This is a genomic window from Escherichia sp. KTE159, assembly GCF_000408805.1.
GTDB lineage: Bacteria > Pseudomonadota > Gammaproteobacteria > Enterobacterales > Enterobacteriaceae > Escherichia > Escherichia marmotae.
Genome location: NZ_KE137292.1, coordinates 2,157,078 through 2,214,748 on the forward strand (window position 1 = coordinate 2,157,078; position 57,671 = coordinate 2,214,748).

General features: G+C 51.7%; 52 protein-coding genes and 1 pseudogene (1 of these 53 only partly in view). 18 read left to right on the plus strand and 35 right to left on the minus strand.

Annotated elements, in window-relative coordinates; translation table 11 throughout:
- Positions 1-208 precede the first annotated feature (208 nt).
- The 3 genes from inaA to glpT all read right to left on the minus strand — a co-directional run bounded on the left by inaA (position 209) and on the right by glpT (position 3,540).
- Positions 209-859, minus strand: coding sequence for a lipopolysaccharide kinase InaA (inaA, locus tag A31E_RS11325; protein ID WP_016248989.1), 651 nt, complete (start codon positions 857-859; stop codon positions 209-211).
- A 241-nt stretch (positions 860-1,100) separates the two neighbouring features.
- The gene (gene glpQ / locus A31E_RS11320; RefSeq protein ID WP_000779068.1) at positions 1,101-2,177 is read right to left on the minus strand and encodes a glycerophosphodiester phosphodiesterase; all 1,077 of its coding nucleotides are present in this window, start codon (positions 2,175-2,177) and stop codon (positions 1,101-1,103) included.
- 4 nt (positions 2,178-2,181) lie between these two features.
- Positions 2,182-3,540, minus strand: a complete 1,359-nt coding sequence (gene glpT, locus A31E_RS11315; protein WP_000948746.1) for a glycerol-3-phosphate transporter — start codon at positions 3,538-3,540, stop codon at positions 2,182-2,184.
- Positions 3,541-3,812: 272 nt separating this feature from the next.
- On the opposite strand from glpT, the gene glpA reads away from it, so the two are divergent.
- The 5 genes and pseudogenes from glpA to A31E_RS11290 form a co-directional block, all read left to right on the plus strand.
- Positions 3,813-5,441 (plus strand): anaerobic glycerol-3-phosphate dehydrogenase subunit A, encoded by a 1,629-nt coding sequence (gene glpA / locus A31E_RS11310; RefSeq protein WP_016248990.1) that lies wholly within the window; start codon positions 3,813-3,815, stop codon positions 5,439-5,441.
- Complete coding sequence (gene glpB, locus A31E_RS11305; RefSeq protein WP_001209914.1) at positions 5,431-6,690, plus strand: glycerol-3-phosphate dehydrogenase subunit GlpB; 1,260 nt, start codon at positions 5,431-5,433, stop codon at positions 6,688-6,690. Before glpA ends, glpB begins: the two co-directional genes overlap by 11 nt.
- Positions 6,687-7,877 carry an anaerobic glycerol-3-phosphate dehydrogenase subunit GlpC gene (gene glpC, locus A31E_RS11300; protein ID WP_016248991.1) on the plus strand — a complete coding sequence of 397 codons (1,191 nt, stop codon included), beginning with the start codon at positions 6,687-6,689 and terminating at the stop codon, positions 7,875-7,877. Before glpB ends, glpC begins: the two co-directional genes overlap by 4 nt.
- A 193-nt stretch (positions 7,878-8,070) precedes the next feature.
- Complete coding sequence (locus tag A31E_RS11295) at positions 8,071-8,997, plus strand: ISNCY family transposase (protein ID WP_000140544.1); 927 nt, start codon at positions 8,071-8,073, stop codon at positions 8,995-8,997.
- Positions 8,998-9,244: pseudogene (locus tag A31E_RS11290) on the plus strand (hypothetical protein); the annotation flags it as partial. It abuts the gene before it with no gap.
- Between the two features lie 40 nt (positions 9,245-9,284).
- Here A31E_RS11290 and yfaU read toward each other — a convergent pair.
- The 6 genes from yfaU to A31E_RS11260 all read right to left on the minus strand — a co-directional run bounded on the left by yfaU (position 9,285) and on the right by A31E_RS11260 (position 15,515).
- Positions 9,285-10,088, minus strand: a complete 804-nt coding sequence (gene yfaU / locus A31E_RS11285; protein ID WP_001094289.1) for a 2-keto-3-deoxy-L-rhamnonate aldolase — start codon at positions 10,086-10,088, stop codon at positions 9,285-9,287.
- 16 nt (positions 10,089-10,104) lie between these two features.
- Positions 10,105-11,394, minus strand: a complete 1,290-nt coding sequence (locus A31E_RS11280) for an MFS transporter (RefSeq protein ID WP_001516759.1) — start codon at positions 11,392-11,394, stop codon at positions 10,105-10,107.
- 56 nt (positions 11,395-11,450) lie between these two features.
- On the minus strand, positions 11,451-12,656 hold the full coding sequence (gene rhmD / locus A31E_RS11275; protein ID WP_016248993.1) for an L-rhamnonate dehydratase: 1,206 nt from the start codon (positions 12,654-12,656) through the stop codon (positions 11,451-11,453).
- A gap of 14 nt (positions 12,657-12,670) precedes the next feature.
- On the minus strand, positions 12,671-13,453 hold the full coding sequence (locus A31E_RS11270) for an IclR family transcriptional regulator (protein WP_000894175.1): 783 nt from the start codon (positions 13,451-13,453) through the stop codon (positions 12,671-12,673).
- Between the two features lie 217 nt (positions 13,454-13,670).
- Positions 13,671-14,873 carry a nicotinamide mononucleotide deamidase-related protein YfaY gene (locus tag A31E_RS11265; protein WP_000921652.1) on the minus strand — a complete coding sequence of 401 codons (1,203 nt, stop codon included), beginning with the start codon at positions 14,871-14,873 and terminating at the stop codon, positions 13,671-13,673.
- Between the two features lie 99 nt (positions 14,874-14,972).
- Positions 14,973-15,515: a YfaZ family outer membrane protein gene (locus tag A31E_RS11260; protein WP_000731860.1), complete on the minus strand. Its 543-nt coding sequence runs from the start codon at positions 15,513-15,515 to the stop codon at positions 14,973-14,975.
- Positions 15,516-15,792: 277 nt separating this feature from the next.
- Here A31E_RS11260 and nudI point away from each other — a divergent pair, with 277 nt between their 5' ends.
- Positions 15,793-16,218 carry a nucleoside triphosphatase NudI gene (nudI, locus tag A31E_RS11255; protein ID WP_001249881.1) on the plus strand — a complete coding sequence of 142 codons (426 nt, stop codon included), beginning with the start codon at positions 15,793-15,795 and terminating at the stop codon, positions 16,216-16,218.
- A 39-nt stretch (positions 16,219-16,257) separates the two neighbouring features.
- On the opposite strand, the gene ais is transcribed toward nudI, so the two are convergent.
- The gene (gene ais / locus A31E_RS11250; protein ID WP_016248994.1) at positions 16,258-16,860 is read right to left on the minus strand and encodes a lipopolysaccharide core heptose(II)-phosphate phosphatase Ais; all 603 of its coding nucleotides are present in this window, start codon (positions 16,858-16,860) and stop codon (positions 16,258-16,260) included.
- A gap of 314 nt (positions 16,861-17,174) precedes the next feature.
- On the opposite strand from ais, the gene arnB reads away from it, so the two are divergent.
- The 7 genes from arnB to arnF are packed head-to-tail and all read left to right on the plus strand — an operon-like array spanning position 17,175 to position 24,525.
- Complete coding sequence (gene arnB, locus A31E_RS11245) at positions 17,175-18,314, plus strand: UDP-4-amino-4-deoxy-L-arabinose aminotransferase (protein WP_016248995.1); 1,140 nt, start codon at positions 17,175-17,177, stop codon at positions 18,312-18,314.
- A gap of 3 nt (positions 18,315-18,317) precedes the next feature.
- Complete coding sequence (arnC, locus tag A31E_RS11240) at positions 18,318-19,286, plus strand: undecaprenyl-phosphate 4-deoxy-4-formamido-L-arabinose transferase (RefSeq protein WP_016248996.1); 969 nt, start codon at positions 18,318-18,320, stop codon at positions 19,284-19,286.
- The gene (arnA, locus tag A31E_RS11235) at positions 19,286-21,262 is read left to right on the plus strand and encodes a bifunctional UDP-4-amino-4-deoxy-L-arabinose formyltransferase/UDP-glucuronic acid oxidase ArnA (RefSeq protein ID WP_016248997.1); all 1,977 of its coding nucleotides are present in this window, start codon (positions 19,286-19,288) and stop codon (positions 21,260-21,262) included. The genes arnC and arnA overlap by 1 nt, the downstream gene beginning before the upstream one ends.
- Before the next feature lie 2 nt (positions 21,263-21,264).
- Entirely contained in the window at positions 21,265-22,158 is an 894-nt protein-coding gene (gene arnD / locus A31E_RS11230; RefSeq protein WP_000598503.1) for a 4-deoxy-4-formamido-L-arabinose-phosphoundecaprenol deformylase, read from the plus strand.
- On the plus strand, positions 22,155-23,807 hold the full coding sequence (arnT, locus tag A31E_RS11225; RefSeq protein WP_016248998.1) for a lipid IV(A) 4-amino-4-deoxy-L-arabinosyltransferase: 1,653 nt from the start codon (positions 22,155-22,157) through the stop codon (positions 23,805-23,807). Before arnD ends, arnT begins: the two co-directional genes overlap by 4 nt.
- Positions 23,804-24,139 (plus strand): 4-amino-4-deoxy-L-arabinose-phosphoundecaprenol flippase subunit ArnE, encoded by a 336-nt coding sequence (gene arnE, locus A31E_RS11220; RefSeq protein ID WP_000638004.1) that lies wholly within the window; start codon positions 23,804-23,806, stop codon positions 24,137-24,139. The genes arnT and arnE overlap by 4 nt, the downstream gene beginning before the upstream one ends.
- Positions 24,139-24,525 carry a 4-amino-4-deoxy-L-arabinose-phosphoundecaprenol flippase subunit ArnF gene (arnF, locus tag A31E_RS11215; protein ID WP_000523874.1) on the plus strand — a complete coding sequence of 129 codons (387 nt, stop codon included), beginning with the start codon at positions 24,139-24,141 and terminating at the stop codon, positions 24,523-24,525. The genes arnE and arnF overlap by 1 nt, the downstream gene beginning before the upstream one ends.
- Here arnF and pmrD read toward each other — a convergent pair.
- The 9 genes from pmrD to A31E_RS11170 all read right to left on the minus strand — a co-directional run bounded on the left by pmrD (position 24,519) and on the right by A31E_RS11170 (position 32,790).
- Entirely contained in the window at positions 24,519-24,785 is a 267-nt protein-coding gene (gene pmrD, locus A31E_RS11210; protein WP_010376827.1) for a signal transduction protein PmrD, read from the minus strand. The two genes, arnF and pmrD, sit on opposite strands and share 7 nt — an antisense overlap.
- Before the next feature lie 109 nt (positions 24,786-24,894).
- Entirely contained in the window at positions 24,895-26,250 is a 1,356-nt protein-coding gene (gene menE, locus A31E_RS11205) for an o-succinylbenzoate--CoA ligase (protein ID WP_016248999.1), read from the minus strand.
- Positions 26,247-27,209 (minus strand): o-succinylbenzoate synthase, encoded by a 963-nt coding sequence (menC, locus tag A31E_RS11200; protein ID WP_001255642.1) that lies wholly within the window; start codon positions 27,207-27,209, stop codon positions 26,247-26,249. The genes menE and menC overlap by 4 nt, the downstream gene beginning before the upstream one ends.
- Positions 27,209-28,066 carry a 1,4-dihydroxy-2-naphthoyl-CoA synthase gene (gene menB / locus A31E_RS11195; protein ID WP_000640000.1) on the minus strand — a complete coding sequence of 286 codons (858 nt, stop codon included), beginning with the start codon at positions 28,064-28,066 and terminating at the stop codon, positions 27,209-27,211. The genes menC and menB overlap by 1 nt, the downstream gene beginning before the upstream one ends.
- Before the next feature lie 14 nt (positions 28,067-28,080).
- Positions 28,081-28,839, minus strand: a complete 759-nt coding sequence (menH, locus tag A31E_RS11190; protein WP_016249000.1) for a 2-succinyl-6-hydroxy-2,4-cyclohexadiene-1-carboxylate synthase — start codon at positions 28,837-28,839, stop codon at positions 28,081-28,083.
- Complete coding sequence (menD, locus tag A31E_RS11185) at positions 28,836-30,506, minus strand: 2-succinyl-5-enolpyruvyl-6-hydroxy-3-cyclohexene-1-carboxylic-acid synthase (protein WP_016249001.1); 1,671 nt, start codon at positions 30,504-30,506, stop codon at positions 28,836-28,838. The genes menH and menD overlap by 4 nt, the downstream gene beginning before the upstream one ends.
- A gap of 88 nt (positions 30,507-30,594) precedes the next feature.
- Positions 30,595-31,890 (minus strand): isochorismate synthase MenF, encoded by a 1,296-nt coding sequence (gene menF, locus A31E_RS11180; protein WP_001191451.1) that lies wholly within the window; start codon positions 31,888-31,890, stop codon positions 30,595-30,597.
- A gap of 78 nt (positions 31,891-31,968) precedes the next feature.
- Complete coding sequence (elaB, locus tag A31E_RS11175) at positions 31,969-32,274, minus strand: stress response protein ElaB (protein ID WP_016249002.1); 306 nt, start codon at positions 32,272-32,274, stop codon at positions 31,969-31,971.
- A gap of 54 nt (positions 32,275-32,328) precedes the next feature.
- Complete coding sequence (locus tag A31E_RS11170; RefSeq protein WP_000568147.1) at positions 32,329-32,790, minus strand: GNAT family N-acetyltransferase; 462 nt, start codon at positions 32,788-32,790, stop codon at positions 32,329-32,331.
- A gap of 64 nt (positions 32,791-32,854) precedes the next feature.
- On the opposite strand from A31E_RS11170, the gene rbn reads away from it, so the two are divergent.
- The gene (rbn, locus tag A31E_RS11165) at positions 32,855-33,772 is read left to right on the plus strand and encodes a ribonuclease BN (RefSeq protein ID WP_000420121.1); all 918 of its coding nucleotides are present in this window, start codon (positions 32,855-32,857) and stop codon (positions 33,770-33,772) included.
- Between the two features lie 121 nt (positions 33,773-33,893).
- Here the strand turns inward: rbn and A31E_RS11160 are convergent, their stop codons facing one another.
- Complete coding sequence (locus A31E_RS11160) at positions 33,894-35,657, minus strand: vWA domain-containing protein (protein ID WP_016249003.1); 1,764 nt, start codon at positions 35,655-35,657, stop codon at positions 33,894-33,896.
- A 137-nt stretch (positions 35,658-35,794) separates the two neighbouring features.
- Here A31E_RS11160 and A31E_RS11155 point away from each other — a divergent pair, with 137 nt between their 5' ends.
- Positions 35,795-36,766, plus strand: a complete 972-nt coding sequence (locus A31E_RS11155; RefSeq protein ID WP_016249004.1) for a M28 family metallopeptidase — start codon at positions 35,795-35,797, stop codon at positions 36,764-36,766.
- A 101-nt stretch (positions 36,767-36,867) separates the two neighbouring features.
- A complete protein-coding gene (locus A31E_RS11150) occupies positions 36,868-37,371 on the plus strand; it encodes a YfbM family protein (RefSeq protein WP_000525379.1) in 504 nt (167 codons plus the stop codon).
- Positions 37,372-37,438: 67 nt separating this feature from the next.
- Here A31E_RS11150 and nuoN read toward each other — a convergent pair whose 3' ends face one another.
- The 14 genes from nuoN to lrhA form a co-directional block, all read right to left on the minus strand.
- On the minus strand, positions 37,439-38,896 hold the full coding sequence (gene nuoN / locus A31E_RS11145) for an NADH-quinone oxidoreductase subunit NuoN (protein WP_000156702.1): 1,458 nt from the start codon (positions 38,894-38,896) through the stop codon (positions 37,439-37,441).
- Positions 38,897-38,902: 6 nt separating this feature from the next.
- Positions 38,903-40,432 carry an NADH-quinone oxidoreductase subunit M gene (gene nuoM, locus A31E_RS11140; RefSeq protein ID WP_001516777.1) on the minus strand — a complete coding sequence of 510 codons (1,530 nt, stop codon included), beginning with the start codon at positions 40,430-40,432 and terminating at the stop codon, positions 38,903-38,905.
- A 164-nt stretch (positions 40,433-40,596) separates the two neighbouring features.
- Positions 40,597-42,438 carry an NADH-quinone oxidoreductase subunit L gene (gene nuoL, locus A31E_RS11135; RefSeq protein ID WP_001056648.1) on the minus strand — a complete coding sequence of 614 codons (1,842 nt, stop codon included), beginning with the start codon at positions 42,436-42,438 and terminating at the stop codon, positions 40,597-40,599.
- Entirely contained in the window at positions 42,435-42,737 is a 303-nt protein-coding gene (gene nuoK / locus A31E_RS11130; protein WP_000612644.1) for an NADH-quinone oxidoreductase subunit NuoK, read from the minus strand. The genes nuoL and nuoK overlap by 4 nt, the downstream gene beginning before the upstream one ends.
- Positions 42,734-43,288: an NADH-quinone oxidoreductase subunit J gene (gene nuoJ, locus A31E_RS11125; RefSeq protein WP_000393511.1), complete on the minus strand. Its 555-nt coding sequence runs from the start codon at positions 43,286-43,288 to the stop codon at positions 42,734-42,736. Before nuoJ ends, nuoK begins: the two co-directional genes overlap by 4 nt.
- Positions 43,289-43,299: 11 nt before the next feature.
- Positions 43,300-43,842 (minus strand): NADH-quinone oxidoreductase subunit NuoI, encoded by a 543-nt coding sequence (nuoI, locus tag A31E_RS11120; RefSeq protein WP_000172749.1) that lies wholly within the window; start codon positions 43,840-43,842, stop codon positions 43,300-43,302.
- Positions 43,843-43,856: 14 nt separating this feature from the next.
- Positions 43,857-44,834: an NADH-quinone oxidoreductase subunit NuoH gene (gene nuoH, locus A31E_RS11115; protein ID WP_000220077.1), complete on the minus strand. Its 978-nt coding sequence runs from the start codon at positions 44,832-44,834 to the stop codon at positions 43,857-43,859.
- Entirely contained in the window at positions 44,831-47,557 is a 2,727-nt protein-coding gene (gene nuoG / locus A31E_RS11110; protein WP_001516779.1) for an NADH-quinone oxidoreductase subunit NuoG, read from the minus strand. Before nuoG ends, nuoH begins: the two co-directional genes overlap by 4 nt.
- A gap of 52 nt (positions 47,558-47,609) precedes the next feature.
- Positions 47,610-48,947, minus strand: coding sequence for an NADH-quinone oxidoreductase subunit NuoF (nuoF, locus tag A31E_RS11105; RefSeq protein ID WP_000789507.1), 1,338 nt, complete (start codon positions 48,945-48,947; stop codon positions 47,610-47,612).
- Positions 48,944-49,444 (minus strand): NADH-quinone oxidoreductase subunit NuoE, encoded by a 501-nt coding sequence (gene nuoE, locus A31E_RS11100; RefSeq protein ID WP_000545042.1) that lies wholly within the window; start codon positions 49,442-49,444, stop codon positions 48,944-48,946. The genes nuoF and nuoE overlap by 4 nt, the downstream gene beginning before the upstream one ends.
- A 2-nt stretch (positions 49,445-49,446) precedes the next feature.
- Positions 49,447-51,249 (minus strand): NADH-quinone oxidoreductase subunit C/D, encoded by a 1,803-nt coding sequence (gene nuoC / locus A31E_RS11095; protein ID WP_016249005.1) that lies wholly within the window; start codon positions 51,247-51,249, stop codon positions 49,447-49,449.
- Between the two features lie 93 nt (positions 51,250-51,342).
- Entirely contained in the window at positions 51,343-52,005 is a 663-nt protein-coding gene (gene nuoB / locus A31E_RS11090; RefSeq protein ID WP_000386733.1) for an NADH-quinone oxidoreductase subunit NuoB, read from the minus strand.
- 15 nt (positions 52,006-52,020) lie between these two features.
- The gene (gene nuoA / locus A31E_RS11085) at positions 52,021-52,464 is read right to left on the minus strand and encodes an NADH-quinone oxidoreductase subunit NuoA (RefSeq protein ID WP_000062991.1); all 444 of its coding nucleotides are present in this window, start codon (positions 52,462-52,464) and stop codon (positions 52,021-52,023) included.
- Positions 52,465-53,078: 614 nt separating this feature from the next.
- Complete coding sequence (gene lrhA / locus A31E_RS11080; protein ID WP_001516780.1) at positions 53,079-54,017, minus strand: transcriptional regulator LrhA; 939 nt, start codon at positions 54,015-54,017, stop codon at positions 53,079-53,081.
- 922 nt (positions 54,018-54,939) lie between these two features.
- Between lrhA and alaA the strand changes: the two genes are divergently transcribed.
- On the plus strand, positions 54,940-56,157 hold the full coding sequence (gene alaA / locus A31E_RS11075; protein WP_000074519.1) for an alanine transaminase AlaA: 1,218 nt from the start codon (positions 54,940-54,942) through the stop codon (positions 56,155-56,157).
- 83 nt (positions 56,158-56,240) lie between these two features.
- Positions 56,241-56,840, plus strand: a complete 600-nt coding sequence (gene yfbR / locus A31E_RS11070; protein WP_000813873.1) for a 5'-deoxynucleotidase — start codon at positions 56,241-56,243, stop codon at positions 56,838-56,840.
- Between the two features lie 70 nt (positions 56,841-56,910).
- Here the strand turns inward: yfbR and A31E_RS11065 are convergent, their stop codons facing one another.
- On the minus strand, positions 56,911-57,671 hold the final stretch of the coding sequence (locus tag A31E_RS11065) for an SLC13 family permease (RefSeq protein WP_001012850.1). It continues 1,072 nt past the right edge of the window; the window shows 761 of its 1,833 coding nt (coding positions 1,073-1,833); the start codon falls outside the window, past its right edge; the stop codon is at positions 56,911-56,913.

The window sequence follows — 57,671 nt, forward strand, 5'->3', positions numbered from 1 at the left end:
TACAACGGCTTTTTGTAGGTTGGATAAGGCGTTTACGCCGCATCCAACATGGCATGCGCGAATAGTTGCCAGATGCGACGCTGATGCGTCTTATCTGGCCTACAACGGCTTTTTGTAGGTTGGATAAGGCGTTTACGCCGCATCCAACATGGCATGCGCGAATAGTTGCCAGATGCGACGCTGACGCGTCTTATCTGGCCTACAACGATTACATGGCGTAGTAATACGCTTTCACCTGTTCCCAGTCCGCTTTAGGGATCGGCTCCAGATATTTCTCCAGTTGCCGGAAGTCATGATTAATCGCTTTATGGCGACGCAGACGACGGCGACTTTTCTCCAGATCAAGAAAACCGGCTTCTGGCTTACCTTCTGTTTTCACATAGATATGGCGAACGTAGCAGCAGCCGTGTTGACGATTAACGCTATGCATCTTTTTAAATGCCAGCGCCACTGCTTCCAACATTGCTTGCCGTACATCGTTGGGATAGGGCATTACTGCATGCTGTGCATACCAGTCAGCAATACTGACAAAACCCGCCATATCTTCAGTCACCAGTAACGCACGCCATTCGCCATCAATTTTCACCGCTTCTCCAAAAACGATTTTCGGCACAATCACGCCAGCGCGTTCCAGATCTTTTATCACCGCAACCTCGCGCACAATCGTCGGGCGACCAAACGGATAGCGGATAGAATGAAACAGGTGCCGAGTCATGCGCTTTACATACAGCTTTTTGCCGTTGTGCTCGACGCATTGCACCCCACTCATGCCGTTGCGGCGGTAATTCGGTTTCTCAACCCAGTCACCTTCTGTAGCCCACCAATGATTGAATTCGTCGATTTTTGCTGAAACTGCCATACCCTGTCGCCTTGTTTTTATTGTTAACGACAATGACTATAGGTGTTCACCTTAAGAAAAACTTAATAAAAAGTGTTTCTTAAGGGATTTCATTTGTCGGGAACTCGTCATCTCACGCTAAAGAACAGCAAGCAAAGATAACTAACTGACTTTATTGAAGAATTAATTTCACTCTGACGTGAATGGGATTTTGAATGAAGGGAAATAGCGGATGGCACGTAAGCGCCATCCGAGACTGAAGTTACTCTTTATTGAGGAATTTTACTGCTTTATCCGGGAAGTCCGTAAACAGTCCATTAACACCCGCTTTGTTATACAGAGCGTCATACAGTTGATTCACATCGGTCGTATATTCTGGCAGCTTATCCGACCGCACGGTATAAGGATGCACAACCAACTTATTCTGCTGCGCGTCTTTCACCATTCCGGTAAGTTTAATATTGCCCGGCTGCGATGTCTCATCAATCACCATATGGTAATCCGGGCCAATGCCGTCAGCATATTCCGCTACCTGCTTCATGGCACCCGGCTTAAACATCCAGTCGTAACTGTAATTAACCCAGGTTCCATCTGGTTGTTTCTGCTGGGTTTCATTCCAGTCAGTATAGGCAATCAGTTGAACCAGATTAAGATCCATGCCCATTTTCGGTTCCAGCTCATTTTTAATGCGTTTCAGCTCATCAGCATCAAAGCATTGCAAATAAACTTTGTCATCTTTACCGGTGTAACCGTATTTTTTCAGCACTTCCAGGGTTTTAGCCGCAATATCTTTCCCTTCCTGATGATGAAACCACGGCGCTTTAATTTCTGGATAGATGCCGATATTTTTCCCCGTCGAGTGGTTTAACCCCTGAACAAATTCAATCTCTTCTTCGAAAGTGTGCACACGAAAGTCAGATTTCCCCATCGGGAAGCGTCCGGGGAAAGTCTGCACTTTTTTGCCATTTTCAATATCGAAGCCTTCAGTGAATTTTAAAGACTTAATTTCATCCAGCGTAAAATCTATCGCGTAGTAACGGCCATCTTTACGCGCCCGCTCCGGAAAACGCTCGGCCACATCAGTAACGCGGTCAAGATAGTGGTCATGCAGGACGACCAGATGGTCGTCTTTGGTCATCACTAAATCCTGCTCCAGATAATCAGCCCCTTGCGCATACGCCATCGCTTTTGCGGGTAGCGTATGCTCCGGCAAATAACCACTTGCGCCGCGATGGGCTATTACAATTTTCTCGCTGTTGTCTGCCGCCATTGCACTGCTTCCCATGATCATTCCACTCATCATGATCGCCATGCTAAGGTTTTTAAGTGTCAGTTTCATGCCATTAGCCTCCGTTGCGTTTTTGCTGTAATTCCTGATGGCGACGTTTTTCGCCAATCATCACGACAATTAACAAGATAACTGCCAGAATGCTGCCGCCAATCATCACCATGAAGCCGCCATCCCAGCCGAAGTAGTCAACGGTGTAACCGACAATTGCGCTTGCCGCCACAGAACCGCCAAGATAACCAAACAGCCCGGTAAAGCCCGCCGCCGTACCTGCTGCTTTTTTCGGTGCCAGTTCCAGCGCGTGCAGACCTATCAGCATGACGGGACCATAGATCAGGAAGCCAATGACAATCATACAAACCATATCAACAGTCGGATTACCTGCCGGGTTCATCCAGTAAACAATAGTAGCGATGGTCACCAGAGTCATAAAGAAGACGCCAGTTGCCCCACGGTTACCGCGGAAGACTTTATCCGACATCCAGCCACACAGCAGAGTGCCCGGAATGCCCGCGTACTCATAAAGGAAGTAGGCCCAGGAAGATTTATCCAGCGCGAAATGCTTCACCTCTTTCAGGTAGGTTGGCGACCAGTCGAGGATGCCGTAGCGCAGCAGATAAACGAATACGTTGGCAATAGCGATGTACCACAGCAGCTTGTTCGGCAGTACGTACTGCATGAAAATCTGCTTCGCAGTCAGTTCCTGTTCCGCTTTTTCGTTATAGTCGTCCGGATAATCATTTTTGTACTCTTCGATCGGCGGCAAACCACAGGATTGTGGGGTATCGCGCATCATGGCAAAAGCGAAAAGCGCCACCAGAATGGCACAGAAAGCAGGCATATAGAGCGCCGCGTGCCAGTCATTAAACCAGGCCATACCCAGCAGGAACAGCAGCGGCGGAATACCACCACCGACGTTATGCGCACAGTTCCATACTGACACAATGCTGCCACGCTCTTTCTGCGACCACCAGTGCACCATAGTACGACCACACGGCGGCCATCCCATTCCCTGGAACCAACCGCAGAGGAACAGAAGAACAAACATCACCGCAATGCTGGAAGTAGCCCACGGCACAAAGCCCATAAACAGCATCACTGCCGCCGCAAGAATCAAACCTGCTGGCAGGAAAACGCGCGGATTCGAGCGATCCGAAACTGACCCCATGATGAATTTCGAAAATCCGTAAGCAATGGAGATACCGGAAAGGGCAAAACCTAAATCCCCACGAGAGAATCCCTGCTCCACCAGATAGGGCATAGCGAGAGCAAAGTTCTTACGAACCAGATAGTAAGCGGCATAACCAAAGAATATCCCCAGGAAAATTTGCCAGCGCAATCGACGATAAGTCGGATCGATCTCCGCAGCAGGTAGGCGCGCTTTGTGTGGCGCTGGTTTAAAAATACTCAACATTTATAGCCTCCGTGGCCCGTGGTCTTATTTATGATTAACAGACTGATTCAATAGAAGAACCTGCCGTTTCTTGAGTGGCCGCGATGTTAATTAATCATTCATTTTATGAATGTGAATTACCGCACACATTATTAAATAAGATTGTCAAAATGTTCTGAAAGACGCATGGAATCACGTTTCACTTTCGAATTATGAGCGAATATGCGCGAAATCAAACAATTCATGTTTTTACTATGGCTAAATGGTAAAAAACGAACTTCAGAGGGATAACAATGAAAACTCGCGACTCGCAAACAAGTGACGTGATTATCATTGGCGGCGGCGCAACGGGAGCCGGGATTGCCCGCGACTGTGCCCTGCGCGGGCTGCGCGTGATTTTGGTTGAGCGACACGATATCGCAACAGGCGCGACCGGGCGTAACCACGGTCTGCTGCACAGCGGCGCACGTTATGCAGTAACAGATGCGGAATCCGCCCGCGAATGCATTAGTGAGAACCAGATTTTAAAACGCATCGCGCGTCACTGTGTCGAACCGACCAACGGCCTGTTTATCACCCTGCCGGAAGATGACCTCTCTTTCCAGGCTACGTTTATTCGCGCTTGTCAGGAGGCGGGGATCAGCGCGGAAGCCATTGATCCGCAGCAAGCACGCATTATCGAACCTTCCGTTAACCCGGCATTGATTGGCGCGGTAAAAGTCCCGGATGGCACCGTGGATCCATTCCGCCTGACCGCTGCGAACATGCTCGATGCAAAAGAACACGGTGCGGTTATCCTCACCGCCCATGAAGTCACTGGCCTGCTTCGTGAAGGCGCGACGGTGTGTGGCGTTCGCGTGCGTAATCATCTTACAGGCGAAACCCAGGCGCTCCATGCACCAGTGGTGGTGAATGCTGCCGGGATCTGGGGGCAACATATTGCCGAGTATGCCGATCTGCGTATTCGCATGTTCCCGGCCAAAGGATCGCTGCTGATCATGGATCACCGCATTAATCAGCACGTGATCAATCGCTGCCGTAAACCTTCTGACGCTGATATTCTGGTGCCCGGCGATACCATTTCACTGATTGGCACCACCTCTTTACGCATTGATTATGACGAAATTGACGATAATCGGGTGACGGCAGAAGAGGTGGATATCCTGCTGCGTGAAGGGGAAAAACTGGCTCCGGTGATGGCGAAAACGCGCATTCTGCGTGCCTACTCTGGTGTGCGCCCACTGGTTGCCAGCGATGACGATCCGAGCGGGCGTAATGTCAGTCGCGGCATCGTGCTGCTCGATCACGCCGAACGCGATGGCCTGGACGGATTTATCACCATTACCGGCGGCAAACTGATGACCTACCGTCTGATGGCGGAATGGGCCACAGATGCCGTCTGCCGCAAACTGGGCAACTCGCGCCCCTGCACAACCGCCGACCTGGCACTACCGGGTTCACAAGAACCGGCTGAAGTGACACTGCAAAAAATCATTTCCCTCCCTGCACCACTTCGCGGTTCTGCGGTTTATCGTCACGGTGATCGCACGCCAGCCTGGTTAAGTGAAGGCCGCTTGCACCGGAGTCTGGTGTGCGAATGCGAAGCTGTCACTGCAGGCGAAGTGCAATACGCGGTAGAAAATTTAAACGTCAACAGCCTGCTGGACTTACGCCGTCGCACCCGTGTGGGGATGGGGACCTGTCAGGGCGAACTCTGCGCCTGCCGCGCCGCCGGACTGCTGCAACGCTTTAACGTCACCACGTCCGCGCAATCTATCGAGCAACTTTCCACCTTCCTTAACGAACGTTGGAAAGGTGTGCAGCCCATTGCCTGGGGCGATGCGCTGCGCGAAAGCGAATTTACCCGCTGGGTTTATCAGGGACTGTGTGGTCTGGAGAAGGAGCAGAAAGATGCGATTTGATACTGTCATTATGGGCGGCGGCCTTGCCGGATTACTCTGCGGCCTGCAACTACAAAAACACGGTCTGCGTTGTGCGATTGTCACTCGCGGTCAGAGCGCGCTGCATTTCTCGTCCGGCTCACTGGATTTACTAAGCCATCTGCCAGATGGGCAGCCGGTGACAGATATTCACGACGGACTGGAAACATTGGGTCGCCTGGCCCCCTCCCATCCCTACAGCCAACTCGGCCCACAGCGCGTGCTCGACCTCGCTTGCCGGGCGCAGGCGTTAATTGCAGAAAGCGGTGCGCAATTGCAGGGCAGCGTAGAACTGGCTCACCAGCGGGTTACTCCTCTCGGCACGCTACGCTCAACCTGGCTAAGCTCACCAGAAATCCCAGTCTGGCCGCTGCCCGCGAAGAAAATATGCGTAGTGGGAATAAGTGGCCTGATGGATTTTCAGGCACACCTGGCGGCAGCCTCGTTACGTGAATTAAATCTTGCTGTCGAAACTGCTGAAATTGAATTGCCGGAACTGGATGTCTTACGCAATAACGCCACCGAATTTCGTGCAGTGAATATTGCCCGTTTCCTTGATAACGAAGAAAACTGGCCACTGTTGATCGATGCGCTTATCCCTGTTGCCAACACCTGTGAAATGATCCTGATGCCCGCCTGTTTCGGCCTGACCGATAACAAACTGTGGCGCTGGCTGAATGAGCAACTGCCCTGTTCATTAATGTTACTGCCAACATTGCCGCCTTCCGTGCTGGGTATTCGTCTGCAAAATCAGCTTCAACATCAGTTCGTGCGCCAGGGCGGTGTGTGGATGCCGGGCGATGAAGTAAAAAAAGTGACCTGCAAAAATGGCGTCGTCAGTGAAATATGGACCCGTAATCACGCCGATATTCCGCTACGTCCACGCTTTGCCGTGCTTGCCAGTGGCAGCTTCTTTAGCGGGGGGCTGGTGGCAGAACGCGACGGTATTCGCGAACCGATTCTCGGCCTTGATGTGCTGCAAACCGCCACGCGGGGTGAGTGGTATCGAAGTGACTTTTTCGCTCCGCAACCGTGGCAACAATTCGGCGTGACCACTGACGAGGCGCTACGCCCGTCGCTGGCAGGTCAAACAATAGAAAACCTGTTTGCCATTGGTTCGGTGCTGGGCGGATTTGATCCCATAGCCCAGGGATGCGGCGGCGGCGTTTGTGCTGTCAGTGCATTACATGCTGCTCAACAGATTGCCCAACGCGCAGGAGGCCAAGAATGAACGATACCAGCTTCGAAAACTGCATTAAGTGCACCGTCTGCACCACCGCCTGTCCGGTGAGCCGGGTGAATCCGGGCTATCCGGGGCCAAAACAGGCGGGACCAGATGGCGAACGTCTGCGTCTGAAAGATGGCGCACTGTATGACGAGGCGCTGAAATATTGCATCAACTGCAAACGTTGCGAAGTCGCCTGTCCATCCGATGTGAAGATTGGCGATATCATCCAGCGCGCACGAGCAAAATACGACACCTCGCGCCCGTCGCTGCGCAATTTCGTTTTAAGTCATACCGACCTGATGGGCAGCTTTTCTACGCCGTTCGCGCCTATCGTTAACACCGCTACCTCACTAAAACCGGTGCGACAACTGCTTGATGTCGCGTTAAAAATCGACCACCGTCGCACACTGCCGAAATACTCCTTCGGCACCTTCCGCCGCTGGTATCGCAGCGTGGCGGCACAGCAGGCGCAGTATAAAGATCAGGTGGCGTTCTTCCACGGCTGCTTCGTCAATTACAACCATCCACAACTGGGTAAAGATTTAATTAAAGTACTCAACGCGATGGGAACGGGCGTGCAACTGCTCAGCAAAGAGAAATGCTGCGGTGTGCCGCTGATTGCCAACGGTTTTACCGATAAGGCGCGTAAACAGGCGATTATCAACGTGGAATCGATCCGCGAAGCTGTCGGAGCGAAAGGCATTCCGGTGATTGCCACCTCCTCCACCTGTACGTTTGCCCTGCGCGATGAATATCCGGAAGTGTTGAATGTCGACAACAAAGGCTTACGCGATCATATCGAACTGGCAACCCGCTGGCTGTGGCGCAAGTTAGATGAAGGCAAAACCTTGCCACTTAAACCGCTGCCGCTGAAAGTGGTTTATCACACCCCATGCCATATGGAAAAAATGGGCTGGACGCTCTACACCCTGGAACTATTACGTAAAATCCCTGGGCTTGAACTGACAGTGTTGGATTCTCAGTGCTGCGGTATTGCTGGTACTTATGGATTCAAAAAAGAGAACTACCCCACCTCACAAGCCATCGGAGCGCCACTGTTCCGTCAGATAGAAGAGAGCGGCGCAGATCTGGTCGTCACCGACTGCGAAACCTGCAAATGGCAGATTGAGATGTCCACGAGCCTTCGCTGCGAACATCCGATTACTCTGTTGGCCCAGGCGCTGGCTTAAACTCCCTTCTGATGCCCGGTAAGCATGTTGCTTATCGGGCATTTTTGCGGGCGCGATTCCGTGCCAAATGTACGCGTTGCATCGCCGTGAAAATTCCTCTGAAAACGTCTCGCAAAGACTGAAACTGTCAGATGTCAAAGGCCCGGGATACCCGTAATGTCGCGTCATCATAAACATCTGGTGACGGACAACCATGACAGAATCAACAACATCCTCCCCGCATGATGCGGTATTTAAAACCTTTATGTTCTCGCCCGAAACCGCACGGGATTTTCTGGAAATACACCTGCCGGAACCGCTACGTAAGCTTTGCAACCTGCAAACCTTACGCCTGGAACCCACCAGTTTTATTGAAAAAAGTTTACGCGCTTACTACTCGGATGTTTTGTGGTCGGTAGAAACCACCGACGGCGAAGGTTATATCTACTGCGTGATTGAGCATCAGAGTACTGCAGAAAAAAACATGGCCTTTCGACTGATGCGTTATGCCACTGCCGTCATGCAGCGCCATCTGGACAAAGGCTATGACAGAGTCCCTCTGGTAGTGCCAATGCTGTTTTATCACGGCGAAACCTCACCCTACCCATATTCACTTAACTGGCTGGATGAATTTGACGACCCGCAGCTTGCCCGGCAGTTGTACACCGAAGCTTTTCCGTTGGTGGATATCACCATCGTACCTGACGATGAGATCATGCAACATCGGCGTATAGCTCTGCTGGAACTGATTCAAAAGCATATTCGCGAGCGCGATTTAATCGGTCTGGTCGACAGGATCACCACGCTTTTGGTTAGGGGCTTCACTAATGACAGCCAGGTGCAAACGCTGTTTAATTATCTGCTGCAATGCGGCGATACCTCCCGTTTCACCCGCTTTATTGAGGAAATTGCCGAACGTTCACCACTACAAAAGGAGAGATTGATGACTATTGCTGAACGGCTACGGCAGGAAGGACACCAAATTGGCTGGCAGGAAGGTAAATTAGAAGGTTTGCAGGAAGGCATGCATGAACAAGCCATTAAAATTGCCTTGCGCATGCTGGAGCAGGGCTTTGAACGTGAGATTGTGCTGGCGACAACCCAACTCACTGATGCTGATATTCCACCGAACTGTCATTAAAAGAAGAGATTGATGGCTATTGCTGAACGGCTACGGCAGGAAGGGCATCAAATTGGCTGGCAGGAGGGTAAGATTGAAGGCTTGCAAGAAGGTAAATTAGAAGGTTTGCAGGAAGGCAAAGTAGAAGGCATGCATGAACAAGCCATTAAAATTACCTTGCGCATGCTGGAACAGGGTATTGATCGTGACCTGGCTGCTCGCAGCCATCCAGCTAAGCGAAGCCGATCTGGCAGCGAATAACCACTAATTAACACAGGCCCACAAGCAATCCCCATGGGCCTTTGATATCAATAACTACCTTTTATGCGTGGCTCATTTTTGCCTGATTTAAATATCGCCAGTCGCTTATCCAGGGCATCACTGTAGAGCATGGTGTCGACGCCAACGGCGACAAAGTTCGCTCCCCACGCAAGGCATTGCTGCGCCATATCAGGAGCCACAGCCAGAAAACCTGCTGCTTTACCCGCAGCGCGGATCCGTCGGATGCTGGTTTCAATAATACGCTGCACTTCCGGGTGCCCGGCATTATCCGGGTAACCCAACGACGCTGAGAGATCCGCTGGCCCAATAAACACACCATCAACCCCCTCAACGTCGAGGATTTCATCCAGATTATCCAGTGCTGTTTTACTTTCCACCTGCACCAACAGACAAAGTGAGTCGTTGACTTGCGCCATGTAATTCTCAATGCGTCCCCAGCGTGCTGCCCGTGCCACGCTGGCCCCGACACCACGCTCACCGTACGGTGGATAGCGAGTTGCAGACACTATCTGACGCGCCTGTTCGCCAGTGTCGACCATCGGGATCAGTAGAGTTTGCGCGCCAATATCCAGGACTTGTTTAATCAGCGACTTACTCCCCTCCACTGGGCGGATCACGGGTTGGCTGCCATAGGGCGCTACCGCCTGAAGTTGGTGATAAAGGTTCTGAATGGTATTTGGCGCATGTTCACCATCAATCAGCAACCAGTCATAACCGGAGGTGGCGGCAATTTCTGCCATATAGGAAGTTGTCGAACTTAACCACAGGCCAATTTGTACTTCACCCTTGCGTAAGCGTTCTTTGAATGGATTGATTAATAATGTGTTCATCATGTTCCTTAACCTGTTAATGATGCGCCACGTTGGTCTGCGCAACAGCGCGACTTACACGCAGAGTGAAAATAATCAGCGAACCGATGACCGCCACCGCTGCCAGCATCAGCAAGCCTGCCGCATCGCTGGCAAACAACGTTTCTGCTTTTACACGCAGGATCGGGGCGATAAATCCGCCCACCGCGCCAAACAGGTTTACAAAACCAATCCCCGCAGCCAGCGCCGTACCGGAAAGCAGTTGTGTCGGCATCGTCCAGAACACCGGCTGAACCGCAATAAACCCTATTGCTGCAACACACAGCGCAACGATTGCCAGTACTGGCGAAAGTAGCCCGGAAAGGCCAATACCAATGCCTGCGGACAGCAATGTCAGCGCCGCGACATTGCGCCGTTCGCCGGTTTTATCGGAATAGCGCGGAATAAGCCAGGTCCCCAACAATGCCGCAATCCACGGAATGGCGGCGACCACGGAGGCCGTAAAGCCCACTTTTGTTCCCAGCAATGCGGCAACCTGCGTCGGCAGGAAGAAAATTAATCCGTAAACCGCCACCTGAATAGTCAGGTAGATAATCGCCAGTTGCCAGACTCGCCCATTACGCAGCGCATCACTCAGTCGCGAAGTGACTTTCTGTTGTTCTTCACTTGTAAGTTGATTAATGAGCAACGTTTTTTCTTCTTTACTCAGAAAACGTGCCTGCTCCGGTGTGTCATCAAGCCAAAAGAATGTGAACACCCCAGCACCGACTGCCAGTAATCCTTCAATCACAAACATCCAGAACCAGCCGGGATGTCCCATAAATCCATGCATCTCCAGAAGCGCGCCGGAGAGCGGTGATCCCAGCGTTAACGCCAACGGTGCTCCCATATAAAACAGCCCCATAATGCTGGCGCGATTACGCTGCGGAAACCATTGCGAAGTGAGATAAATCATGCCTGGAAAGAACCCGGCCTCCGCAGCACCAAGCAGGGTGCGAACTATCAGAAATTTCACTTCAGTATCGGCCCATGCCATTGCCGCCGAAAGAAATCCCCACAGCAGTGTCGTCGTACCAATCCAGGTCCTGGCTCCCAGTTTGCGCATCAACAAATTCGCCGGAACACCGAGAAACGCATACACCACAAAGAAAATTCCCGCTCCCAGCGCATAAGCTTCATTACTTAGCCCGGTATCAATCTGGTAGGTCTGTTTGGCAAAACCAATATTCGAACGATCGAGAAACGCCAGCACGTACAGCGCCAACATAAACGGGATCAAACGCGCGCGGTTTTTCTTCACCACGGCGTCAAGCAAAGCGGTGCTCATAAGAAGCTCCTTAGAACATGTGAGCGTTACTGTTGTCACGGCAACGCCCGGAATGATTAGTGGCTGTAAGGGCGTTTCAGATTGCAGTCACGATTGAGTTCGACGCCGAAACCCGGTTTATCAAGTACTGATTTGTGAATACGACCATTCACCGGCACCGGCTCATTAAGCAAAATCGGATCAAACTGCGGACGCATCGATGAACAATCCGGACTGGTCATCAGGAATTCGCTAAATGGGGTATTGGTGAAGGTGATCACCGCATGGTGGGAGTAAACAGACGAACCGTGCGGCACCACCAGTTGTCCACGTGATTTGGCAATTGCGGCAATCTCCACCAGCGTGGTTAAGCCACCGCACCAGCCAACATCTGGTTGCATAATGTCGATACCGGTTTCTGAAAGTGTACGGAAAGATTGCAGTGTGCCGTGGTGCTCGCCACTGGTGACCATCATTCCTGCTGGTGCGTTGCGTTTTAATTCGCGATAACCTTCATACTGTTGCGGCGGCAGGCACTCTTCGATCCATTTCAGGTTATAAGGGGCACAAGCGTGAGCCAGTTTGGTGGCATAGTTCACGTCCTGGCTCATCCAGCAGTCGAGCATCAACCAGAAATCTTCACCGCATTTTTCACGCATACCCGCGACCATAGCGGCGTCTTTGCGGATCCCCGCATCACCATCATGTGGCCCCCAGTGCGTCGGCATCTTGCCGCCGATAAAGCCCATCTCTTTTGCCAGATCCGGGCGCGCGCCCGTGGCGTAGAACTGAATTTCATCACGGACAGCGCCGCCTAAAAGTTTATAAACCGGAAGCCCGACCACTTTGCCGAACAGATCCCACAGAGCCAAATCAACACAGGAAATCGTGTTCATCACCAGGCCCCCTGAACCGGAGTAATACTGGGTGGCGTTGAGCATTTGATCGTGAATCAGTTTGATATCACTGACACATTTGCCCTCTATGAAACGGTTAAGGTGTTTTTCAACGATAAAGCACCCCATTTCACCGGCTGTTGAAACGGCGAAGCCGGTCTGGCCATTTTCTGCTTCGACTTCAACAATTAACGTGCCAAGAACGTTAATACCAAATGACTGGCGGGACTGCTCGTAATCGCGGTATTTACTCATCGGGGTAGCAATATGATCGTCAATCCAGTGATCCACTCCCTGGTCGTGATAATCACCGCCGCCAGCGCCTTTTTCTGCTGTCGCTCCGCCAGTAAACCAGGCGCGAACCTGTTTGATTTTTGGTAGGGTCATGATGTTCTCCATTTTTATGAGGCCAGTAAGTCAAAGGGACTTTTCCATCCCAACAGACGTGAAATATCCCTGGCGCAGGCGATGGCTTTGCCCGCCAGATAATCACGATATTCTTCATTGATTTGTAAACGAGTACCGACCACTGAGATCGCGGCGGTAAGCTCGTTATTGGCGTTAAACACCGGGGCAGCAACACAACGGACATCGGTGTAATCTTCACCGTTGTCATAGCTCCAGCCCTGACGGCGAATACGTGCCAGTTCTTCGTGGAGCTGTGGTGGACGGGTAATCGTGGTGGGTGTCGCCTGTTCCCAGACCAGCCCTTCGATAATACTCTGCTGTACAGCTTCAGGTTGCCAGGCAAGCAGGCATTTACCTATTCCGGAGCGATAAAGCGAAAGGCTTTTTCCTTCATGGGAACGCACGCTGATAGTGGCTGAAGACTCCACTTTCAATATGTAATATGCGCTACCGTTATCGATGATCCCAAGGTGACACAACAGTCCAGTGGTATCCATCAGTTGCGTCAGGCGTGGGCGTGCCAGTTCCCGGAGATCCATCTTGCTTAACGCATGGCCGGAAAGCTCCACCAGCCTGGTCCACAGACAAAAATTTTCCTGGTGATCAAGACTCAGAAAACGCTGACGCTTGAGTTCGTTAAGCAGCAAATAGGCTGTGCTTTTAGGGATCCCCAATGTGTCGATGATCGTCGCAGCACTACAGGGGCCAATGCGAGCAATCAAATTGAGAATATCAATAGCCCGTGTCAGGGCGGGAACTTTGCTTGATTCCAACATACTGGACTCCAGTCTTAGATACTGGAATCAGTCTCGTTGCTCAGGGGGAGTAAAATTGTGAAGCGCATCAAATCCCACTCCTCGTCCAGAGGACTGGAGGAATTACGCACAAATTTGTGAATTAGCGCACGGATTTTTTCTTATTGAGTACAACAGGTTGGACAACCTTTGCGGGAGAGAAGTGTGCCGGTGTAGTAAACCGGCACGGAGTGGCTGCTCAGGCAGTTAGGGTCATAGATTCAACAACCTCAATCCAGCCATGCTCGCTGGCAATGTCCTGACCGTTCAGCCAGCGACGCAGCATATTGAGTGCCATCATTGCACACACTTCCTGACGAATAGCCAGACTGTAGCGCGTAGTGCTGAAATGTACGCGCAGAGCAAAAGTGCCATCCGGCGTGGCCAACGCAAAGTTGAGATACCCATCTTCCAGGCCAGAAATGGCCAGTGCCAGCCCGGCGAAATGTTTGGCTCGTCGTTCAGTTATCCAGTGTGCGGTTTGCGCCAGTGTTTCTTCCTGTGAAGGCACGACTTCACACGCCAGTAATGGCGCACCAGCACGAGAAAGTTGCAACGCCAATAAACCACCGGTGAATTGCTCGCTCAAAGTCAGACTGAACTGGCGACGTTGCAATTCCCGGCTGATCTGCGCAGGTAGTCCTTCGGTGCCTTCAAAAATCATGCTCTGTCCGGCGACGCGTTTAACGTCCTGCCATAGTTTTTCCATCGCCTGTAGCTCGCTTGCCGGTCCGGTGAGTTTCAATTCGATAATCGGCATGGAAGAGCGATAGCCCATCGTTACGCCCGGCGGCAGTTGCAACGTGTCCAGGCTTTGCGCCAGATCGCTTTCTGAACGACCAAAGGTAGTCAAACGCAGGCAAACCGGTGGCTGCGGTAAGGAAAAACGCTCACGCAGGCGCGGCAGAATTTCATGCTCCACCATCACTTTAAATTCCGAAGGCACGCCTGGGGTAAAGAACATCAGGCAACGGTTAAGTTGCACAGCAAAACCACAGGCCGTGCCAACCGGATTATTGATAAATTCAGCACTGGCTGGCAGCTCCGCCTGTTTGCGGTTACTCGGCGCCATCACGCGCCCACGTTCGCGGAAATAGCGTTCCATCTCTTGCAGCCAGGCTTCATGAAGAACTAATCCCTCACCTTTTGCTGTCGCAGCAGCCAGTGCGCTTAAATCATCGCTGGTCGGCCCCAGACCACCGTTGACGATCAGCACATCGGCGTGCTGGCTACGTTCACGCAGAATGGTGACTAAATCCTCAAGGTTATCGCCCACCGTATTACGGCGAGATAATGGCAACCCCTGATGAAAGAAAAAATCAGCCAGCCAGGCAGCGTTAGTGTCAACGATTTGCCCGTGTAACACTTCATCCCCTGTGGATAACATTTCCACTTTTAACATGGTTATCTCCTGCTTTTGTTATCGAATCACTATAACGCAAAGGGAGATAAGGCGTAGAAAGAAACTGAATGGCGCGGCAGAACGCCGCGCCGAAAGGCATCAGAAGCTGGCGTTAACCCCGACATAAGGGCCGTCAGCCACCGCGTTGTCGCGGTTGCCGTCTTTACCCGACAGATTCAGATAGCGGTAGCCCGCCTCAATGCTGACTGGACGCATAATAGTGTAACGCGCGCCAGCATTCGCTTCTTCATAACTTTTAATACCGCTGGAGAGCGAATCCGGAGAGTAGTAATACTCGCCAAACAGACGGAAGCTATCGCCAATTTGCCACTGCAAGCCACCGCCTACCGCCGCGGCATAACCTTCATCACCGTCGTTCGGGTTGGTATAAACGCCTTTACCACCCACGGTTGCCATTAGCGGACCCAGCGGCAGATTCAATCCCAGACCAACGCCCGCGACGTCACCGTCGTCATCGTTATGTGTCCAGTTACCGCTTAATGCCAGACCGGTCGATTCAGTACCGAAACCAACACCAATATTGGTATATTCTTTTCCCGCCTGACCGCTGATACTCATCGCATTTGCCGATGCAGAAACCAATAGCATTCCAGCCAGAACTGGCAGCGCCAATTTTTTCATTTTTACCTTTTCCCGCAAGAAGATAATTAAAAGTCCCCAAAGCTGCGGGATTGTACTGCCTGACGCAGAGGATTCAATGCGTGAAAAAAGCGATCTGCTAACTTATTGTAACTAAATACTTCTTGAATAATTAAGTGCAGAAAAAGCAGCCATCAAAAATTGATTGCCAGCCAAATAATCATCGTGGCTATCATCACCCAAAAGACAAATGCTACTTTCACCTGTTTGTCCATTGCCGTATTCTTTTATTTTATTTTCGATGGTAAGGAATATTCCCATGCGACAACGGACTATCGTTTGTCCCTTAATTCAAAATGATGGTGCTTATCTGCTGTGTAAAATGGCCGACGATCGCGGCGTTTTCCCCGGACAATGGGCGCTGTCTGGTGGCGGCGTAGAGCCCGGTGAGCGTATTGAAGAAGCATTACGTCGTGAAATCAGAGAAGAGCTGGGCGAACAACTGATTCTTACTGACATCACACCATGGACCTTCAGTGATGATATCCGCATCAAGACCTACGCAGATGGTCGCAAGGAAGAGATTTATATGATTTACCTAATCTTTGACTGCGTCTCTGCCAACCGTGAAGTAAAAATTAACGAAGAGTTTCAGGACTATGCATGGGTAAAACCGGAAGATCTTGCGCACTATGATTTGAATGTCGCCACCCAAAAAACATTACGTTTGAAAGGTCTGATGTAACAGTAATGACAGCCATTATTGGCTGTCATATTAAAAATATCAGCGATTAGCAAATTCACCATCCAGTAAAACGTTGCCTTTTTCCACATGCATTACCAGCCCATCCAGATAATCTGGTTTAAATGTCACGTTACGTTTATCTTTAGCGATATAGGTCAGACAATGGTTATGGGTGAAAATAACGATATTTTTATCTGGTGCTTTGCTTTGTAACTCCTTAATTGTGCTATAAATCTCATTTCTACATTGTAGAAATCGTTTATCTACCGTCAGTTTTTTTCCAGCAGAAAACCAGCTCGCTGATTGAATAGTCCGAACGGTATTACTGGAATAAAGATCGAAATTAGGGATGTCCGCGCTGAAAGCTTTGCCCAGTTCACGGGCATCCTGAGTACCTTTCACCGTAATGCCTGTTTTGTCTGACAAGCAGTGATTGGAGGAACGGTCGCAGCGTTCCGCATGGCGAAACAGAACCACAACCGGGTGCTGCTGCGCTAATCTGGCCAGCGTTCTATTGTCGATACGTGGCAAACCATTACTGCTCCAGGCAGCATGTGTACCCAGCCCCACAATCACCACAAGCACCAGTAAAATGAAGATATATTTTTTAGACTTCAACGAAGCCCGACAAAAAGCTAACACGTAAGCTCCACCTATAGACAAGCGTAGCCAACTAAATGGCCGTGAAAACAAACGTCATTTTCATCGGTAAATAGTGGCGGGATAAATTAAAACATTACGGCGCACGCAAAATGCCTTAAATTTTGTCAAATTAAAAGCCCGAATAAGATGAAAAAACAAAAAAAATAATATTTAAGTCTTATATTCATTCCTTAAGGTTAAATTAATATTCTAACCTTAGAATTTCACTCCAAATGGCAAAATAGACATAACGCTCCCTATGACAAATATTAGCGAATAACTGGGAAAGATATTCAATGACCGAAGGAAAAACCATGTCAGACTTTTTGCCTTTTTCACGTCCGGCAATGGGTGTGGAAGAACTCGCCGCGGTTAAAGAAGTTCTCGAATCAGGATGGATCACTACCGGTCCGAAGAATCAGGCACTTGAACAAGCCTTTTGCCTGTTAACGGGAAATCAGCATGCCATCGCAGTCAGTTCAGCCACTGCCGGAATGCACATCACGCTGATGGCGCTGGGGGTTGGTGTTGATGATGAAGTCATTACTCCCTCCATGACCTGGGTTTCAACTCTCAATATGATCTCCCTGTTGGGCGCAACACCGGTGATGGTGGACGTTGATCTCGATACGCTGATGGTCACGCCTGAAGCGATCGAAGCGGCCATTACACCTCGTACCAAAGCGATCATCCCGGTGCATTATGCCGGAGCGCCGGCAGATATTGACGCCATTCGCGCCATTGGTGAACGCTACGATATCGCAGTCATTGAAGATGCCGCCCATGCCGTCGGTACAAATTACAAAGGTCAACATATTGGCGCGAAGGGCACCGCTATTTTTTCATTTCACGCCATCAAAAATATTACCTGTGCGGAAGGTGGATTAGTCGTTACTGATGACGAAAATCTCGCTCGCCAGTTACGCATGTTGAAATTTCATGGTCTGGGTGTCGATGCATACGACCGAAAAACATGGGGTCGCGCACCGCAGGCTGAAGTATTAACACCAGGCTATAAGTACAATCTGACCGATATTAACGCCGCGATTGCTCTGACGCAGTTGAATAAATTAGAGCAACTAAATACCCGTCGTCGAGAAATTGCCCTGCAATATCAACAAGCACTGGTGGATCTACCCTTCCAGCCTCTGAAGCTTCCCACATGGCCACATGTTCACGCCTGGCATCTGTTTATTATTCGTGTTGATGAACAACGTTGTGATATCAGCCGCGATGCGTTGATGGAAGCACTGAAAGAAAGAGGCATTGGCACTGGGTTACATTTCCGCGCAGCTCACACGCAAAAATATTATCGTGAGCGTTTTCCCACGCTGTCGTTACCGAATACCGAATGGAATAGCGAACGCATCTGTTCGTTGCCGCTTTTCCCGGATATGACCACCGCCGATGCCGACCGCGTCATCACAGCCCTTCAGCAACTTGCAGGACAATAAGCCATGTTTGACATCCACCCTGTTAAGAAAGTCTCGGTGGTTATTCCCGTTTATAACGAGCAGGAAAGTTTACCGGAATTAATCAGGCGCACCACCGCAGCCTGTGAATTGCTGGGCAAAGAGTATGAAATACTGCTGGTTGATGACGGCAGTAACGACAATTCTGCGCAAATGCTGGTCGATGCCTCACAAGCAGAGGGCAGCCATATTGTGTCTATTTTGCTTAACCGCAATTACGGACAACATTCGGCAATTATGGCGGGTTTCAGTCACGTTACCGGCGACTTAATCATTACTCTTGATGCCGATCTCCAGAATCCGCCAGAAGAGATCCCCCACCTGGTGGAAAAAGCCGATGAAGGTTACGACGTGGTAGGGACTGTGCGCCAGAACCGCCAGGACACCTGGTTTCGTAAAACTGCCTCGAAGATGATTAACCGACTGATCCAGCGCACCACCGGCAAAGCGATGGGCGACTACGGCTGTATGCTGCGCGCTTATCGTCGTCATATTGTCGATGCCATGTTGCACTGCCATGAACGCAGCACCTTTATTCCGATTCTGGCGAATATCTTCGCCCGCCGCGCCATTGAAATTCCGGTACACCATGCCGAGCGTGAGTTTGGCGAATCAAAATACAGCTTTATGCGCCTGATTAATTTGATGTACGACCTGGTGACCTGCCTCACGACCACACCGTTACGTATGCTTAGTCTGCTTGGCAGCATTATTGCGATTGGTGGTTTTAGCATTGCGGTACTACTGGTGATTTTACGCCTGACGTTCGGATCGCAGTGGGCGGCAGAAGGCGTCTTTATGCTGTTTGCCGTACTGTTTACCTTTATTGGCGCTCAGTTTATCGGCATGGGATTACTCGGTGAATATATTGGCCGGATCTACACCGATGTCCGCGCCCGCCCCCGCTATTTTGTGCAGCAAGTTATCCGTCCATCCAGCAAGGAAAATGAATAATGAAAGCCGTCGTTTTTGCCTATCACGATATGGGTTGCCTGGGTATTGAAGCCTTGCTGGCTGCCGGTTACGAAATTAGCGCCATTTTTACTCATACCGATAATCCTGGCGAAAAAGCATTTTATGGTTCGGTCGCTCGCCTGGCGGCGGAAAGAGGGATTTCGGTTTACGCGCCGGATAACGTTAATCATCCTCTGTGGGTGGAACGCATTGCCCAACTGTCACCTGATGTGATTTTCTCTTTTTATTATCGCCATTTGATCAGCGACGAGATTTTGCAACTTGCCCCCACTGGCGCGTTTAATCTGCATGGTTCGCTGTTACCGAAATATCGCGGCCGCGCGCCACTGAACTGGGTACTGGTGAACGGTGAAACGGAAACTGGCGTTACGTTGCATCGGATGGTGAAACGTGCCGATGCCGGAGCCATTGTTGCCCAGCTACGCGTTGCCATTGCACCGGACGATATCGCCATTACGCTGCATCATAAATTGTGCTACGCCGCGCGTCAGTTGCTGGAACAGACGTTACCCGCCATTAAACACGGTAATATTCTGGAAATCGCCCAGCGCGAGAACGAAGCCACCTGTTTTGGTCGCAGAACGCCAGATGACAGCGTCCTTGAATGGCACAAACCGGCATCCGTACTGCATAACATGGTGCGTGCCGTTGCCGATCCGTGGCCTGGCGCCTTCAGCTATGTAGGCAATCAGAAATTCACCGTCTGGTCGTCACGCGTGCATTCTCATGCGTCCACAGCACAACCGGGGAGCGTGATTTCTGCTGCACCGCTGTTAATTGCCTGTGGCGATGGTGCGCTGGAAATTGTCACCGGACAGGCGGGCGATGGAATTACTATGCAAGGTTCGCAATTAGCCCAGACGCTAGGGCTGGTTGAAGGTTCAAGACTTAACAGTCAACCTGTTTGCACCGCCCGACGCCGTACCCGGGTGTTGATCCTCGGGGTGAATGGCTTTATTGGCAACCATCTGACAGAACGCCTGCTGCGCGAAGATCATTATGAAGTCTACGGGTTGGATATCGGCAGCGACGCCATTAGTCGTTTCCTTAATCATCCGCATTTTCACTTTGTCGAAGGTGATATCAGCATTCATTCTGAATGGATTGAGTACCACGTCAAAAAATGTGATGTCGTATTGCCGCTGGTGGCGATTGCCACACCGATTGAGTATACCCGCAACCCGCTGCGCGTATTTGAACTCGATTTTGAAGAGAATCTGCGCATTATCCGTTACTGCGTGAAGTACCGTAAGCGAATTATCTTCCCGTCGACCTCGGAAGTTTACGGGATGTGTAATGATAAATATTTCGACGAAGACCATTCTAATTTGATCGTCGGGCCGGTGAATAAACCGCGCTGGATTTATTCGGTATCAAAACAATTGCTTGACCGGGTGATTTGGGCGTATGGCGAAAAAGAAGGATTGCAGTTTACCCTCTTCCGGCCGTTTAACTGGATGGGGCCACGGCTGGATAACCTTAATGCAGCGCGAATTGGCAGTTCGCGCGCCATTACACAACTCATTCTAAACCTGGTAGAAGGATCGCCAATTAAGCTGATTGATGGCGGAAAACAAAAACGCTGCTTTACTGATATTCGGGACGGCATCGAAGCACTGTTTCGCATTATCGAAAACACGGGAAATCGCTGTGATGGCGAGATTATTAATATCGGCAACCCCGATAACGAAGCGAGCATTGAAGAACTGAGCCAGATGCTACTGGCAAGCTTTGAAAAACATCCTCTACGCCATCACTTCCCACCGTTTGCAGGCTTTCGCATCGTCGAAAGTAGCAGCTACTACGGTAAAGGATATCAGGACGTGGCACATCGTAAGCCTGGCATCCGCAATGCCCGCCGCTGCCTGGATTGGGAACCGAAAATTGATATGCAGGAAACCATCGATGAGACGCTGGATTTCTTCCTGCGCACTGTCGATCTTACGGATAAATAATCATGATCAAAGTGGGCTTACGCATTGATGTTGATACCTTTCGCGGCACCCGCGAAGGCGTGCCGCGTCTGCTGGAAATCTTGAGTCAGCATAATATTCAGGCCAGCATTTTTTTCAGCGTCGGCCCCGACAATATGGGCCGTCATCTCTGGCGGCTGGTGAAGCCGCAGTTTTTGATGAAGATGTTGCGATCAAACGCAGCGTCGCTTTATGGCTGGGATATTCTGCTGGCAGGCACTGCATGGCCAGGAAAAGAGATTGGCCACGCCAATGCCGACATCATTCGTGAAGCGGCTAAACACCACGAAGTTGGCCTGCACGCCTGGGATCACCACGCCTGGCAAGCCCATAGCGGTAGCTGGGATCGGCAAACGATGGTGAACGATATCGCGCGTGGTCTTCACACACTGGAAGAGATTATTGGCCAACCGATAACCTGTTCCGCCGCCGCTGGCTGGCGAGCCGATCAACAGGTGATTGAGGCAAAAGAAGCGTTCCATTTGCGCTACAACAGCGATTGTCGCGGAGTAATGCCGTTTCGTCCGTTGCTCGAATCAGGAAAACCGGGTACAGCACAAATCCCGGTGACGTTACCCACCTGGGATGAAGTCATTGGCCGGGATGTGAAAGCGGAAGATTTTAACGGCTGGCTGCTCAACCGCATCCTGCGAGAGAAAGGGACGCCAGTTTATACCATTCATGCAGAAGTCGAAGGCTGCACTTATCAGCATTATTTTGTCGATCTTCTGAAACGTGCCGCCTGTGCAGGTATTACGTTTTGCCCTTTAAGCGAGTTGTTATCAGAGACTTTGCCACTCGGGCAAGTTGTCCGCGGAAGTATTGCCGGACGTGAAGGCTGGCTCGGTTGCCAACAAGCTGCGGGAACTCGTCCATGAAATCTGTTCGCTATTACGCAGCATTCTTTGCGTTTATCACTGTCTATTATCTCTTGCCGATTAATTATCGTCTGCTCTGGCAACCCGATGAAACGCGTTATGCGGAAATCAGTCGGGAAATGCTGGCCTCCGGCGACTGGATTGTGCCCCATCTGTTAGGGCTACGCTATTTCGAAAAACCCATTGCCGGATACTGGATCAACAGTATTGGGCAATGGCTGTTTGGCGCGAATAACGTTGGTGTGCGGGCAGGCGTTATCTTTGCGACCCTGTTAACCGCCGCGCTGGTGGTCTGGTTTTCTCTGCGTTTATGGCACGATAAGCGTCTGGCACTACTCGCCGCAGTGGTTTATCTCTCGCTGTTTATTGTCTACGCCATCGGCACTTATGCGGTGCTCGACCCATTCATTGCATTCTGGCTGGTGGCGGGAATGTGCAGCTTCTGGCTGGCAATGGACGCGCAAACCTGGAAAGGCAAAAGCGCGGGATTTTTACTGCTGGGGTTAACCTGCGGCATGGGGGTGATGACTAAAGGTTTTCTCGCCCTCGCCGTACCGGTATTGAGCGTGCTGCCGTGGGTAGCCATGCAAAAACGCTGGAAAGATCTCCTTATTTACGGCGGACTGGCTGTTGCCAGTTGCGTACTGACTGTTCTTCCCTGGGGGCTGGCAATAGCACAACGGGAGCCTGACTTCTGGCATTACTTTTTCTGGGTTGAACATGTTCAACGCTTTGCGATGGATGATGCCCAACATAAAGCCCCGTTCTGGTACTACTTGCCTGTCATCATTGCCGGTAGTCTGCCGTGGCTGGGATTGCTCCCCGGCGCGCTGCGCGCAAGCTGGAAAAACCGTCGTCATTCCGCAACCGTCTATCTCTTGAGCTGGGCGGTGATGCCGCTGCTGTTTTTCTCTGTCGCCAAAGGTAAATTACCGACCTATATTCTCTCCTGCTTTGCGCCTCTGGCAATGCTGATGGTGCATTACGCTTTGCTGGCAGCAAAAAATAATCCTCTGGCGCTGCGGATTAATGGCTGGATTAACATCGCTTTTGGCGTCACTGGCATTATTGCCACGTTTGTTGTTTCGCCCTGGGGACCAATGGGCACGCCTGTCTGGCAGACTTTCGAAATCTATAAGGTCTTTTGTTCCTGGTCGATTTTTTCGCTGTGGGCATTTTTCGGTTGGTACACCTTAACGAATGTGGAAAAAAACTGGCCCTTTGCGGCGCTTTGTCCGTTGGGGCTGGCGTTGCTCGTGGGATTTGCGATCCCCGACAGAGTCATGGAAGGGAAACACCCGCAGTTTTTTGTTGAGATGACGCAAGAGTCACTCCAGCCGAGCCGCTATATTCTTACTGATAGCGTCGGTGTTGCCGCTGGTCTGGCATGGAGCCTGCAACGCGACGACATCATCATGTATCGCCAGACGGGTGAATTGAAATATGGTCTTAATTACCCGGATGCGAAAAGCAGATTTGTCAGCGGCGATGATTTTGCCAAATGGCTAAATCAGCATCGACAGGAGGGGATTATTACACTCGTGCTTTCGGTTGACCACGATGAGGATATCAACCGTCTCGCCATTCCACCTGCAGATGCCGTCGATCATCAGGGGCGTCTGGTGCTCATTCAGTATCGCCCCAAATGATCTGGCTGATTTTAGTCTTTGCCAGCCTGCTTAGCGTAGCCGGGCAACTCTGCCAGAAACAGGCAACTCGCTTTGTGGCGGTAAGTAAACGGCGCAAACATATTGCACTGTGGCTGACGCTGGCATTGGTGTGCCTCGGGCTGGCAATGGCACTCTGGCTACTGGTATTACAGAACGTGCCGGTAGGCATTGCCTACCCGATGTTGAGCCTGAATTTTGTCTGGGTGACGCTGGCAGCAATAAAACTGTGGCACGAACCGGTGTCTTTTCGCCACTGGTGTGGGGTGGCATTCATTATTGGCGGCATTGTGATCCTGGGGAGTACGGTGTAATGGGCCTGATGTGGGGATTATTCAGCGTCATTATTGCTTCCGCTGCACAATTAAGTCTGGGTTATGCGGCGAGTCATCTGCCGCCGATGACGCAATTATGGGATTTTATCGCAGCGCTTTTTGCTTTTGATTTCGGTGCCCGAATGCTGGTTGTCGGCCTGGTTGGTTATCTGATCTCCGTTTTTTGCTGGTATAAAGCGTTACATCAACTGGCACTCAGCAAAGCCTACGCCTTACTGAGTGTAAGTTATGTACTGGTATGGATTGCATCAATGATACTTCCCGGCTGGGAAGGAACTTTTTCGCTGAAGGCTATGCTGGGCGTAGCCTGTATTATGTGCGGATTAACGCTGATTTTCATGCCGATTGCAAAACAACGTTACTGATGTTTTTCACCAGATTTACACTGTCGTTCCCACTCATCAGGACTATAACTGCTTGCCGAGAGGACTTTCACCGTGTGCTGCTTTTCCCGGTTAATGCAATAAAGCGCATCCTGTAGAGGAGAAAGCAGGTCACCTGATTTAACGCTAAAGTCAGTTTGCACTTCAGCAATCATTCTTATCGTGCCGCCAGCATCACAAAGCTTCAGTATGTGTCTGTTATCTTGCTTATTACTGCACGATTTTTTGACCAGCCATTCCATTGCACCATCCTGTTTAATAAGAATTTTCACATTAATTTACAGATTAACAGATAAACTCTTTATCAACGGCAATGGAATAGCGGAAATGAGAGATGAAACTAATGATTTTTTAATCCTGACGTTGCACCCACTCTTTTAGCACCTGACGTGAAATTTTAATGCCGCCGTTTTTCAACTCTGGCGGCAGCATAAGCCAACGCACTGGTTGCTGAAAACGCGCCAGCTTGTCTTTCACCCATTCGCTAAGATCAACACTTTGCTGGTCATACTCCACAACGGCTACCGGTCGATGACCAAACTCCTTGTCTGCAACGGGAACGATAAATACCTGCAAAACCGCCGGATGCGCAGCAATAACCCGCTCCACCTCTTCAGGCTGAATACCTTCGCCGCCGCTAAAGAACAGGTTGTCTAAGCGCCCGACAATAGTCAGCTTGCCATTATGCAGCTCACCACGATCGCGGGTAGCGTACCAGCCTTCGTCATTGACCAGCGGCACCAGTTGTCCGTTCCGCCAGTAACCCTCCGCCATGCTGGCAGCCCGTAGCCATACTTCATCCTTGACGATTTTGACTTCCCGCCCCGGCAACGGAAAACCGACATCAGCCAGACCGTCGGCTTCTTTCGCACACACCGTAGAGGCGAACTCTGTCAGGCCATAGCCGCAAAAGCAACGAATGCCCTGCCCGCGTGCCTGCTCCGTCAGTTCGACCGGAATTGCCGCGCCGCCAAGCAACACCGCTTTCAGGGAAACCGAACTGCGATTTACCAGCAATCGCCAGAGCTGCGTCGGCACCAGCGAGGCGTGAGTACAGCCTGCCAGCATTTGTTCCAGCGGTTGTTTGTCGCGTACCGTCATCCGCGCGCCAGCGTATAACCAGCGCCACAAAATCCCCTGACCGGAAACATGAAACAGCGGCAAAGAGAGCAACCAGTCATCGTGCTCACCAAAGGGGATCAGCGATAACACACCTTGCGCACTGGCAAGGTGTGCCTGGCAGGTATGGACAGCGGCTTTCGGCAAACCGGTGGAACCAGAAGTTAAGGTCATGGAGCACAAACGCTGCGGCTGCCACGAGGCAACGTATGCGCCTTCTCCTACCTGAATTTGCAGCGAAGTTAACGCCGGAAACGTGTTTTCTCCTTCCGGCACCAACGCGAATTGCAGAGTAAGATTGGGCAACAATTCCTCAAGCAACGGTTGCGGAAGCTGTGGGTTTACGGGCAGAACTCGCGCCCCACATTGTAGTAGCGCCAGCCAGACGAGCAGCGTTTGCGGTGTATTCCATGCCCGCAACATCACCCCGCTGCCTGCAACCACACCCTGCGCCACAAAACCCGAAGCCAACTCATCGACGCGACTACAAAGCTCGCGCCAGTTGAGTTGCTCGTTATTGAGACGCAAGGCAATGGCTTCTCCCCGCACTTGCCGCCAGTGACGCCACGGCCAGTCAGAGAAGATCATAGCAGCCGCTCCAGTGCATCCACTTCCACTAACGGCAGCGGGCTACCCGGCCAGCGACGAACCTGCTGCGCCTGCATCAGATCCAGCGTATCCAGCCCCGGAATAGTGTCGGGCGTTAACCAGGCGGCAACCCGCGCCAGTTGCGTTAAACCTAAACTCGACTCGATGGAAGAACTGATCACCGCCGTCAACCCCAGCGCGTGGGCTGCCTGCACCTGTTCACGCACTTTCTCCAGGCTACCGGTTAGCGTGGGCTTGATAACCACAGCCCGAACCCCTTCTTCTGCCACAAAGGCAAAATCCGCCTCACGCAGACTTTCATCCCAGGCAATAGCGATGCCGGTTTCACGGGCAAACGCGCGCGAATCATCACGGGTTTTGCACGGTTCTTCAAGGAAGGCGATGCGGTCGCGGTAATCAGGGTTGACGTATTTCGCAAACTGCTGCCCCTTCAGCGGCGTCCAAGCGCGATTTGCGTCAAGACGCAAATGCAGATCCGGAACCGCTTCCAGCAACAGATTCACCACCATGCCGTCGCGCACCGCTTCGTACAATCCCACTTTGACCTTCGCCACTTTCTCACCAGGCATATCGGCAAGTTTGAGGATCAGGTCGTCGGGATCGCCATTACACAGCGGCGCTGCACGGTAATTGGCTGCCTGCGGCAACGCATCAGTAAGCTCCGCCAGCGCACAGCTCACACCAAAGGCGACGGAAGGCATCTGCGGTAGCTCGCAATCACCTGCCAGCCAGTTATTTACCCAGGAAAGCAGCACGCTCTGCGCTTCTTCCCAGGTTTCCTGACTGAAACCCGGCAGTGGGGAGATCTCTCCCCACCCTTCACGCTCGCCCTCACGCAGGCAAACGTACAGCCCGTCGCGGGTTTTTAACCGCCTGTCGCGCAGAACCACCCCCGCGTCCATGGGGATCTGCCAGCGGTATACCTGCGCGCTACGCATTACGGATTCCGTTTGAATTTGCTGAAATCAGGCTGACGTTTCTGGTTGAAAGCGTTACGACCTTCCTGACCTTCTTCCGTCATGTAGAACAGCATGGTGGCGTTACCTGCCAGCTCCTGCAGCCCCGCCTGACCATCACAGTCAGCATTCAGCGCGGCTTTCAGGCAGCGCAGTGCCATTGGGCTGTTTTGCAGCATTTCGCGACACCAGCGGACGGTTTCTTTTTCCAGATCCGCCAGCGGTACAACGGTGTTCACAAGGCCCATATCCAGCGCCTGTTTGGCGTCGTACTGACGGCACAGGAACCAGATTTCACGCGCTTTTTTCTGCCCGACAATGCGAGCCATATAAGAAGCGCCCCAGCCACCGTCGAAGGAACCAACTTTCGGACCAGTCTGACCGAAAATAGCGTTTTCAGCCGCAATGGTCAGGTCGCACATCATATGTAGAACATGACCGCCGCCGATGGAGTAACCTGCAACCATCGCGACAACCGGTTTCGGACAGGTACGGATCTGACGCTGGAAGTCCAGCACGTTCAGGTGATGTACGCCGGAGTCATCTTTATAGCCGCCGTAGTCGCCGCGCACTTTCTGATCGCCGCCAGAGCAGAATGCTTTATCGCCTGCGCCAGTCAGAATAATTACGCCGATGTTATCGTCATAACGCGCATCCGCCAGCGCCTGGATCATCTCTTTTACCGTCAGAGGACGGAAGGCATTGCGCACCTGCGGACGATTAATGGTGATTTTTGCGATACCGTCGGTGGATTTTTCATAACGAATGTCCTCGAAACCTTCGGAACAGTCGTGCCATTCAACCGGTGCGTAAAGCATTGCTTCATCAGGATAAATCATATTGTGTCCTTTAGTCAGAAACGCAAGATCTGCGCCAGACTTGCGATTACGCCAGCGGGATTTTCCCGGTGCGCGTTATGTCCGGCGCGAGGAATGACATGGCAGTCGGCAGCCAGTTCCGCTGCCAGAGCGCGGAATTTGCTGTCACGTTCACCACATAAATAATAAAACGTAAATGTGCGGGCGCTAAGGTTAGCACGTAAATCAGGCTGGACGGCGAGAGAAGTAGCCTCCAGCATGGCGGCAAGAGTTACACCGTTATTGTTGCTGCGCAGTGCCACCAGCTCCCGGCGTTGCTCATCGTTGAGCGAGGCAAAAACAGGCTGTTGATACCAGTCGGTAAATACCGCGGTTAACGGTTCTGAGCGAAAACGCTGCGCCCAGCGGTGATCGGAAAGCTGACGTTCTGCACGTTGTTCAGCACTTTGCAGCCCTGGATGCCCGCCTTCGACAATCACCCCACCAATCCCCGGCATCCCCTGACAAGCCGCCATCATCGCCACGCGTCCACCGAGGGAGTATCCCACCAGCCAGTAATTTAGTATGTTGTAACTAACAAGAGTGTTATGCAGCACATCGGTGACATCAGCAAAACCATCAACGCTGATAGCCATTGAACCGCCGTGTCCGGGGAGATCCACATACAATCGCGAGTAGTCCGTAAACGCCTCGCCCACTTCCTGCCATTCGCGGCAATCTCCGGAAAAACCGTGCAGAAAAACCAGCCAGGGTAAACCTGGCTTGCCGTGTTTTGCCTGCGCATGCAGGATCATAAATGGCTTACCTGCGCCAGCAACTGCTGGAGTGTTTGCGCACCATCAGTATCGTTAACGACCATTTCAATCACGGTGGTGGTCGGGGTGCGCCATGCGCCAGCCAGAGCCGATTCAAACTCATCCCAGTTTTGCGGGCGATGATATTTCAGTTCGAACATAGCGGCAGCGTGCTCAAAATGAACGTTCTGTGGCATTAAATAAAAACGCTCACGCTCGCTTTTTGGTGTGGGAAGTAGCGAGAAGATTTGCCCGCCGTTATTGTTCACCACAATTAATACCAGCGGCGCGGAAACCTGGCGCAGCAAGGCCAGCGCGTTCAGGTCGTAAAGCGCCGAGAGATCGCCAACAATCGCCAGTGTCGGTTTACCGCTCGCCCGCTGAACGCCAGCGGCGGTCGAGATCAGACCGTCAATACCGCTGGCTCCACGGTTGCTGTAAACCGGGTAACCTGCCGGAAGTTGTGAGAGTGCGTCGATCAAACGCACCACCAGGCTGTTACCGACAAACAGTTGCCCCTGTTCCGGTAGGTATTCGCTGATGCGGTGCGCCAGTTGCGCTTCGCCAAATGCATCGCGACGGGTAACAACTGCCTGCATCGCCTGTTCAGCCAGACGCGGGATCTCCACGCACCAGGGCGGACGTTTTTCAGCCGGATGCAACTCCAGCCAGTCGGTAATATTGGCAATCAGCCGACGTCCACGGTGATGCGCCGGGTCGAGTCGCCCTTCGATGTTATCAACAATCCAGTATTCTTCCGGTTCACAATTCGCCTGCCATTGCAGTAACCGTTTTCCGGTCAGGCTACTACCCACCTGGATCACAATCTGCGCCTGCTGTAACTCGCCAATCGCTTTAGCATTACCTAACCACAAGTCGGCACACGGCAGCGGTTGCCCGGTTTGCGACAGCACGTCGCCAATCAGCGGCCAGCCAAGAGTTTGCGCCCACTGGGCAACTTTTTTGCCCTCTTCCGCACTCATGCGCCCCGCAACCACCACGCCGCGCTTTTGCCGCCAGAAGAACCAGTCGCGCTGTTTTTCGCTCTCCAGCCGAGGGGCTTCACGCAGCCACGGTTTATCATCCTGCCACCAGTCGCCCAGGCGTTGTTGCCACGCCAGCCCCGTGTCGTCCATCTCGCCATACAGCGGTTCGGCAAACGGGCAGTTGATATGGACTCCCCCCGTATGCAGCGTACCTAAAGCGTGATCGATGGTGGAAACCAGCCAACGCGCAGGAATATCCTGGGTCGGGCGTGGTAGTGAAATGCTATGCGTGGGATGAGAAGCGAACATACCCGGCTGGCGAATCGCCTGATTCGCACCGCAATCAATCAGTTCCGGAGGACGATCGGCGGTTAACAGGATCAGTTTTTCTCCAGTTAGCCCAGCCTCAATCAGCGCCGGATAGAGATTCGCTACCGCCGTGCCGGAGGTCACAATCACCGCCACCGGCTGTTTGCTGACCTTCGCCAGCCCCAGCGCCAGATGTCCCAGCCCACGCTCATCAAAATGGGTGTGATGAATGAATGCGGAATTTTCCGCTGCCGCCAGAGTTAATGGCGTAGAACGAGAGCCAGGGGCGATGCAGACGTGTCTGACGCCGTGACGTGTTAATGCTTCCAGAATGACCGCCGCCCAGCGTCGGTTAAATGCGCTTACTGACATGAGTTTGTCCGGTATCAATATTGCGGCTAAGTATAGAGAGCTACAAAATTAGATTATTGATATGAATCGATAATGATGCGACTCATTACTATTCCATTTGTAATAAAGTCCGCAGTCCTGCCGCTTTGTTGTCGATTTCCTGCCACTCTTGCTCGGGATCTGAGCCACGGACAATACCTGCTCCGGCATACAGACGCACTACATTGTCACTGATTTTTGCCGAGCGCAGGGAAACGCAGAATTCACTTTGTTGTAGAGAAAGATAACCCGCAGAGCCAGCGTACCATTCACGGGTAAACGGTTCGTGTTGCGCGATAAACTGCCGCGCCAGATCGCGCGGTAAGCCTGCTACGGCTGCCGTTGGCTGCAACTGATGCAAGCAAACCTCGTCATCTGCTTTATTGAGTGAAGTCCAGATGCAGCGACGCAGATGTTGTACTTTTCGCAGGCGAAGTACCTGCGGCGGCAAAACATCCAGTGTCTGGGTATCAGACTGTAATCGCTGGCAGATATCTTCCACCACCAGCATGTTTTCACGTTGGTTTTTATCATCCGCCATCAGCCACTCGGCCAACCGCTGCGCCTGTTTATCGTCGGGGTGATTTGCCACCGTTCCGGCAAGGGCTTCAGTACGCAGCGCTTTGTCACGCCGCCGCCATAGTCGCTCAGGCGTTGAGCCGAGAAATGCGCTTTCGCCATCAAAGCCCATGTAGAAATGGTAACAGTTAAGATTCAGTCGGCGGCTGGCAGCCATCATTGCCGCCGCATTGACCGGACTTGCAAAATGCAGATCTGTCGCCCGCGCCAGTACGACTTTATCCAGCTCACCTTCCGCAATGGTGTCGGTCGCCAGTTTAATTAACCGCGTCCAGCCCGATTTGTCTGGCCAGTGGTTTTCTTGTGGAGTGGTTAAATGCAACGCGGGCAACGGTTTGGTATTCGCCAGTGTAGTAATGAATTCTTTTGCCTGATTTGCGTCATTCTGAAGGGACGTTTCGCTGAAAAGGGTCAGGCGAAAGCTCGCTTTTCCCGCACAGCGCCGCCATTCCAGACGCGGCAAAAGTAAATGACCTTGTGACGGGTCAAACGCATTCAGCCCCCAAATGCGTAAGTCGGGATGTTCCGGGTACTGACGAAGAAAACGTTGTGCCTGGTCCAACGACGTAAAGCTGGCAATCGCGCCCAGCACCGCGGCCTCTTCATCACCATTACGTTGTTGCCAGTAGAATTGCGGATACGTTTGCTGACTGGCCAACCAGCTTAAAGCATCAAAAGCGTCATTAAGGGGGAAAGGAACATCGAAAACCCGAATGCCGGGTGTCGCCGGAATCTCTTGCGACAAATGGCGCAGTAGATTTCCCAGCGCCGTAGTAAGTGATTGCACGCGGACCTCTCCCTGTTAAAAGCCTCACATTATACGGGGTACTGCACAAAAAATGCAGTACCCCAGTGTAGGGAGGTTTTAACGGCGTGCCAGCAACAGTCCTAATACCAGTCCAACGGCCGTGCCCACACCAATCCCCTGCCAGGGTTTTTCATGGACGTAGTCATCGGCACGATATACCGCCTGCTTCGCCCGATAGTAATAGCTGTCGGAAGCCTGACTTACCCTTTTTTTCACATCATCCAGCGCCTTTTCTGCCCGCGCCTTTAGCTCAACATATTTTTGATCGGCGGGATCGCCAGAGGAGCGTAGCACCTCTTCCAGTGTTTCACTCAGTAACGTCAGGTCGTCATCGATACGTGTATCACTAAATTGATTAGACATTCTCGTTCTCCATTTACGTAAAACCTGCCACTAACTATAGACAACTGTTATCAATCACGCCTGATTAACCTCGCGCGCCATCCCGATATGCGGAATACCATCTTCCTCATAAATATCGGTCACTGGGATGAAACCAAATTGCTCATAAAAGTTTTGTAAGTGCGCCTGCGCCCCCAGATAAATCGCCTTGTCCGGCCAGTGGCGCGTACATGATTCCAGCGCCTTGCTCATCAATTGCTGACCGATTTTTTCGCCGCGTAAGGCTTCGCTGACAATCACCCGACCAATCACCACCGGTTCGAGATCATCATCACTTTTCAGGATCCTCGCATACGCCACCAGTGTCCCGTGATGCCAGCCGAGAAGATGGCGATTTTCTCCTACCAGATCATCACCGTCGATATCCTGATAAGGGCAGTTTTGCTCCACCACAAATACCGCGCAGCGTAGTTGTAATAAGGCATAAAGCTGAGAAACAGATAAATCAGAATGATGCAGATCTTGCCAGTCGATCATGGAAGGCTCCTTTGTGCTGTTTGCTTTATACTAGCTGGAATATTTTCAGCAGCGTGATGAACTCATGGAATTAATTTTTTTAGGTACTTCAGCGGGGGTTCCGACCCGAACACGGAATGTCACGGCAATATTGCTTAATCTGCAACATCCAACGCGAGCCGGGCTTTGGTTATTTGACTGCGGTGAAGGTACACAACACCAGATGTTGCACACAGCATTTAACCCCGGAAAACTGGACAGGATTTTTATAAGCCATTTACATGGCGATCATCTTTTTGGCTTGCCCGGGTTGCTATGCAGTCGTTCCATGTCAGGCATTGTGCAACCCTTAACCATTTATGGTCCGCAAGGTATCCGTGAATTTGTTGAGACAGCGTTACGCATTAGTGGCTCGTGGACTGATTATCCACTGGAGATTATTGAAATTAGCGCAGGCGAAATTCTTGATGATGGCTTGCGTAAAGTGACAGCTTATCCGATGGAACATCCGCTGGAATGTTACGGCTATCGTATTGAGGAACATGATAAACCTGGCGCGCTGAACGCCCGGGCGTTAAAAGATGCCGGTGTACAACCCGGTCCGTTGTTTCAGGATTTGAAAAAAGGCAAAACAGTCACGCTGGAAGACGGTCGGCAGATTAACGGCGCTGATTATTTAGACGCGCCTACACCGGGTAAATCAATCGCCATTTTCGGTGATACCGGCCCTTGCGATGCCGCAATCGACCTTGCTAAAGGTGTCGACATAATGGTTCACGAAGCGACGCTGGATATGGCGATGGAGGCCAAAGCCAACAGTCGCGGCCACAGCTCCACACGCCAGGCGGCGGCACTGGCCCGTGAAGCTGGTGTCGGTAAACTAATCATTACCCATGTTAGTTCGCGCTATGATGATAAAGGCTGTCAGCACTTGTTACACGAATGTCGGTCGATTTTCCCGGCAACCGAACTGGCGAGCGATTTCGCGGTGTTTAGCATTTAAGTCGAAAGCGGTGGTTAGTTGGCAGATTAATTTAATGATGCCAACGCACTTATTTGACGTATTTTTCATCTGTTTGCCGAATACGCTTGATGTCGATATCCGGCAAACAGATTTATCATTTTTAGTTTTGTGAATTGTCCAGACCTTCCGCCAGCCCAATCAGGCGAATAAATTCCGCTCTGTAGCCTTGTTGATCCGGTCCTTTCGCTTGCCGCGCCCACTGTTCGATCTGCTGCCAGGATGTATTATTCAGGCATTCAGAACCGCGCAATTTTTGCCCAAACGCAGCGACTGCTGCGCGAAAACGCATATCTTCTGAAGGTGCGTTTATTGTGGGTGCCAACGGGAATTCAACTAACTGACTTTCTTTTCCCTGCGGGTATTTCCAACGAATCTTTAACCAGGCCAGTTCTTTCGCTTTATCTGATTTCGCTGATTTGTTATCCGGGGCATAGCGTAACTTATCAATTGATGCTTTTTGCCCATTCAGCGTTAATTCGAATAACAACGTTATATGTTTACCTGCGCCAATATCCCCCGCATCAACGTTGTCGTTATTAAAATCCTCCGCCCGAAGTTGGCGCTTTTCATAACCAATCTGACGGTATTCCGTTACCCACGCGGGATTAAACTCTATTTGCGCTTTGACATCTTTTGCTACGGTAATCAACGTCTGCCGCATTTCACTGTTCAACACTTTCTGCGCTTCAGAGAGAGTATCAATGTAGCTGTAGTTGCCGTTACCAACATCGGCAATTCGCACCATCATTGCCTCGTTGTAATTGTCATCCCCCACGCCAAGCGTCGAAAGAGTAACACCGGACTCCCGCTGTTTTTTGACCATTGATTCAATCGATTTTGGATCGTCAATACCAACGTTAAAGTCACCGTCAGTGGCCAATAAAATGCGATTGATGCCGCCCTTAATAAACCCCTTCGCCGCCTGCTGATAAGCCAGTTCCAGCCCGGCACCGCCATTGGTACTGCCTTCCGCATCCAGCGAATCAATCGCGGCATTAATTTCTGACTTGTGATTCCCTGAGGTAGAAGGCAACGCAATACGGGAGTCGCCAGCGTAGGTTACGATGGCAATGTTATCCTGCTCACGAAGTTCTTTGACCAATAATTTCAACGAAGACTGAATAAGTGGCAAACGTTCACTAGAAATCATTGAACCAGAAGTGTCGATAAGAAAGACCAGATTAGAAGCTGGTAACTCTTCACTTTTGCGATCTTTCGCCAGGATATCAACTTTCAGCAATGTTCGCTGCTCATTCCAGGGCGCAGATGCCAGTTCATAGCGCATAGCGAAAGGTATTGGCTTAGTGGCGGGAACAGGCTCTTTATTATTGCTTTTATCATTAATAACCCAGTCTGACGGAAAATAATTGACCATCTCCTCCACCCGCACAGAGTCTGGCGGAGGTAACAGCCCTTGATTGAGGAAACGCCGTACATTTGCATAGCTGCCGGTGTCGACGTCAAGGCTAAACGTCGCCAACGGGTTTTGCGCTACCTGCTTAACCGGATTATCATCGAACTGCTGGTAGCGAGCTGTTCCTGGATTTGCGATACGTGTAGCTTTTGCTTTAGCCGCTCTTTCAAATGTTGGCGCTTCCTGCAATCGCCCCTGCAAAGCCTGTTTGTCTGAGGATTGTTGCGCTTCATGCTGGGCTAAGGTTTTTGCTTTCGCATCTGCAGCGGCTTTAGCGGCGGCGGCTCTTTGCTCCGCCACTTTTGTTGCCGCTTGTTGCGCGGCAAGTACTTGCTGGTCTGTGGGTGTAGTAGATTGTTGTTGCTGACTTTCCTTATCATCAGATTCCGGCCCACATCCTGACAAAATCAAACTACTAATAAGCAACATGATTATATTTTTATTTCGCATATAAAATCCTTTTAAATAAACTCAGCTACCAGACATAAAATAGACTCTTTGTATAATCCGACCAATCTTAATAAAATACAATCCCGAAACCCATAACAAATAATAATTCAACAACAAAACCTATTAATAATTTGTATATGAAAAAAATAACCTTTCCCTTTTTTATATTGTTCTTGCTTTCACTTCCTCTAATTGTTTTTTATCAACCCTGGGTCAATGCATTACCGCCAACGCCCCGGCACGCAAGTCCCGAGCAATTAGAAAAAACAGTTCGTTACTTTACACAAACTGTGCATCCACGTAGTGCTGACAATATTGATAATCTGAATAGATCCGCAGAGTATATAAAAGAGGTCTTTGTCAGTAGCGGTGCCAGAGTTACCGTGCAGGACGTCCCCATTACTGGTGGCCCCTACAAAAACATTGTTGCTGATTACGGTCCTGCCGATGGATCGCTGATTATTATTGGGGCGCACTATGATTCCGCAACCAGTTATGAAAACGACCAATTAATCTATACGCCAGGCGCGGATGATAACGCCAGCGGCGTCGCCGGACTACTGGAGCTGGCACGTTTGTTACAGCAGCAAGCGCCGAAAACAGGCGTTCAACTAGTCGCCTATGCGTCGGAAGAACCGCCCTTCTTTCGTAGCGATGAAATGGGGAGCGCGGTACACGCCGCTTCGCTTGAGCGTCCGGTGAAATTAATGATAGCGCTGGAGATGATTGGTTATTACGACTCCGCATCCGGGAGTCAGGATTACCCTTACTCTGTCATGTCCTGGCTTTATCCCGACCGTGGTGATTTTATTGCAGTGGTTGGCAGAATGCAGGATATCAGCGCTGTGCGTCAGGTAAAATCTGCGTTGTTATCAGCAACAGAGTTGCCTGTTTATTCTATTAACGCACCGGGATTTATTCCCGGTATCGATTTCTCCGACCATCTCAATTACTGGCAGCAAGATATTCCTGCCATCATGATTACAGACACTGCGTTTTATCGAAATAAACAATATCACCAGTCTGGCGATACTGCAGACAGACTCAATTACCAGAAAATGGCGCAGGTAATTGATGGCGTTATTAGTTTGTTGCATAACAGTAAATAACAAAAATTTCTCGAGGCAGCTCCAGAAAAATGACTGCTGTAATTTTATTTTGTGGCATCTGATTTAAGATGCGAAAAATGAAATTCAACGGAGGAAAACAAATGGGAATGATTGGTTATTTTGCGGAAATTAATTCAGAAAAGGTTAACCAACTGCTTGAGTCTACTGAAAAACCTTTGATGGACAATATTCACGACACGCTTTCAGGTTTACGCCGACTGGATATTGATAAGCGCTGGGACTTTTTACATTTTGGCCTGACAGGTACCTCTGCTTTTGATCCCGCGAAGAATGACCCGCTAAGTCGTGCCGTGCTTGGTGAACACAGCCTCGAAGATGGCATAGATGGTTTCCTGGGATTGACCTGGAATCAGGAGTTAGCCGCGACAATCGACCGCCTGGAAGCTCTGGATCGAAGTGAGCTGCGTAAACAGTTTTCCATTAAGCGACTCAATGAAATGGAGATTTATCCGGGAGTGACCTTTTCAGAAGAGTTAGAGGGCCAACTCTTTGCGTCGATCATGCTTGATATGGAGAAGTTGATTAGCGCGTATCGACGTATGCTGCGACAAGGGAATCATGCGCTGACGGTTATTGTTGGGTGATGGTGTCAAAGGCGCCATAAAAAACCGCCGAACATGTCGGCGGCTTTCTGACTTACGAACTGACTGCTTACATCAGCGGCATTGCCAAACGTACAATGCTAATCAGCGGTTGCGGCCATACACCCAGCACCAGTACCAACAGTGCGGAGATCAGCACCACGATGCCGCCTGCCGTGTACTGCCAGTCTGACGGTGCATCACGGTTTGGCTGTTCTGAACCATGAAGGTACAGGCTCACCGCCACGCGCAGGTAGTAGTAGAGGCCGATTGCCGAACCGACAACCACAGCGCCCACCAGCCACCACAGGTGCGCCTGAACACCAACCGCCAGCACGTAGAACTTACCAATAAAGCCCAGCGTCATCGGGATACCGGCCAGTGACAGCATCATCACCGTCATCACCGCCGCGAGGATCGGACGATGCCAGAACAGTCCGCGGTAAGAGAACAGGGAATCAGCATCCGGGCCACGATACGGGCTGGACATCAGGCTGACCACACCGAACGCGCCGAGGCTGCTGAACAGATAACCGGCGAGGTAAACCCCTACCGCTTCCATCGACATCTCGCCGGTTTGCAGCGCAATCAGTGCCACCAGCAGATAACCGAGGTGAGAGATAGACGAGTAACCGAGCAGACGTTTGATATTGGTCTGGCTCAGCGCCATCAGGTTACCGAAGATGATGGAGGCAAAGGCGATAATCGCCAGCACCACGCGAATCGCTTCGCTGTCGCCCACCGGTGCGTAAAGGAACAGACGCATCACCACGCCGAAGATAGCGATTTTGCTCGCCGTCGCCAGGAAGGTGGAAACCGGCGCAGGCGCGCCCTGGTATACGTCTGGTGTCCACAGGTGGAACGGCACCAGAGAAAGTTTGAAGCCGAGGCCGACAATCATCAGGCCAAAACCCGCCAGTAACAGCGGCTCGTTGAGCATACCATCACCGAGGTTTTTACCCAGCGCGACGAACGACAGGTCGCCAGACTGCGCGTACACCAGCGCCATACCGAACAGCAAGAAAGAAGACGCTGCGGCAGAAAGAATGGTGTATTTGATACTGGCTTCCAGCGAACGTTTCTGGCGGAAAGCGTAACCGACCAGGCCAAACAACGGCAGAGAGATCAGTTCGATACCGAGGAACAGAGACGCCAGATGGTTGGCATTCGCCAGCAAGATCCCACCCAAGGCGGCAATTAACACCAACAGGTAGAACTCGTCCTTATTGTCGTTATAACCTTCAAGCCACGGGTAGGCAAAAGTACAGGTGGCGAGGCTCGCCAGCAGTACCAGCCCGGTGTAGAGCATGGCGAAACCATCAACGCGCATCAGCGGCGTGACGTCCATAGCGCCCGCCTGGCCAACAAACCAGAGCGAAACCAGCGCCGCGTTAAGCCCAATGACCGACAGCGTGGCGTTGAGGAAGTGATTGCGTCGCCACGCAATGGAGAGCATCACAACCACCACCGTCAAGCCGACGATCAGCAACGGTAGCAGTGCGATCAGGTTTTGTGGAGTTATTGTCATGGCGATTTACGGCCTTGTAGTAGTAACGGAATTAACAAACCACTGCTGGATATTGCCAATCGCGGAGTGCGAGGTATCCAGAATCGGCTGCGGCCAGAAGCCCAGCAGTACCAGCAGCACCACCAGCAACAGGATCATAAACAACTCACGCAGCGACATCCCTGGCAGTTCCTGGCTGGCAATCTCGCTTTTCGCCTTACCGAAGTAAGCGCGATGCAGCATTGCCAGCGAATAAACAGACGCAAAGACCAGCCCAAAAGTAGAGATAACGGTAATGACCGGGACGACCTGGAAGCTGCCGAACAGAATCATAAATTCACCGACGAAGTTACCAGTGCCCGGCATCCCAAGCGTTGCCACAGCAAAGAACAGCGACAGTGCTGGCAGCCATTTCATTTTGCTCCACAGACCGCCCATCATGCGCATGTCACGGGTGTGGATACGTTCATAGAGCTGACCGCAGAGAATAAACAGACCCGCCGCCGACAAGCCGTGCGCAATCATCTGAATAACCGCGCCCTGGTAGGCCAACTGGCTGCCGGTATAGATAGCAATCAGCACGAAGCCCATGTGGGAAACCGAGGTGTAGGCGATCAGGCGTTTGATATCAGTCTGGGCAAAGGCCATCCACGCACCGTAGAAGATGCCGATAACACCCAGCCACATCGCGATTGGCGCAAACTCTGCCGACGCGTTCGGGAACAACGGCAGGGAGAAACGCAGCAGACCGTAAGCGGCGGTTTTCAGCAAGATCCCCGCGAGGTCAACGGAACCGGCAGTCGGTGCCTGGGAGTGGGCATCTGGCAACCAACCGTGCAGTGGAACCACCGGCATTTTCACCGCAAAGGCGATGAAGAAGCCCAGCATCAACAGATATTCCACACCGCTGGACATTGGCGTATTCAGCAGCTCTTCATAGTTGAAGGTCCAGACACCAGTCGCATTGTAGTGAACGAAGACCAGCGCCAGGATGGCGATCAACATCACCAGACCACTCGCCTGGGTGTAGATGAAGAATTTGGTTGCCGCCGTGATACGCGTTTTACCGTCAGAAGCTTTATGCCCCCACAGTGCGATCAGGAAGTACATCGGCACCAGCATCATTTCCCAGAAGAAGAAGAACAGGAACATGTCGATGGCAAGGAACACGCCGATAACACCGCCCAGGATCCACATCAGGTTGAGGTGGAAGAAGCCCTGATATTTTTCGATCTCATTCCACGAGCAAAGTACCGCCAGCACGCCGAGCAGACCTGTCAGCACGACCATCAGCAACGACAGACCATCAATGGCGAGGTGAATAGAGATTCCAAAACGCGGGATCCACGGCATGTCGAATTCAGACTGCCACTGCGGAATTCCGGCGGATTGCGTCAGTGAATAACCGCCCTGCAACCACAGTTGCAGCGACAGCGCCAGCGTCAATCCCATGGTGATTAGCGCGATCCAGCGCGGCACCTTTACGCCAAAGCGTTCGGTCTGCCAGCACAGGAAGCCGCCAATAAAGGGAATTAATATTAGCCAGGGTAGTAACATGGCGATCTTTATTCCTTGTAAAAGTCCCGTCAGGACCGGATTTTCAACGAATTCTCACGACAGAAAATTCACTTCGGATTGGGGGGAGTGTCGGATGCGCCGCTGTAGTGGCTTATCCGACCTACGTTCTTATATGCCCGAGGGCAAATCCCACAATCCTTAACTCAACGCAGTACCATCAACAGTGCCAGCACCACGACCGCACCGATGCTCATGGATGCCACATACCAGCGCAGGTAGCCGTTCTCACTGAGCAACAGACCTTTACCCGCAAAGCGCGAGAGGATCGCCGGGATGTTCATCATTGAGTTCAGCGGATCGCGTTTCAGCAACCAGGCGATCCCCAGGAACGGTTTGACGAACACTTTGTCGTACAGCCAGTCAAAGCCCCAGGCGTTGTACCACCAGGTCCCCAGCAGACGACCCGGTGCACTGTTGGCGATAGAAGTCACCAGAGTACGTTTACCCAGCCACAGCCAGGCTGCCAGCAAAATGCCAACAACCGCAACCACGCCAGAGGTAATTTCCAGGGTCAACATACTGCCGTGTGCCAGCTCCGTGGTTTGCGGAAGCACGCCCTGCAGCGGCGGTACAATCAGTGCGCCAACGAAGGTGGAAAGGATCAGCAGCACAATCAGCGGCAGGCTGTGGGTGATCCCTTTCACGGCGTGAGCGTGAATTTGTTCTTTTCCGTGGAAGACGATGAAAATCATACGGAAGGTGTAGAGCGAGGTCATAAACGCACCGACCAGACCAGCCACCATCAGATTGATATGACCATTCGCCATCGCACCCGCGAGGATCTCATCCTTACTGAAGAAGCCCGCAGTGACCAGCGGCAGTGCCGACAGCGCTGCGCCGCCCACCAGGAAGCAGAGATAAACCAGCGGAATAGATTTACGCAGACCGCCCATCTTGAAGATGTTCTGTTCGTGATGACAGGCCAGAATGACAGAACCGGATGCCAGGAACAGCAGCGCTTTAAAGAATGCGTGGGTCATCAAGTGGAAAATCGCCGCATCCCATGCCTGCACGCCAAGCGCGAGGAACATGTAGCCAATCTGACTCATGGTGGAGTAAGCGAGAACACGTTTGATGTCGGTCTGTACCAACGCAGCAAAACCAGCCAGCAGCAAGGTAACCGCCCCGACAATACCCACCAGATGCAGAACTTCCGGGGTCATCAGGAACAGGCCGTGGGTACGGGCGATCAGGTAAACACCTGCGGTTACCATGGTTGCGGCGTGGATCAGCGCAGAGACAGGCGTCGGGCCAGCCATCGCGTCGGCAAGCCATGTCTGCAACGGCAACTGCGCAGATTTACCAACCGCACCACCCAGCAGCATCAGCGTCGCCCACATCAGCATGTTATTGCCGTCTGCAAAGTGCGCCGGTGCCAGTTCCACCATTTCGCGGAAGTTCAGCGTGCCCAGTTCGTTGTAGAGAATGAACAGCGCGAAAGCGAGGAACACGTCACCGACACGGGTCACGACAAACGCTTTCATTGCCGCGGCACCATTCTTCGGATCGGTGTAATAGAAACCGATCAGCAGATAGGAGCACAGGCCCACGCCTTCCCAGCCGAGGTACATCAGCAGCAGGTTGTCGGCCAGAACCAGAACCACCATGCTGGCAATGAACAGGTTGGTGTAAGCGAAGAAGCGAGAGTAGCCCTCTTCACCGCGCATATACCAGGAGGCGTACATGTGGATCAGGAAACCCACACCGGTGACCACTGAGAGCATGGTCAGTGACAGGCCGTCCAGCACCAGGTTGAAACCGATGTTAAAGTCGCCTACCGACATCCACGTCCACAGCGGCTGGCTGTAAGCCTGCTCACCGTTAGCGAAGAAATCGACGCCGATAAAAGCAGTCACCAGCGCAGCCAGGCCCACAGAGCCAACGCCAACGATCGCTGAGACATTTTCAGACCAGCGTCCGCGAGAGAACGCCAGCAGAATGAAGCCAACTAATGGCAAAATAATGGTTAAGGCAAGCATGTTCATCCGCGCATCTCACTTACTGAATCGATGTTCAGGTTCTGGCGACGACGGTGAAGTTGCAGCAGCAGCGCAAGACCGATACTCGCTTCCGCCGCCGCGAGGCTGATGGCAAGAATGTACATCACCTGACCGTCGGTCTGGCCCCAGTAGCTCCCGGCGACCACAAAGGCCAGCGCGGAGGCGTTAATCATGATTTCCAGACCAATCAGCATAAACAGCAGATTGCGACGGATAACCAGACCGGTTAAGCCAAGAACGAACAAGATTGCCGCGAGGATCAGTCCATGTTGTAAGGGGATCATGCGTGCTCCTCCGTTTTTCTTTTCGCGCTGTCGTCTTTGCGATTGCTCAGCACTTCACCCGCACGCTCTTCGCGACCGACGTGGAAGGCCACAACCAGACCGGCCAGCAGCAGCATAGAGGCCAGTTCAACCGCCAGCACGTAAGGCCCGAACAGCGTAATACCCACTGCTTTGGCGCTGATTGGCGTACCATCGATACCCTGATCGTTAACACCGAGAATGGCGTAAACAATCACCACCAGCATGATGGCCGACAAAATTGCCGGACCAATCCACACCTGCGGTTTCAGCCACTGGCGTTCCTGTTCGATTTCCGAACCGCCCAGGTTGAGCATCATCACCACGAACACGAACAGCACCATAATGGCACCCGCGTAGACGATAATTTCCAGCGCACCGGCAAAGTAAGCGCCCAGTGAGAAGAACACCCCGGAAATCGCCAGCAGCGAAATAATCAGGTACAGCAATGCGTGTACCGGATTGGTATGGGTGATCACTCGCAAGGTCGCAAGTATGGCTATCAGGCCACAGATATAAAAAGCGAACTCCATTGCCCCTCTCCTTACGGTAACAGGCTCTTGACGTCGATAGGCTTGGCTTCGTTCTCTGCTTCGCCCTTATCTTTGCCGTCGATTGCCATACCTGCCATCCGGTAGAAGTTATATTCCGGGTATTTGCCCGGACCGGAGATCAGCAGATCCTCTTTCTCGTAAACCAGATCCTGGCGTTTGTATTCCCCCATCTCGAAATCCGGGGTTAACTGAATCGCCGTGGTCGGACAGGCTTCTTCGCACAGACCACAGAAAATGCAGCGTGAGAAGTTGATGCGGAAAAATTCCGGATACCAGCGACCGTCTTTGGTTTCTGCTTTTTGCAGCGAGATACAGCCGACCGGGCAGGCTACTGCGCAGAGGTTACAGGCTACGCAACGCTCTTCGCCGTCCGGATCGCGGGTCAGAACGATACGACCACGATAACGGGGCGGCAGATAGACCGGCTCTTCCGGGTACATTCGCGTTTCGCGCTTGGCGAACGCGTGCAGGCCGATCATCCAGATACTACGAACCTGGGTGCCGAAACCTACTAACAATTCTTTTAAGGTCATGGTCTTAGTGCCCCTTATTGCGCCTGCCAGAGAATGACAGCCGCCGTTACCAGCAAGTTGATCAGCGTCAGCGGCAGGCAGATTTTCCAGCCGAAGGACATTACCTGGTCATAACGCGGACGCGGCAACGACGCACGAATCAAAATGAACATCATCATAAAGAACGCAGTTTTCAGCGCGAACCAGATGAATGGCGGTAACAACGGGCCTTGCCAGCCACCGAAGAACAACGTCACCATCAGTGCGGAGATGGTCACAATCCCGATGTATTCACCCACGAAGAACAGGCCGAATTTCATCCCGGAATATTCAATGTGGTAACCATCCGCCAGTTCCTGCTCGGCTTCCGGCTGGTCAAACGGGTGACGGTGACATACCGCCACGCCCGCGATGGCAAAGGTAATAAAACCAAAGAATTGCGGGATGACGTTCCATACATGCGCCTGGCTGTTAACGATGTCGGTCATGTTGAATGAACCGGCCTGTGCCACCACGCCCATCAGGGAAAGCCCGAGGAACACTTCGTAGCTTAGGGTCTGCGCAGAAGCACGCATCGCACCCAGCAGCGAGTATTTGTTGTTACTTGACCAGCCCGCAAACAGCACTGCGTAAACCGCCAGACCTGCCATCATCAGGAAGAACAAAATCCCGATGTTCAGGTCGGCAACCACCCAACCCGGACTGACTGGCACAATCGCAAAGGCCAGCAGCAACGAGGTAAAGGCGATCATCGGCGCAAGGGTAAAGATGACGCGATCCGAGAATTTCGGGATCCAGTCTTCTTTAAAGAACATTTTGATCATGTCCGCGACCAACTGAAGCGAACCGCCCCAGCCAACACGGTTAGGTCCGTAACGGTTCTGGAACAGCCCCAGCAGACGACGTTCACCAAAGCTCATGAATGCCCCGCAGGTGACAACCACCAGCAAGATCACCACCGCTTTGAGGATGGTCAGCAGGATCTCAATCAGTTCCGGTGATAACCAGGTCATTGTTGTGCCTCCTTGAGATCCTCAAGATGCGCGCCAGCCAGCACCGGAGCAATGCCGGACATGCCCATCGGCAAGCCCACCTGCCCTGCCGTCAGCCCTTCTGCGATTTCAACCGGTAGCGTGACCGTGTTGCCATCGTAACTAAAGGAGACGCGAGTACCCGCATTCACGCCCAACTTCGCGGCATCTGCCGGGTTGAGTTTGATATACGGCTGCGGCATACGGCTCTGGAATACCGGAGCACGCTGTGACAGTTCATCGCTGCCAAACAGATGGTAGTACGGCGCGATACGCCATTTCCCTTCCTGCGGCTGGAAGCGTGCTGGTACGCTGGTGAAGTAATCCAGACCGTTTTCGCTGGCTTCAAACAAACGCACGCCCGGATCGCCAAAGCGCAATTTGCCACCCACTTCGTCCTGGAATTTGTTCCACGCCTGCGGGGAGTTCCAGCCCGGTGCCCAGGCAAACGGCACTTGCGAACGGTGCGCGGTCGGCTGGTTGTTACCTTCCATCGAGAAGGTGAACATGGTGTCGATATCCTGCGGCTGACGCGGTTCATGAACGCTGATATTGGCGCGCATGGCGGTACGACCACTGTAACGGTGCGGCTCACGAGCCAGTTTCTGACCACGAATGCGGAATGTCGCATCCGGCGCGGCATCTTTGATGCCAGCAAGTTCCGGGATCTTCGCCACGACGGCGTCAATCACATGGTCGAGCTGCGTCCAGTCCACCTCTCGACTCAGCAGTGTACTGTGCAGCGAGTGTAACCAGCGCCAGCTTTCCAGCATCACCGTTTTGCTGTCGTAGTAAGACGGATCGTAAACCTGGAAGAAACGTTGAGCACGACCTTCGTTGTTGATCACCGTACCATCGCTTTCAGCAAAGCTGGCAGCGGAAAGCACCAGATGGGCGTTTTCCATAATCGCCGTGCGCTGATGGTCAACCACCATCACCAGCGGCGCTTTTGCCAGCGCGGCGTTCACGCGGGTCGCGGAAGCGTGACGATGTAGATCGTTTTCCAGCACCACCACTGCATCGGCGCGTCCGGTTTCCAGTTCGGTCAGGGCTTCTTCAAGCGAACCGCCGCCCATAATGCCCAGCCCCATACTGTTTACGGAACGGGCAATCATAGTGATACCTACGTCAGCGCCGCGACCTTTCAGGGCTTTCGCTACGTTAGCTGCAGCCTGAATCACTTCTGTGCTACCGGCGTTAGTGCCGGAGATAATCAACGGTTTCTTCGCACCAGCCAGTGCCTGCACGATGACGTCGATTTTGCTTTGCAGCTCCGGCTCGATACCGTCAACCGCTGGTGCGGAGTTGTCCAGCGCGTGAGCGATGGCAAAACCTAAACGTGCCTGATCTTCAACCGGTGCGCGGTAAGTCCACGCCGCGATGTCATCCAGGCGGGTGTCATCAACGTTAGTAACAAACAGCGGGTGCTTGGCACGTTGGCCAATGTTGAGGATTGCCGCAATCTGCCAGTCAGCCACTTTCTGTGCTGCCGCCATTTCACGCGCTTTGCCTTTTACTGCCTGACGAACCGCCAGCGCGACGCGTGCCCCGGTCTGTGTAACATCTTCGCCCAGCACCAGTACTGCATCGTAAGATTCGATTTCACGCAGTGCCGGAGTATAAATGCCGCCTTCACGCAGCACTTTCAGCGCCAGTTGCAGACGTTCCTGCTCACCGTGAGCGATACCGGTGTAGAAGTTTTCTTCGCCAACCAGTTCACGCAGCGCAAAGTTGCTTTCCACGCTGGCACGCGGAGAACCGATGCCGATGACTTTCTTCGACTGACGCAGAATATCTGCCGCACCTTGCATCGCCTGCTCGGCGTTGAGGGTGATGAAATCATCGCCACGACGCTGTACCGGCTGACGTGGACGATCCTTCAGGTTGACGTAGCCGTAGCCGAAACGACCACGGTCGCAGAGGAAGTAATGGTTTACCGTACCGTTGTAACGGTTTTCGATACGACGCAGTTCACCATAACGTTCACCCGGGCTGGTGTTACAACCGATGGAACATTGCTGGCAGATACTCGGCGCAAACTGCATATCCCATTTACGGTTATAACGCTCGGAGTGCGTTTTATCGGTGAATACGCCGGTCGGGCAAATTTCCACCAGGTTACCGGAGAACTCGCTTTCCAGGGTGCCGTCTTCCGGGCGACCGAAGTAAACGTTGTCGTGCGCGCCATAAACGCCCAGATCCGTACCGTCAGCGTAATCTTTGTAGTAACGCACGCAGCGGTAGCAGGCGATGCAGCGGTTCATTTCATGAGAGATGAACGGCCCCAGATCCTGATTGCGGTGGGTACGTTTGGTGAAACGGTAGCGACGGAAGGTATGCCCGGTCATCACGGTCATATCCTGAAGATGGCAGTTACCACCCTCTTCACAGACCGGACAGTCGTGCGGGTGGTTGGTCATTAACCACTCGACCACACTTTCACGGAACTGTTTCGCTTCTTCGTCGTCAATGGAAATAAAGGTGCCATCGGAAGCCGGTGTCATACAGGACATCACCAGGCGACCACGCGTGTCTTCCGCGTTTTGGTATTGCTTCACCGCACACTGGCGGCAAGCACCGACGCTTCCCAGCGCCGGATGCCAGCAAAAGTAAGGAATATCAAGGCCCAGAGACAGACAAGCTTCCAGCAGGTTGTCCGCTCCGTTGACCTCGTATTCTTTGCCGTCTACATGAATTGTAGCCATTAGCATGCTTCCAGTTTTCTCAGTCATAGACTGAGCGTTAATCGAAATTCGGTTACCAGCGCTCTTTCAGCAGGTTCGGCTGAATCCCATTAATCAAATGGGTATTGCTGAACGGCTGTTTGATTCCCGCTTCAAATTCTTCACGGAAATATTTGATGGCGCTCTGTAACGGCTCCACTGCACCTGGTGCGTGGGCACAGAAGGTTTTACCCGGGCCTAAGAATCGACACAGTTGCTCAAGTGTTTCGATATCGCCAGGCTGACCTTCGCCACGCTCCAGTGCACGCAGAATTTTCACACTCCACGGCAGACCATCGCGGCACGGCGTACACCAGCCACAGGATTCACGGGCGAAAAACTCTTCCAGGTTACGTACCAGCGACACCATGTTGATCTCGTGGTCAACGGCCATCGCCAGCGCCGTACCCAGACGGCTACCCGCTTTACCGATACTTTCGAACTCCATCGGCAGGTCAAGGTGCGCTTCTGTCAGGAAGTCAGTGCCCGCGCCGCCTGGCTGCCAGGCTTTGAATTTCAGCCCGTCACGCATACCACCAGCGTAATCTTCAAGGATTTCACGCGCGGTAGTACCGAACGGCAGTTCCCACAGACCCGGATTTTTCACCCGACCAGAGAAGCCCATCAGCTTGGTGCCAGCATCTTTGCTTTTCGAGATGTTCTGATACCACTCCACGCCGTTAGCGAGGATCGCCGGAACGTTACACAGGGTTTCGACGTTGTTAACACAGGTCGGTTTGCCCCATGCGCCTGAGGTTGCCGGGAATGGCGGCTTCGAGCGCGGGTTAGCGCGACGCCCTTCCAGAGAGTTGATTAACGCAGTTTCTTCACCGCAGATGTAGCGTCCTGCCCCGGTATGGACGAACAGTTCGAAATCAAAACCTGTTCCCATAATGTTTTTGCCGAGCAGCCCCGCTTCGGTCGCTTCGGCAATGGCACGACGCAGATTCACTGCCGCTTCGATATATTCGCCACGCAGGAAGATGTAGCCGCGATACGCTTTCAGCGCAAAGGCAGAGATCAACATACCTTCCACCAGCAGGTGCGGCAGTTGCTCCATCAGCAAACGGTCTTTATAGGTGCCCGGTTCCATTTCATCGGCGTTACACAGCAGGTAACGGATGTTCATGGATTCGTCTTTCGGCATCAGGCTCCACTTCAGGCCAGTAGAGAAGCCCGCGCCGCCGCGCCCTTTCAGACCGGAATCTTTGACCTGATTGACGATTTCGTCCGGAGAAAGCCCGGTCAGCGCCTTACGCGCCCCTTCGTAACCGTTTTTACTGCGGTATTCGTCCAGCCACACCGGCTGTTTGTCATCGCGCAGACGCCAGGTCAGCGGATGCGTTTCGGGAGTACGGATAATGTTTTTCATTTATACCGCTCCAGCAGTTCAGGGATCGCTTCCGGGGTCAGATGCGCGTGAGTGTCCTCATCGATCATCATGTTTGGCCCTTTGTCGCAGTTCCCCAGGCAGCAGGTTGGCAGCAGCGTAAAGCGACCGTCAAACGTCGTTTGCCCTGGTTTGATATTCAGTTTTTTCTCCAGCGCCGCCTGAATTCCCTGGTAACCGTTGATGTGACAAACCACGCTGTCACAATAGCGGATCACATGGCGACCCACCGGCTGGCGGAAGATCTGGCTGTAGAACGTTGCCACACCTTCAACATCGCTTGCCGGAATACCCAGAACGTCAGCGATCGCGTGGATCGCGCCGTCCGGCACCCAGCCACGCTGCTTCTGAACGATTTTCAGCGCTTCAATGGACGCCGCACGCGGGTCTTCGTAGTGGTGCATCTCGTGCTCAATCGCTTCACGCTCTGCCGCACTCAGCTCAAAAGCCTCGGTTTGTGGTTGTTGATTCTCGTGCATAATTAGCGGTCCACATCTGACATAACAAAATCGATACTGCCCAGATAAACAATCAGGTCAGACACCAGGCTGCCGCGGATCGCCGCCGGAATTTGCTGCAAATGCGCATAACTCGGGGTGCGGATACGGGTGCGATAACTCATGGTGCTACCGTCACTGGTCAGGTAGTAACTGTTGATCCCTTTGGTCGCCTCAATCATCTGGAAGGACTCATTGGCAGGCATCACCGGCCCCCACGACACTTGCAGGAAGTGGGTGATCAGGGTTTCGATATGTTGCAGCGTGCGCTCTTTCGGCGGCGGCGTAGTCAGCGGGTGATCCGCTTTGAACGGGCCTTCCGGCATGTTGTTGAGGCACTGCTCAAGAATGCGCAGACTCTGGCGCAGCTCTTCCACTTTCAGCATTACGCGGGTGTAGCAGTCAGAAACGCCACCACCGACCGGGATTTCAAAGTCGAAGTTTTCATAGCCAGAATAAGGACGCGCCTTACGCACGTCGAAGTCGATCCCGGTGGCACGCAAGCCAGCACCTGTGGTGCCCCACTCCAGCGCCTCTTTCGCGCCGTAGGCGGCAACGCCTTTGGAACGGCCAATCAGGATGGTGTTACGCAGCGCGGCTTTCTCGTAAGAAGCCAGACGTTTCGGCATCCAGTCAAGGAACTCACGCAGCAAGCGATCCCAGCCTCGCGGCAGGTCATGCGCCACACCGCCAATACGGAACCACGCCGGATGCATACGGAAACCAGTGATTGCTTCCACCAGATCGTAGATTTTCTGACGATCGGTAAAGGCAAAGAACACTGGCGTCATTGCACCGACGTCCTGAATAAAGGTGGAGATATACAGCAGGTGGCTATTGATGCGGAACAATTCGGAAAGCATTACGCGGATTACGTTAACGCGATCCGGCACGGTGATCCCGGCCAGTTTTTCTACCGCCAGCACGTATGGCATTTCGTTAACGCAACCGCCGAGGTATTCGATACGGTCGGTGTACGGTATGTAACTATGCCAGGACTGGCGTTCGCCCATTTTCTCCGCGCCACGGTGGTGATAGCCGATGTCTGGTACGCAGTCGACAATCTCTTCACCATCGAGCTGCAGAACGATACGGAAAGCCCCGTGCGCCGACGGGTGGTTCGGACCGAGGTTGAGGAACATGAAGTCCTCGTTTTCGGTGCCGCGCTTCATCCCCCACTCTTCCGGTTTGAAGGTCAGGGCTTCCATCTCCAGATCCTGTTTGGCTTTGGTCAGCTCAAACGGCGAGAATTCGGTAGCACGCGCCGGGTAATCTTTACGCAGTGGGTGACCTTTCCAGGTTTGCGGCATCATGATGCGACGCAAGTTCGGGTGACCGTCGAAAGTAATGCCAAACAGATCCCAGGTTTCGCGCTCATACCAGTTGGCGTTCGGGAACAGTTTGGTAAAAGTCGGCACATGTAGATCGTTTTCTGCCAGCGCCACCTTTAGCATGATGTCGCGGTTGCGCTCGATCGAAATCAGATGGTAGAAAACGGAAAAATCGGCGGCAGGTAACCCTTCGCGGTGTGTGCGCAAACGCTCGTCCATGCCGTGTAAGTCAAACAGCATGACGTAAGGTTTCGGCAGTTTCTTTAAGAAATCGCCAATTTCCAGTAATTGTTCACGCTTGATCCACACAACGGGAACCCCGGTGCGAGTCGCCTGAACAGTAAAGGCATCCGGCCCAAAACGGTTGCGCAGTTCGCCAATCACCGGATCATCAAGATGATCACGGGTCTGCCAGGCGGGTTCTTGCGCGGTTAAGTCGGTCATATTGTTCACCATTGCATATGGTCCGTGGTGACTGTCGGCGTAGTTAACTTCGCGAAATAGATTTAGGAATAAGCGAAGAAAAATGCCTTTGCCGACAGGCGCAAATTAAATCTCGTCAGGTGTGCGCAGGTTGGTAACGGCAATGCGTTCACCGCGCTTGCGTTCGCGCTCTGATTGCATATTGGCGCGATATACGCCCTGATCGCCAACCACCCAGGAGAGCGGGCGACGTTCTTTGCCGATAGATTCCTGCAATAGCATCAGTGCCTGCATGTACGCTTCAGGACGCGGCGGGCAACCCGGGATATACACATCAACCGGAATGAATTTATCAACACCCTGCACAACGGAATAAATATCGTACATACCGCCGGAGTTCGCACATGCGCCCATGGAGATAACCCACTTCGGCTCCAGCATCTGGTCATAGAGACGCTGAATAACTGGCGCCATTTTGGTAAAACAGGTTCCAGCCACCACCATCAGGTCAGCCTGACGCGGCGAAGCACGCAATACTTCTGCGCCAAAACGCGCCACGTCATGAACCGCGGTAAACGAGGTCACCATCTCAACGTAACAGCAGGAAAGACCGAAGTTATACGGCCAAATTGAGTTTTTACGACCCCAGTTAACCATGTCATTGAGCTTGCCCATAAACACGTTTTTATTAACTTCTTGCTCCAGAGGGTCGGTTACGATCTCCTGCTTTTGCAGGGGGTAACGGTCGTTCTCACCGTTGGGATCTATGCGGGTGAGCGTATAATCCATCTTAATGCCTCGCGGTTAGCGTTGACGATTAGCGATACTGTTCGTTTCCGGGTTCACACGCTCGCGGCGTGAACGCGCGGGCGTCCAGTCCAGCGCGCCAATACGCACCAGATAAACCAGACCTGCCAGTAACACAAAAATAAAAATTGCCGCTTCTACAAAGCCAATCCAGCCGCTTTCGCGAATGGAAGTTGACCATGCGAACAGATACAGCGCTTCAACGTCGAAGATAACGAAGAACATGGCCACCAGATAAAACTTGGCAGACAGGCGTAAGCGGGCGGAGCCGACCGAGTCGATACCTGATTCAAACGGCACGTTTTTTGACCTCGCGCGCGCGCGACCGCCTAAAAACCAACCGCCAATCAACATCAGGCAACACAGGCCAATGGCAACGATAAGAAAGATAGCGAATGCCCAGTGATGAGCGATGACTTCAGTGGATGTTGACATACTCATTGCTTACTCATCAAAAGTAGCGCCAGATTCACTGCTCTTCACGGCAGATGGACGCCACATCGATTCATGGGGAGGAATAAAAAAAACCTTACAATCGCTGTAGAAACTATTTTATACAGCTAATTGATGTGGTCTTTTACTCCTTTCTATAACCTTTTGTCAACTTTAACAAAGGTTTCTTCACATTAATTTACATGATATCAACAACTTTTGCATTTAATGCCTTTAACCCCAGATTGTTGACAACTCCAGGAAAATTAGATGTTGTTGAATCGTGTCCGTTGTGAAGCAATGGAAAAAATACGGACCTATTTTGACAGGAATTGGTGACGATTCCTCCCCCCAAAAGAGAGTATTTTCTTGATCTGTGACACGCTTTTGTTAATCCATAACAAAAACACAGCAATAATTTTACTCGTTTTTTAACATTATTGTAGCAGGAGGTTTTTTTCAGGCGATTTTTTGTTCGTTAGCGTGGGGAATGGCTGGTGATTGAAAAATGAACATTTTTGTTCGTTGTCGGGAACATTCGTAAGGTTTTATTGTAAAAAAAAGCCACTGGCGTTTTATTAATCACCAATGGCGTTTTTTACTGAATTGTTATTGCCTGGAGATTATTCGTAATCCCCTTCAATCAACAGGGAATCGTCCCCTTCCTGAGCAGTCAACGGGTTGTATTGCCACGGGTTGTGATAACTCTCCATGGCCTGGTATATCACCTGCGCCAACTCATTGTCGCAGGACGGATCATAGCACAGCAAATATTCGGTATCTGGTAGTGGTGGTAAACCATCTACCGCACTCAAAACGCGCAGGTCAGGACTCATCATCTCAACCGGTCTTGCCGTCACACCAAGGCCCGCTTTTACTGCAGCACGAACCGCCGGTAGCGTAGAGGCGACATAAGCCAGACGCCAGGGAATATCCGCTTTATTGAGCGTTGCCAGAACCATGTCACGGAACGGACTAGGATCATCCAGCAGCACAAGAGGGATCGGTTCACCTTTTTGCAATACATATTCCGCAGCGCAATACCAGTGTGTTGGAGAAGTACGCAGATTCAACGCCTTAAAGGTATCAGGACGATGAGTGGTAACCATTAAATCCACTTCCTGGGACTTCAGCATTTCTGCCATATAGGCATTGCGCTTAACGCGGACATCCAGCGCAAGTTTCGGATAAACCGAGCTTACGCGATTGAGCAGGAAAGGTAAGATCGTATCAGCAGATTCATCTGAAGCACCGATAGTTAACACGCCCTGAAGATTACTGAACATCAATGATGAGCAAGCCTCATCATTGAAACGCAGGATTTTCCTGGCGTAGCCAAGAAGCTGAATACCATGTTCAGTCAACAGTTTGTTGCGACCATGCCGAGCGAACAGTTCTTTCCCAACGAGTTGTTCCAGACGTTGCATTTGCTGACTAACAGCGGACTGAGTACGACACACAGCGGAAGCTGCGGCAGCAAAAGTGTTCAGATCGGCAACAGCAACAAATGTTCTCAGCAGATCGAGGTCGAGGTTAATTATCGGACGATTTGCACTTATCATATATTATCACTTACTGGCGGCTCATACTGAGCTGGTTAATGCTGTGCACACACAAACAAGCAATTCCATTTGTAATGTGCCTCCCTGGCAGTTTCATCCGGAACCCGGACGAAAGTAAAAATGCATATGAGTTGCACTAAAAAATGTGGCTCACATTGTTCCGTTATAATGCCTGAAGTAGATCACAGAATATATCTTCAGGAATCGCATATCTATTAAGTTACTCACTCTTTTCTATTTATGACATGCGCGAGTTTGTGTAAATGTAAATGTTGGTCCTTGCTCCACTCTCTCGCAACGGTGCGGCTCGAACATGAGCGCGAACAAATAGCGAGAGTAAGCCTGCATCAAAGCAGGTGTTCCGTCATTAAAGCAAGCATTTTACCCTAAAAACCTTTTATTTATAAGGGTCATTGCGAATTATCTGATGCAAAGTTATGTTATGTTAGGCAAAGTAATCTTCTATTATTAATATGCACAACAAAGTCTTTTTGAATATTAAATAATAATTAATTAGCACCACCTGCATACATTAATTCCTCTTAACAATAATTTCCTCCGTCACCACCTATATGCCCCACCGGCGATCACTACTCTGTTAATGTTTCACTTATAACGAAAATATCATGAATGCTTTATGTTCGTGATTTCTTAAACCGAAGAAATTTTACACATTTATCTAACAGGTAAAAAAACCACATCCTGAATTAATACACAGAATAAATCACTACTAAATCTCATTTACTAAGTATATGCATCTTATTATTTAACGATTATTAAGTTATTAACAGCACAATTCCGCTTTCTCTCCTGGCAAAATCTTGTTCTGCAGAACTTCAAAACGCCGCCTCGGGGGAGTACATTGTTCTAAGCTGACTTCCACGGCAGGGAGTGGCGATAACAGCAAAAAAGGTCAAGATTCATGTCACCCATTGAAAAATCCAGCAAATTAGAGAATGTCTGTTATGACATCCGTGGTCCGGTGCTGAAAGAAGCAAAACGCCTGGAAGAAGAAGGTAATAAGGTATTGAAACTGAACATCGGCAACCCAGCCCCGTTCGGTTTTGACGCTCCCGATGAGATTCTGGTTGACGTGATACGCAACCTCCCGACAGCTCAGGGTTATTGCGATTCAAAAGGCCTCTATTCTGCGCGTAAGGCTATCATGCAGCATTACCAGGCACGTGGCATGCGTGATGTTACCGTGGAAGATATTTACATCGGAAATGGTGTATCTGAGCTTATCGTTCAGGCAATGCAAGCATTGCTGAACAGTGGGGATGAGATGTTGGTTCCTGCACCTGATTACCCGCTATGGACAGCGGCAGTTTCGCTCTCAGGCGGTAAAGCGGTGCACTATCTTTGCGATGAATCCTCTGACTGGTTCCCGGATCTCGATGACATTCGCGCCAAAATTACGCCACGCACGCGCGGCATTGTTATTATCAACCCGAACAACCCAACAGGCGCGGTTTATTCCAAAGAGCTATTAATGGAGATTGTGGAGATTGCGCGTCAGCATAACCTCATTATCTTCGCTGATGAAATTTACGATAAAATCCTCTACGACGACGCCGAGCATCACTCGATCGCGCCGTTGGCTCCTGACCTGCTGACCATTACCTTTAACGGGCTGTCGAAAACGTATCGTGTTGCGGGATTCCGCCAGGGCTGGATGGTGCTGAACGGGCCGAAAAAACACGCCAAAGGTTATATCGAAGGTCTGGAAATGCTGGCCTCAATGCGGCTGTGCGCCAACGTTCCCGCGCAACACGCGATACAGACAGCGCTGGGCGGCTATCAGAGCATCAGCGAGTTTATCATGCCGGGCGGGCGTCTTTACGAGCAGCGTAACCGTGCGTGGGAGTTGATTAATGATATTCCTGGCGTTTCCTGCGTAAAACCTCGCGGCGCGCTATACATGTTCCCGAAAATAGACGCCAAACGCTTTAATATTCACGACGACCAGAAAATGGTGCTGGATTTCCTGTTGCAGGAAAAAGTTCTGCTGGTACAGGGAACCGCATTTAACTGGCCGTGGCCGGATCACTTCCGCATTGTCACGCTGCCGCGTGTTGATGATATCGAACTGTCCTTGAGCAAGTTCGCTCGTTTCCTTTCTGGTTATCATCAGTTGTAATCTTAAATTCACTGCCGGAGATTGCATCCGGCAGTGTTATCCCCCCACAATGACCTCATGATGCCATCACTCGTAAGGTCGCTATGAAACAGAGCCATTTTTTTGCCCACCTCTCCCGCCTGAAGCTCATTAACCGCTGGCCGTTGATGCGTAACGTGCGGACTGAAAATGTGTCCGAACACAGTTTGCAGGTAGCGATGGTCGCCCATGCGCTGGCAGCCATCAAGAATCGCAAATTTGGCGGCCAGGTTAATGAAGAACGTATCGCGTTGCTGGCGATGTACCACGATGCCTCTGAAGTGCTCACTGGTGATCTTCCTACTCCGGTGAAATACTTCAACTCGCAAATCGCCCAGGAATATAAAGCCATTGAGAAAATCGCTCAGCAAAAACTGGTCGATATGGTTCCGGAGGAGTTGCGGGATATTTTTGCACCATTAATCGATGAACATGCGTATAGCGATGAAGAAAAGTCGCTGGTTAAACAGGCAGATGCGCTGTGTGCGTATCTGAAATGCCTGGAGGAACTCGCAGCCGGCAATAATGAGTTCTTACTGGCAAAAACGCGGCTGGAAACGACGCTTGAATCGCGCCGCAGTCAGGAGATGGACTACTTTATGGAAGTGTTTGTTCCCAGCTTCCATCTGTCTCTCGATGAGATTAGCCAGGATTCACCGCTGTAAGCCGACGTAGGCCTGATAAGACGCGCCAGCGTCGCATCAGGCCTACGTCGGTGGCGACATCAGGAGCTCGTCAAAACGGAAACAGCATCGGGATCATCACCACGCAAACCGCCATCACAATAATGGTAAACGGAACCCCCAGCTTCACAAAATCACTGAAGCTGTAATTCCCCGGCCCTAAAACCAATGTGTTAACGGGTGAAGAGACTGGTGTCATAAAGGCAGCGGATGCTGCCATCGCCACAACCATGGCAAAAGGATAAGGCGATACGCCCATAGTTTTGGCAGCAGCCAGCGCAATCGGGGCCATCAACACCGCCGTCGCAGTGTTAGAGATAAACAAGCCTATAACCGCCGACAAGACAAACAAACAGACCAGCATCATATGCGGCCCGTAACCACCGCCAATATCCATTAATCCTTTCACCGCCAGCGCGACGCCACCGGTTTTTTGCAATGCCACAGCAAACGGCATCATCCCAACGATCAAAATAATGCTCGGCCAGTGAATAGACTTATAGGCGCTTTCAGCATCGATACAGCGGAATTTGCCCATCAGCAGGCAGGCAATGATAGCCGCAACTGGATTAGGAATTTCATCGGTCAACATTAACGCCACCATCAACACCAGGCAGAAAATGGCATGGGGTGCCTGACTGTGAGCGGGCGATGCTTCACTCACCTCTTCCGGTAAGTTTAACGCCACAAAGTCGCGGCCTTGTTTTGCCAACATACCGATAAGCTTCCAGTTACCGACCACCAGAATAATGTCACCCAACAGCAGAGGCTCATCCGCCAGCGAACCTTCCAGCGCCACACCGTTGCGTTTCA

What these genes read in the sequence shown, in the direction of transcription:
- menC (WP_001255642.1), bottom strand. Translation starts at nt 27,209, where the DNA reads ATGCGTAGCGCGCAGGTATACCGCTGGCAGATCCCCATGGACGCGGGG.
- A31E_RS11270 (WP_000894175.1), bottom strand. Translation starts at nt 13,453, where the DNA reads ATGTTGGAATCAAGCAAAGTTCCCGCCCTGACACGGGCTATTGATATT.
- inaA (WP_016248989.1), bottom strand. Translation starts at nt 859, where the DNA reads ATGGCAGTTTCAGCAAAAATCGACGAATTCAATCATTGGTGGGCTACA.
- glpB (WP_001209914.1), top strand. Translation starts at nt 5,431, where the DNA reads ATGCGATTTGATACTGTCATTATGGGCGGCGGCCTTGCCGGATTACTC.
- pmrD (WP_010376827.1), bottom strand. Translation starts at nt 24,785, where the DNA reads ATGGAATGGCTGGTCAAAAAATCGTGCAGTAATAAGCAAGATAACAGA.
- glpA (WP_016248990.1), top strand. Translation starts at nt 3,813, where the DNA reads ATGAAAACTCGCGACTCGCAAACAAGTGACGTGATTATCATTGGCGGC.
- nuoF (WP_000789507.1), bottom strand. Translation starts at nt 48,947, where the DNA reads ATGAAAAACATTATCCGTACTCCCGAAACGCATCCGCTGACCTGGCGT.
- arnB (WP_016248995.1), top strand. Translation starts at nt 17,175, where the DNA reads ATGTCAGACTTTTTGCCTTTTTCACGTCCGGCAATGGGTGTGGAAGAA.
- menE (WP_016248999.1), bottom strand. Translation starts at nt 26,250, where the DNA reads ATGATCTTCTCTGACTGGCCGTGGCGTCACTGGCGGCAAGTGCGGGGA.
- A31E_RS11155 (WP_016249004.1), top strand. Translation starts at nt 35,795, where the DNA reads ATGAAAAAAATAACCTTTCCCTTTTTTATATTGTTCTTGCTTTCACTT.
- nuoH (WP_000220077.1), bottom strand. Translation starts at nt 44,834, where the DNA reads ATGACCTGGTTATCACCGGAACTGATTGAGATCCTGCTGACCATCCTC.
- arnE (WP_000638004.1), top strand. Translation starts at nt 23,804, where the DNA reads ATGATCTGGCTGATTTTAGTCTTTGCCAGCCTGCTTAGCGTAGCCGGG.
- glpT (WP_000948746.1), bottom strand. Translation starts at nt 3,540, where the DNA reads ATGTTGAGTATTTTTAAACCAGCGCCACACAAAGCGCGCCTACCTGCT.
- A31E_RS11295 (WP_000140544.1), top strand. Translation starts at nt 8,071, where the DNA reads ATGACAGAATCAACAACATCCTCCCCGCATGATGCGGTATTTAAAACC.
- lrhA (WP_001516780.1), bottom strand. Translation starts at nt 54,017, where the DNA reads ATGATAAGTGCAAATCGTCCGATAATTAACCTCGACCTCGATCTGCTG.
- elaB (WP_016249002.1), bottom strand. Translation starts at nt 32,274, where the DNA reads ATGTCTAATCAATTTAGTGATACACGTATCGATGACGACCTGACGTTA.
- rbn (WP_000420121.1), top strand. Translation starts at nt 32,855, where the DNA reads ATGGAATTAATTTTTTTAGGTACTTCAGCGGGGGTTCCGACCCGAACA.
- nuoG (WP_001516779.1), bottom strand. Translation starts at nt 47,557, where the DNA reads ATGGCTACAATTCATGTAGACGGCAAAGAATACGAGGTCAACGGAGCG.
- arnA (WP_016248997.1), top strand. Translation starts at nt 19,286, where the DNA reads ATGAAAGCCGTCGTTTTTGCCTATCACGATATGGGTTGCCTGGGTATT.
- glpQ (WP_000779068.1), bottom strand. Translation starts at nt 2,177, where the DNA reads ATGAAACTGACACTTAAAAACCTTAGCATGGCGATCATGATGAGTGGA.
- arnD (WP_000598503.1), top strand. Translation starts at nt 21,265, where the DNA reads ATGATCAAAGTGGGCTTACGCATTGATGTTGATACCTTTCGCGGCACC.
- alaA (WP_000074519.1), top strand. Translation starts at nt 54,940, where the DNA reads ATGTCACCCATTGAAAAATCCAGCAAATTAGAGAATGTCTGTTATGAC.
- A31E_RS11265 (WP_000921652.1), bottom strand. Translation starts at nt 14,873, where the DNA reads ATGTTAAAAGTGGAAATGTTATCCACAGGGGATGAAGTGTTACACGGG.
- arnC (WP_016248996.1), top strand. Translation starts at nt 18,318, where the DNA reads ATGTTTGACATCCACCCTGTTAAGAAAGTCTCGGTGGTTATTCCCGTT.
- menH (WP_016249000.1), bottom strand. Translation starts at nt 28,839, where the DNA reads ATGATCCTGCATGCGCAGGCAAAACACGGCAAGCCAGGTTTACCCTGG.
- A31E_RS11280 (WP_001516759.1), bottom strand. Translation starts at nt 11,394, where the DNA reads ATGAGCACCGCTTTGCTTGACGCCGTGGTGAAGAAAAACCGCGCGCGT.
- nuoB (WP_000386733.1), bottom strand. Translation starts at nt 52,005, where the DNA reads ATGGATTATACGCTCACCCGCATAGATCCCAACGGTGAGAACGACCGT.
- nuoA (WP_000062991.1), bottom strand. Translation starts at nt 52,464, where the DNA reads ATGAGTATGTCAACATCCACTGAAGTCATCGCTCATCACTGGGCATTC.
- nuoE (WP_000545042.1), bottom strand. Translation starts at nt 49,444, where the DNA reads ATGCACGAGAATCAACAACCACAAACCGAGGCTTTTGAGCTGAGTGCG.
- yfaU (WP_001094289.1), bottom strand. Translation starts at nt 10,088, where the DNA reads ATGAACACATTATTAATCAATCCATTCAAAGAACGCTTACGCAAGGGT.
- menD (WP_016249001.1), bottom strand. Translation starts at nt 30,506, where the DNA reads ATGTCAGTAAGCGCATTTAACCGACGCTGGGCGGCGGTCATTCTGGAA.
- nuoK (WP_000612644.1), bottom strand. Translation starts at nt 42,737, where the DNA reads ATGATCCCCTTACAACATGGACTGATCCTCGCGGCAATCTTGTTCGTT.
- rhmD (WP_016248993.1), bottom strand. Translation starts at nt 12,656, where the DNA reads ATGACCCTACCAAAAATCAAACAGGTTCGCGCCTGGTTTACTGGCGGA.
- nuoM (WP_001516777.1), bottom strand. Translation starts at nt 40,432, where the DNA reads ATGTTACTACCCTGGCTAATATTAATTCCCTTTATTGGCGGCTTCCTG.
- nuoJ (WP_000393511.1), bottom strand. Translation starts at nt 43,288, where the DNA reads ATGGAGTTCGCTTTTTATATCTGTGGCCTGATAGCCATACTTGCGACC.
- nudI (WP_001249881.1), top strand. Translation starts at nt 15,793, where the DNA reads ATGCGACAACGGACTATCGTTTGTCCCTTAATTCAAAATGATGGTGCT.
- arnT (WP_016248998.1), top strand. Translation starts at nt 22,155, where the DNA reads ATGAAATCTGTTCGCTATTACGCAGCATTCTTTGCGTTTATCACTGTC.
- nuoC (WP_016249005.1), bottom strand. Translation starts at nt 51,249, where the DNA reads ATGGTGAACAATATGACCGACTTAACCGCGCAAGAACCCGCCTGGCAG.
- yfbR (WP_000813873.1), top strand. Translation starts at nt 56,241, where the DNA reads ATGAAACAGAGCCATTTTTTTGCCCACCTCTCCCGCCTGAAGCTCATT.
- arnF (WP_000523874.1), top strand. Translation starts at nt 24,139, where the DNA reads ATGGGCCTGATGTGGGGATTATTCAGCGTCATTATTGCTTCCGCTGCA.
- glpC (WP_016248991.1), top strand. Translation starts at nt 6,687, where the DNA reads ATGAACGATACCAGCTTCGAAAACTGCATTAAGTGCACCGTCTGCACC.
- A31E_RS11160 (WP_016249003.1), bottom strand. Translation starts at nt 35,657, where the DNA reads ATGCGAAATAAAAATATAATCATGTTGCTTATTAGTAGTTTGATTTTG.
- nuoI (WP_000172749.1), bottom strand. Translation starts at nt 43,842, where the DNA reads ATGACCTTAAAAGAATTGTTAGTAGGTTTCGGCACCCAGGTTCGTAGT.
- nuoL (WP_001056648.1), bottom strand. Translation starts at nt 42,438, where the DNA reads ATGAACATGCTTGCCTTAACCATTATTTTGCCATTAGTTGGCTTCATT.
- A31E_RS11150 (WP_000525379.1), top strand. Translation starts at nt 36,868, where the DNA reads ATGGGAATGATTGGTTATTTTGCGGAAATTAATTCAGAAAAGGTTAAC.
- nuoN (WP_000156702.1), bottom strand. Translation starts at nt 38,896, where the DNA reads ATGACAATAACTCCACAAAACCTGATCGCACTGCTACCGTTGCTGATC.
- A31E_RS11260 (WP_000731860.1), bottom strand. Translation starts at nt 15,515, where the DNA reads ATGAAAAAATTGGCGCTGCCAGTTCTGGCTGGAATGCTATTGGTTTCT.
- A31E_RS11170 (WP_000568147.1), bottom strand. Translation starts at nt 32,790, where the DNA reads ATGATCGACTGGCAAGATCTGCATCATTCTGATTTATCTGTTTCTCAG.
- menB (WP_000640000.1), bottom strand. Translation starts at nt 28,066, where the DNA reads ATGATTTATCCTGATGAAGCAATGCTTTACGCACCGGTTGAATGGCAC.